Origin of the sequence: uncultured Cetobacterium sp. (genome assembly GCF_945952365.1) — a bacterium.
GTDB lineage: Bacteria > Fusobacteriota > Fusobacteriia > Fusobacteriales > Fusobacteriaceae > Cetobacterium_A.
The window spans coordinates 1-49,789 of record NZ_CAMFHX010000017.1; the positions used below are offsets into that span (position 1 = coordinate 1).

The following is a 49,789-nucleotide window of genomic DNA, read 5'->3' on the forward strand; positions in this document are numbered from 1 at the left end:
TCTTTATCCCTTTTTAAGGAATTGGACCTATTTTTCATCTTTAGTTAACAGATTCCAAATTTTATTAAAAAAGCAATCTTAAATATTTAAGATTGCTTTTCATTATGATAATTATTTTTTATTTTTGTTAATAATAGCATTTTTATTTTATAATTTCAAGTTTTTATCTTACTTATTATTCATATATTTTATACGCTTCTAAAAAAGATTTTTTCAATTCATCTTTTAATTTTTGAGGTTCTATTATTCTTACCTCTTTTAAAAAAGATGAAAAATAAAATTTAGCATTTTCTAAAGTCATTTCAAAAAAGTATATATCATCCTCTTTTTTTATCAATTTAGGTTTATAGTTTGTAAAACTTTTTAACATACTCTCTCCTATCGGAGTAAATCTAGCTTTAATTATCAATCTCTCTCCTAAAAATGGATCAAAGTTTTTTCTCATATTTTCAATATATTTTTTATCTCTAACTTGAATCTTTTCATTTAAGTTCCCTAGAATTACTACATCTTTTAATTTTATACTTCTATAAATTTTGTTTTCATCATCATAGGCAAATATAAAATTTTCATCTCCTTGATCCTCTCTTTTTATAAAATAAGGTGATATTGTAAAACTTTCTTCCATATATAAAATTCTCATCTTAACTTTATTTTTTATTGCTTCTAATACAGCTCTATACGTTTCTTGAAATATAAATATCTCTCTTTGATATTTAAACTGTGATGAATAAATTTCAAATAACTCTCTAAAAAACTCAGCTTCGACATCTACATCGTTAGCTTTTAAAATATCGTAATATATCCCCTTATTAGCAACATTTAAATCAAACTGTATCACTTTTTTTAAAGGTCTTCCCTGAGGTTCAATAAATTTATCAAGATCAAACTTTTTAGAATATTTAAATTTATCTAAAATAAAATTACAAAGCTTATTATTATTTATTCCAAACTCTTCTGAGTCTTTTTTTAAAAGCCTCCAAATATCTTCAGAAACCGTAACTCTAATCTTTTTCATAGTCTATCTCCCACATTTTTCTTTGTACTATTATATATTAATTTTCTAAAAAAATCTATGAGAATATCCTTGCTTCTTAAAGTCCCTTCAATAAGATATCAACTTCTGGTCCGATAGGGAATCCACTTAACATCCATAGTGCTAAGAATATAGACCAACCTATCATAAATACTATTGAATACGGTAACATTATAGATATCAACGTTCCAATTGATGATTTTTTATCATATTTTTGCATAAATACTATTATCATAGCAAAGTATGACATTAATGGAGAGATTATGTTTGTCGTTGAATCTCCTATTCTATATGCTAACTGTGTAAACTCAGGTGAATATCCTATTCTCATCAACATAGGTACAAATACTGGTGCTAAGATAGCCCATTTAGCTAAAGCTGATCCCATGAACAGATTCAAGAATCCTACAATCATTATGAATCCTATAATTAATGGAATTCCTCCAATCCCTGTTGTTTCTAAGAAATCTGCACCTTTTACAGCTAGTATCGTTCCTAAATTTGTATATCCAAAATATGCTATAAATTGAGCTGCAAAGAATACTAAGACTATGTATCCTGCCATTCCCTCCATAGATTTTGTTAACATTCCCATTACATCGCTATCATTTTTTATTGTTCCAATTGATTTTCCATATGCTAGTCCTGGAACTGCAAAGAATAAAACAATTGCTGGAACTAATCCACTTAATAAGAAGTTTTTACCTAAAGCGAAATATACTGGAATCAGTACTAAAATTACTGCTATAGTTGCTATCCCTGCTGCTCTTAAGGCTTTTTTCTCCTCTTGAGTTATCTGCTCTAACTCTATTTTTTCCTCTCCTAGGTATTTTCCTAATCTAGGCTCTACAATTTTAGAGTTTACTAAAGTTCCTAAAATAGTAATTACGAATGTTGATGCAATCATAAAATACCAGTTTGCTGATGGTGATACAATATAACTTGGATCTAAAATCTTAGCTGCTTCTGTTGAAATTCCTCCTAAAAGTGGATCTAAAGCACCTATTAATAAATTAGCTGAAAATCCTCCTGAAACTCCTGCAAATGCTGCTGCTAATCCAGCTATCGGATGTCTTCCAAACGATAAGAATATTAATGCCGCCAATGGAGGTAATACAACATAACCTGCATCTGCTGCTACGTTTGACATTATTCCTAAGAATATTACCATCATTGTCACTAGTTTTTTAGGTGTTGATAGTGCTACTTTTCTTAAAATTGTTGCAATTAATCCTGATCTTTCAGCTATTCCTATTCCTATCATAGCTACTAGTACTGTTCCTAACGGAGCAAAATCAGTAAAGTTTTTTACCATAGAATTAAATATATAGTTTACTCCCTCTTTAGTCATAAGAGAGTTTGTATAGATTGTCATCTCCTCTGTTTTCAAAGTTCTTCCATTTATTCCAACAAAGCTAACTGACCAACCTAAAGCTCCCCCTATTCCTGATATCAATACAACAATTAATGCTAGTATTGCAAATAGTGTTCCTGGATTAGGTAACGCATTTCCACCTTTTTCTATTATATTTAAAAACTTATCTACTAAACCTTTTTTTTCTTTTTGTATCTCAGTCTGCATTTTTCCTCCCGTTTGTAATTTTTTATGTATAAACCTATCTACTTAAAAAATGCATACTCATTTTTTAAATTACTCAATAGTGTTTCCATTAAAATATTTTTTATATGTTTACTTTTCTTTTATTTTTTATTTTCTCTTCATATCTTTCTAAATGTGATACAGCTTCTCCTATCAATGGTGATATTGCTACTAAATTTAAAACTGTCATCAATCCTAATCCAAAATCTGCTAATGACCAAACAAAGAAATTTTGCTCTACAGCTCCTATATAAACCATTCCTATTACTACAACCTGATAAATTAAATTTACATTTGCATTTTCACTTATAAAATGAAGTGCATTTCTTCCATAAAAAGTAACTCCTAAAATTGTACTAAATGAGAAGAAGAATAAAATAATTACAGTAAATGGAGCTCCAATCCAACCAATATGACTTTTTAAAGCCTCTTGGAATAACACCATTCCTCCTAAACCTTCTACAGCAACTCCATCTGCTAATAAAATTACAAATGCTGTTGCACTGCAAATCACTAAAGTATCTACAAAGACACTTAGAGATTGAACCATCCCTTGTTTAACTGGATCATCTACATCAGCTAAAGCTGCTGCATAATTTCCATTTCCACTTCCTGCTTCATTAGAAAACAATCCTCTTCTAACACCTTGCATGATAACTCCACCTAATGCTCCACCAGCAAATTGATTCAGTCCAAAGGCCGCAGAGAATATTCTTGTAAATACAGCTGGAATTCCAGTTATATTTGTAATTAGTATATACAGTACAACAGCTAAATATGTAACCGCCATCGCTGGTACTATTTTATTTAAAGCTGCTACTATTTTATCTTTTTTCCCTTTTCCAAAAATTGTCAAAGCCACTAAACTTGATAAAATTATACCTACTACCATAGGATTTATTTTATAAGCTCCTACGATAGATTCTGTAACTGAATTTGACATAACTTGGATAACCCCAACATAACACAGTAAAGAAGATATTGCATAAGCCACTCCTAGCCACTTCTTTTTTAGTCTATTTTTTATTATCCATGGTGTTCCACCTCTATAACTTCCATCTTCAGCTTTATCTCTATAGATAACTGCTAGAATTGACTCTATAAATGATGTTGAAGCTCCTAGTAGTGCAACAACCCACATCCAGAACAAAGCTCCTGGTCCTCCTACTGAAATAGCCGCTACAACTCCCGCTATATTTCCAGCACCAACCCTACATGCTGTTCCCAAGTAAAATGCTTCTAACGAGCTCATACCCTCTCCATCTGTATTTTCACCTTTTAACGTTTTTACTATCTCTCCAAATAATCTAATTTGCATAAACTTTGTTTTATAACTAGCATATAATGCCATTCCTATTAACATTACAACCAAGATATTTTTTTCCCATAGAATTGTATTTACGATGTTTATAATCTCTTTTATCAAATTCATTTCTGCCTCCTTTTTGATTATCTATTTAGTATATTTCTTACTTATAATCCTAACATTTATTATTTTTATTTAGTAGATAACAATTTTTTTATTTTTTTGTTCGTATTTCACAATTAAAAAACCTTGATTTTATTAGGTTTTTACATTTTAAATAGATAATTATTTGTTCTATGTACTATTTTTTAAGTACATTTATACTCTAATTTAAATATTTTAACTTGATTTTTTTTCATTTTTTTGATACAATTTTGCTAATTATTTAAACACACACATTTTTTTAATACTATTATACTAAAATTTTGGAGGTTATAATGAACAAAAAGAAAGAGATTTTAATTTTAGGGTTCGCTCTATTTTCTATGTTTTTTGGTGCTGGAAATCTTTTATTCCCACCTTCGGTTGGTGTTGCAGTTGGAAAAGATTGGTTTCAAGCTGGATTAGGATTTTTTCTTACAGGAATTGGGTTACCACTATTAGGAATTCTAGCATTTACTAAAGTTGGTAGTCTTGATGAGTTTGCCAATAAGGTTTCAAATAAATTTAATATGATATACTCTACAACATTGATATTAGTTATCGGTCCACTGTTTGCTATTCCAAGAACTGGATCAACTACATTTGAAATGGGAGTTCTACCTTTATTCCCAAATACAAATCCAACTATTATCGCTATAATAACATCTGTAGTTTTCTTCGGAGTTACACTTTTCTTAGTTTTAAACGAATCGAGTATAACTGACATTTTAGGAAAATTCCTAACTCCAATCATTTTAATAATTTTATCTTTAATTACTGTTCTAGGAATTACTGGAAATTTAGGTACACCTGTTGACTCTACTATTTCAACAAATCCTCTTTCATATGGATTTATAAGTGGATATCAAACTATGGATGCTCTTGCTTCTGTTTTATTTGGAGTTATCATTATCAGTGGACTTGAGGGTAAAGGTATAAAAGATAAAGGTGAACAGAAAATATTTTTAAGCAATGCTGGTTTTATTGCTGCTATCGGATTAGGATTCATCTATTTAAGTTTAATTTATTTAGGTGCTCAAATCAGTAGCATCAAAGGTTTAACTACAGCACAAACTACTTTAACTCTTGCACAACTAACTTTAGGTAATGTTGGTAAGATTGCTTTTGGAATCTGTGTTGCTGCTGCTTGTCTAACAACTTCTGTTGGTTTAGTTGCTCTTGCTAGTGATTGGTTCTCAAAATTAACTAAAATCTCTTATAAAAAGATGGCAATTGGTATGTGTATCTTTTCTACTATATTATCTGTAGCAGGATTAGATTATATTATTAGTTTATCTGTACCTGTTTTAGTTATTCTATATCCTGTAACTATAGTACTTATTCTGTTAAATATTTTTGGTATTCAAAATCATTTAACGTTTAAAGCCGTTGTAAGTGTAACTCTTATTATCAGTATCGCAGAAACATTTAAAGTAGATTTAAGTTTTATTCCTTTGGCTAAGGCTGGATTCCCTTGGATTATTCCATCTTTAGTAGCCTTTCTTGGAAGTTTGCTTTTAAAAAATGAAAATAATATCACTTTAAAAGATAGAGTTTAAATTAAAGAGGAGTTTATCGCAATTGATAAACTCCTCTTTTTATTTCCATTAAATTATCTATTTAAACATTAACTCTACCACTGAGAAGAATCCAATAACCCACATAATAGGCTTTATATTCGTTATTTTTCCGCTAAATACAGAAACTACAATATAAGAGATAAATCCAAATGATATTCCAATTGAAATACTATAAGTCAATGGCATCATTATTATTATTAAGAAACATGGAATTGCTACTTCTATATTATGGAAATCAATATCTAATAGATTCTTAAACATATAAACTCCAACTAATATAAGTGCTGGTGCTGTCGCAAACGCTGGTACTACCCCAATGATTGGTGAGAAGAATAATGATACTGCAAACAGTATCGCTGTTGTTAATGCTGTAAGACCTGTTCTTCCTCCTACTGCAATTCCAGATGCCGATTCTACGAACGTTGTTGTTGTTGATGTTCCTAAAAGTGATCCAATTACTGTCGCTATCGCATCTGCTTCTAATATCTTACTTACATTTTTTATCTTACCTTTTTCATCTATCATCTCTGCTTCATGAGCACAAGCCATTATAGTTCCTAACGAATCAAATAAATCAACAAACATAAATGAGAATATTGACCCTAAGAAGATAGGTTTTATAGCTCCTAATACATCTAGTTTTAAAGCTATAGGTGCCATGCTTGGAGGCATTGATATAATTTGTGATGGTAACTCTACTGCTCCAAATACTATTCCTAAAATAGTTGTTGTAACAATACCTATTAGTATTCCACCTTTTACTTTTTTCATTTCTAACAGCCCCATAATTGCAAATCCAACTAATCCTAAAACCACATTTAGATTAAATTTACCTAAAGCTACTATCGTTGCTGGATTACTTACTATTAATCCCATACCTTGCATTCCTAAGAATGCTATAAATAAACCGATTCCTGCTCCCACTGCTAATCTCAATTCAGCTGGTATCGCGTCAATTATTTTTTCTCTTAATCCCGAGAATGTTAATGCTAAGAAGATAACCCCTGATATAAATACTACTCCAAGAGCTTGTTCCCAAGTTGCTCCATTTCCTAAAACCAATGTAAAAGTAAAGAACGCATTCAATCCCATTCCTGGTGCCATTGCTAATGGTGCATTTACCCAAAATGCAGTTATTGCAGTTCCTATTGCTGATGCTAAACATGTTACAGTGATTAAAGCTCCTTTATCCATTCCAGTCATTGATAAAATTGACGGATTTACAAATATTATATACGCCATTGTTAAAAATGTTGTTACCCCTGCTACTATCTCCTGTCTTACTGTTGTTCCGTGTTCTTTTAATTGAAACAATCTTTCCATGTTTCCCTCCTGAATTTTATTTTAAATGTTTTTATTGATATAATTACCCTAAAAAATAAAAAAGACCTGCATAAACAGGTCAAGAAAACTTAAATAAAAAAATTTAAGTTTTGACCCATAGAAAGCTATTTAAGGTAGCTCGTAGAAACTCTTCGCCGTATTCGAAGTATATATGGTTCAAAATATAACTTTACCTCAATATTAAAGTTTTATTTCATTTTTGTCAAGCTTTATTTAATTTACATTCATTTCTCATACTAAACAACTTCTAATGTCATTAATCAATACATAGTAATTTTTAATACTGAAAAAAAATATTAATAATTTTCTAGGAAAATATTTAATACTTATGATATAATTTATTTATAGTACATAGAATTTTCTTTTATTCTTTGTATGCTTTTCTTTAAAAATATTATTGATTTAATGAACTAAATGTGAAATAATATTACATATGTTTCGCATTTAATTTGAAAGGAGATTTGACTATGGGATTATTTGATTTCTTTAAAAAGAAAAAAGAGGATGAGTGGTTCAATATTTATTCACCACTAAACGGAAAAGTTATTCCTTTAAGCGAAATACCAGATGACGCTTTCTCTCAAAAAATGATTGGAGATGGATGTGGAATCGATCCTACTGAGGGAGCTATCTGCTCACCTGTAGCTGGGGAAATTGATATTTTCGCAACTAACCACGCAGTTAGTTTTGAAGTTTCTAACGGACTTGAGTTAATTGTTCACTTTGGTATTGACACAGTAAAATTAAATGGAGAAGGATTCACTAGAATCGCTGAACCTGGATCAACTGTAGAGGTTAAAGATGAGCTTATTAAATACGATTTAGCTTACATTAAAGAAAATGCTAAATCAACTAAAACTCCTGTTATAATTGCTAACATGGACCAAGTTGAAGCATTAGAAGTAATTGCTTCTGGGGATGTTAAAATAGGAGACCTTTTAATGAGAGTTAAAATCAAAAAGTAATTTTTTTTAAGAAGGTACCTCTTTGTTATTTTAAATAAAGATGGTGCCTTTCTTTAATTTTATAGACAAAAAGCATACACAGAATTAAGGAGGAAAAAAATGAAGGTACTAGATTTAGATTTAGTTACTAATGAGGTAGCTAGACTTTGTATTGAAGCAAACTATTTTATAGGTAGCGATGTTTTAAACAAAATCAAAGAGTGTCAAACTACAGAAACAAGTGAATTAGGTAAGGTTATTTTGAGCCAAATTATTGAAAACGATGAAATTGCGGCTAGAGATAATGTTCCTATGTGCCAAGATACTGGTCTTGTTGTTGTATTTTTAGAAATCGGAACAGAAGTTAAAATCAACGGGGATATATACTCTGCTGTAAACGCTGGAGTTGCTAAAGGATATAAGGACGGGTATCTAAGAAAATCTGTTATAAAGCATCCTTTAGATAGAGTTAACACTCAGGATAATACTCCTGCTGTTATCCACACTAAGCTTATCCCTGGTTCAGATAAAGTTAAAATTATAGTTGCTCCTAAAGGTGGAGGCTCTGAAAATATGAGTACATTAAAAATGTTTAAACCTGCTGATGGTGTTGAAGGAATAAAAAAATTCGTAGTAGATAGTATTAAAAATGCTGGTGGAAATCCTTGCCCTCCAATTGTTGTCGGAGTTGGTATCGGTGGAAACTTTGAAAGATGTGCTGAATTAGCTAAAGAAGCTCTTTTAAGAGAGATCGACGATATTAATCCTGATCCCATCGCAAGTGCTTTAGAAGCTGAACTTTTAGAATTAATCAACAACACAAACGTTGGTCCTCAAGGACTGGGTGGAAAAACAACTGCTTTAGCTGTTAAAGTTGAAACACAAGCTTGTCATTTTGCATCTTTACCTGTTGCCGTTAATTTAAACTGTCATGCTGCTAGACACAAGGAGGTTACATTATGATTAAACTAACTACTCCATTAAGAGATGAAGATCTTAAAAAATTAAAATCTGGTGATGCTGTTTCTATAACAGGAGTTATATATACTGCTAGAGATGCTGCGCATGCTAGACTTATTAAACTTTTAGAAGAGGGAAAAGAATTACCTTTCGATGTAAAAGGTCAAATTATATATTATGCTGGTCCTACTCCTGCAAAACCTGGACAGCCAATTGGAAGCTGTGGTCCTACAACAAGTTATAGAATGGATTCATATTCATCAGAGATTTTAGATCAAGGTTTAAAAGGGATGATTGGAAAAGGAGCTAGAGATCAAAAAGTTAGAGATTCTATTGTAAAAAATGGAGCTATCTACTTCGCAGCCGTTGGTGGGGCTGCTGCTCTTATCGCTAAATCTGTTAAAAGTAGTGAAGTTATTGCTTACGAGGATTTAGGTGCTGAAGCTATTAGAAAACTTGAGGTTGTTGATTTCCCAGCTATTGTTATCAACGATACAGAAGGAAACGATTTATACGAAATTGCTAGAAATAGCTCAAAATAAATAAAAAATAAATTTAATTAAAGGGGTAATTTTTATGTCTACAGTTTTTGAAAAATCTTTAGAGTTGCATGAAACTCACTTAGGAAAAATCGAAGTGATATCTAAGGTTGCAGTTACAAACAAAGAGGAGTTAAGTCTTGCTTACTCTCCTGGAGTTGCAGCTCCTTGTATGGCAATTAAAGAGGATGTAGAAAATGTTTATAAATATACATCAAAAGGAAATATGGTAGCTGTTGTAACTGATGGTTCTGCTGTTTTAGGATTAGGAAATATCGGTCCAGAAGCCGCACTTCCTGTTATGGAGGGTAAAGCTATTCTTTTCAAAGAGTTTGCTGGAGTAGATGCTTTTCCTATCTGTTTAGATACTCAAGATACAGAAGAGATTATAAAAGCAGTTAAACTTATCGCTCCTGGATTTGGTGGAATTAATCTTGAAGATATCTCGGCTCCTAGATGTGTTGAGATTGAAACTAGACTTAAAGAGGAGTTAGATATCCCTGTTTTCCATGATGATCAACACGGTACTGCAATTGTTGTTGTTGCAGCTCTTATAAACTCATTTAAACTAGTTAATAAATCTTTTGAAACTGCTAAATTTATTGTTAGTGGAGCTGGAGCTGCTGGAAGTTCAATTATTAAACTTCTTATTAAAATGGGAGCTAAAGATATCGTTGTAAATGATATTGATGGAATTATAAATAGAGATGATAAAGCTAATTACAACTTCTTAAAATCAGAGATTGCTGATATAACTAATCCTGAAAATATTAAAGGTGGACTTAAAGAAGCTGTTAATGGAAGAGATGTATTTATTGGTGTTTCTGCCGCTAATATACTTTCAATTGACATGGTTAAAACTATGAACAAAGACGCTATCGTATTTGCTATGGCTAATCCAAATCCTGAGATTATGCCTGAAGATGCTATAGCTGGTGGAGCTAGAATAATCGGAACAGGAAGATCTGATTATCCAAATCAAGTTAATAACGTTTTAGCTTTCCCTGGAATATTTAGAGGAGCTTTAGATGCTAAAGCAAAAAAAATAACAGAAGAGATGAAAATTGCTGCTGCTGTTGGAATTGCTAAGCTAGTTTCTGAAGAGGAATTAACTGCAGAGTATGTTATTCCTAATGCTTTTGATCCTAGAGTTGCTACAGTAGTTGCTGATGAAGTTAAAAGAATCGCTAAAGAGCAAAATATTACAAGATAAACCACAAAAAAAGTGACCTCAAAATTTTGAGGTCACTTTTTTTATTTTTCATCTTCATTTTCTTCAGAATTTTTATCCTCTTTTATTACTAAAAGTTGATCGATTTTAAAATTATCTACATCTACAACTTCAAAACTATATCCATTGTACTCTATATGAGCTCCTTTTTTAGGAATACTTTTTAACATATACATAATAAAACCTGCAATCGTTTCATAACTATCTTCCTCTGGAAAAGCCTCTATTTCTAATACTTTTTTTACATCTTCAACAGCTGTTACTCCATCAATCAACCATGAACCATCGCCTCTTTTTATTATATACTCCTCTTGCATCGGATACACAACATCTCCCATTAAAGTAGAAACAACATCATTTAGTGTTATTACTCCTACAACATGGGCATATTCATTTAAAATAACTGCGAAATCTTCTCTAGCTTCATTGAATCTATCTAACATTTCTGATAAAGTTAAAGTATTTGGTATAATTAAAATATTTCTATTTGTAATCTCCTTTATATTTTGAAGACCACTTAGCTCACCTTTTAATATTCTCGGAAGAATATCTTTTGACCCTACATAACCATATATAGAATCTATATCACTTTCACAAACCAAAAATTTTGAATGTGGATACTCTGCTATCTTTTGTTTTATACTTTCCTCTGTTTCTTCTAAAGTAAAATATATTATTTCATCTCTCGTTGTCATTGCTGATGAAACCCATCTTTGCTCTAATTCAAATACATTTTCAATCAAATGGTGCTCTTTTGTATGAACAACCCCTGAAGCTGCTCCAGCATCAACCAGTGCAAAAATATCATCATGTGTTATGAGTTCATCTCTTGAAATTGGTGTATCAAAAACTTTAAATACTAAATTTGCTACTCCATTAAAAACCCAAACAATTGGCGTTAATAATTTTATAGTAAAGCTCATTGGATTAACAAGAGTCACTGCTATTCTCTCTGGATAAACCATAGCCAATCTTTTTGGAATTAAATCTGCAAACTCAACAAAGGCTCCTGTTACAAATGCAAATGATATTAAAAATACTACTGTTGGATTAGAAATATATGCACTTAAAATTGGTGATAATATTCCATCTCCTATTATACCGGCTAATATTGCCACAATATTTAATCCTATTTGAACTGTTGTAAAAAAATTACCCGGATTACTTTGTAAATCTATCACTTTTTTCGCATTAATATTTCCTTCATCTACTAATAGTTGTAACTTTATTTTTCTAGCTCCGGCTAAAGATATCTCCGCCATCGAGAAAAAAGCACTTATCAAAATCAAAAATATTATAAATACAATTTTTTCTGCTATTCCCATTCTATCTCTCCTTTAAATGTGGTCTCTGCTGACCCTGTCATAAAAACTTCATCACTCTCTATTCTTATCTTCAACGTTCCACCTTCTGTTTTTACTAAAACTATTTCATCTACTAAATCCAATAAATTTGCAATGTACACTCCAGAACAAGATCCTGTTCCACAGGCTAATGTTCTTCCTGCTCCTCTTTCCCATGTTTTTATTTTTATATTGTTTCTATCTAAAATTTCTATAAAATTTACGTTTATTCTTTTAGGAAAAGTTGAATGTTTTTCTATCTCTTCTCCAATCAAATTTACATCAACCTTTTCTAAATCTTTTTCTATTAATACTGCATGAGGAACACCTATTAGCACAGCGGAATATTGAAACTCTTTATCTCTTACTTTTATTTTCTCGTTCAAAACCTTTTCACTATTTAAATCTACAGGAATCTCTTTAGGACTTAACCTTGCCTTCCCCATATAAATAGTAACTTCTTTAACAATATCATTATCTATTGTTAGATACGCTTTTTTTATACCATCTCCTGTTTCAATTTTTATTTCAACTGTATTTACAAGTTTCTCATCATACACAAATTTAGAAAAACATCTAATTCCATTACCACACATCTCACCTTTTGATCCATCAGAATTATAATAAACCATTTTTATATCTGCTACGTCACTTTTCTCTGCAACCATCAATCCATCGCCACCAATACCATAACGTCTATCACAAAGGCTTTTAGCCATTTTTGAATAGTCTTCATAAGTATTTCTTATCCCATCTAATAGTATAAAATCATTTCCTGCTCCTTGCATCTTGCTAAATCTCATAATCAATCACCTCATCAAGTTTAAACTATTCTCCTACACTATATTCTACCCTATCCTTTCAGATAACGCAAGCTTTCCCTTTTGTTTGATTCTACTTTACTTTTTATATGTTTTATGTTACTATTCCCGAGTAATATAACATATTCTCAAGGAGATTTTATGATTAGAAAAAAAAATATTCAAAATCATGTAGAACTTCTCCATAAAGAAAATAAGGGGTTATATGCTTTATCAATATTAGTAGGACTTACTACTGGAATTATCGTTTCAATTTATAGATACGGTCTTTCTTTTGCGGAGCATTTAAGAAGTCAATATCTCAGTAAAGAGATATTAACTAACCCTGTAAAACTTATTTTTATTTGGGGAATTTTTATCGCAATTGGACTTTTTGTAGACTATATATCTCGAAAATTTCCAACAACTGGAGGAAGTGGAATTCCTCAAGTCAAAGCTTTAATTTTAAGAAAACTAGACTATCTATTTTGGGTAAAAGAGCTTCTAGTTAAATTCTTTGGTGGTTTACTTGGAATTGGTGCTGGATTATCTCTTGGAAGGGAGGGCCCTTCTGTACAATTGGGATCTTATATCGGATATGGTGTAACTAAAATTTTTAAAAGAGACTACACTGATGAGAAATACCTAGTTACTGCTGGATCTAGTGCTGGTTTGGCTGGTGCTTTTGGAGCTCCACTTTCAGGAGTTGTATTCAGTATGGAAGAGCTTCATAGATTCTTTTCTTCAAAGCTTATTATCTGTACATTTTTAGCTAGCATATGCTCTAATTTTATGGCTAGAAGAATTTTTGATATGAATCCATCATTTAATTTATATACAAAATATCCAACGAGTATAAATCCATATCTTCAATTTTTATTTTTCATAATATTTGGAGTTATTCTTGCGTTTTGTGGAAAATTTTTCACAGTTTCTTTAATTAAAACTCAGGATATATTTAAAGGTATAAAACTTCCTAGAGCTTTTAAGATTTCATCAGTTATGACACTATCATTCATTATTTGTTTTGTAATGCCAGACATAACTGGAGGAGGCCATCACTTAGTTGAAACCCTTCCTTATATAAATCAAACAATTTTATTTTTAGTAGTTGTTCTTATTGCTAAGTTATTCTTTACAACAATATCATACGCTACTGGTTTCCAAGGTGGAATTTTCTTACCAATGCTTGTTTTAGGAGCTATTTTAGGTAAAATCTATGCACTTATTCTTATCAATAATTTTGGTGTTGGAAATGACTTTATTGTTCACTACATGATTTTAGGTATGGCTGGATTCTTTGTTGCTGTAGTTAGAGCTCCAATCACTGGTACTATCTTAATATTAGAGATGACTGGAAGCTTTGATCATCTCTTAGCTATTGCTACAGTTTCTATTATAGCTTATTATGTAACTGATCTTTTAAAACTAGAACCTATTTATGAAATTTTATATGAAAGAATGCCAAAAAAGAAAATTGAAGATGATTTAGAAGAGGATCGTCACGAACACTTAGACAAAACTCTTATTTGTATTCCTGTTTCTGCGGATTCAGAGTTTGAAAATAAGCTGATAAAAGATATACAATGGCCAAAACACACTCTTGTTGTTGCTATTAGAAGAGCTGAAGTTGAATATATTCCAAAAGGAAGTTCTCAAATTTTAGCAGGTGATGTACTTGTACTACTTTTACCTAGTAAACTTGCAGATAAAATAAATGAAGATTTATTCAAAATGGGAACAGCGCATTAATTTTTTTAGGAAATCATTGACATTTTTTTTAAATAATTATACTATTAAATGACACATGTATTTTATAGGAGGATCTTTATGAATAGAATAGAAGGAAAAATTGCTTTAGTTACTGGTAGTGCTAGAGGAATTGGAAGAACTATAGTTGAAAAATTAGCTTCTGAAGGTGCTGAATTAGTTATATCTTGTGATATGGGTGAAGCTACTTTTGAACAAACAAATGTTAGACACGAAATTTTAAATGTAACTGATAGAGATGCTATTAAAGAATTAGTAAAAAAAATAAAAGATGAGTTTGGAAGAATCGATATTTTAGTTAACAACGCTGGAATTACAAAAGACGCTCCATTCGTTAGAATGAGCGAAGATGCGTGGGATGCTGTTATCAATGTTAACTTAAAAGGTGTTTTCAATGTAACTCAAGCTGTTGCACCTTTAATGACTAAAAACAAAAAAGGTTCAATTGTTACTATTTCATCTGTAGTTGGATTATACGGAAACATTGGACAAGCAAACTACTCAGCTACTAAAGGTGGAGTTATTGCTATGACTAAAACTTGGTCTAAAGAGCTTGCTAGAAAAGGAGCTCAAGTTAGAGCTAACTGTGTTGCTCCTGGATTTATAGCTACTCCTATGACTGATGTATTACCTGAAGATGTAATCAAAGGAATGCTTGATAGAACATCTTTAGGAAAGCTAGGAATGCCTGAAGATATAGCTAACGCTGTATTATTCCTTGCAAGTGACGAATCAGCTTACATCACTGGACAAACTCTTGAAGTTAGTGGTGGACTAGCACTTTAATAATTAATAAAATTTAAAGGCAAGAATTTTATTTCTTGTCTTTATTTTTTTGGAGGATTTTATGAAATACAAAAAAACGATATTTTTTTCAACTTTTTTAATTTTTTTCATCTCGCTTTCTATTATGAAAGATTTTTATTTTAAAAAAGTACTTGAAAAAGAGTTATCTAACTCATTAAAACAAAAGATTACTATAAAAAAAGCCAACCTAAATATTTTTAGTAATTCTTTCGAACTAAAAAATACCATTTTAGAAAAGGATAGAATTTTAATAACAAACCTTTACACTAAAATGAGTTTCAAAGATTTTCTAAAAGATAAGAAAAATTTTACAATAGATTCAATTGAAGTTAACGATATCATTTTTATTAATCAAACCGAAGTTCTTCAAGAACCTATTTTACAGATCGAAGAACATAAAAATGAAAAAACTTCGCAATTTTTAAATGAAATTGACAAACAAGTTAAGAGTGAAAGTAATATTTCTAAATTTTTTAGCTCAGCTTTAACTAAAGAAAATTTATCTAAAACTGCTTCAAATAATTTAGTTAACTTTCTTATTAAAAATGCTGATTTTATTGATCTTATAATTCAAAATGAAATCAATATTCAGTTAAAAAATGAAATAGATTCTTTTTCTAAAAAATATAAAGAGTTTATTTATAAAATAAAGTCTAGCAATAATGAAAATAATATTTTTATCAAAGATATCTTTTTTTCAGGTACTACTGAAACAATTAATTTCTCTGGTAATCTTAAAAACTTTAATACAAATTTATCTAAAAATACAGCTTTACCTATAGATATAAACCTTAAAGAGATAAAAGGAAGTGGCCACGGAAAAATTTACGGAGATTTAAATAGCCTTGTACTTTCTGGAAACATCTATCTAAAACTTGATAGTTTTACTTTTAATTCTTTTAGTAATATTGAAAACTACCTTTCAGCTGGGGTAATCAGCAGCGAACAAATAATAAATATTAATGGAGAGATTTTAAAAATAGATGGTACTACAGAGATTAATCGAGCTCAACTCAATAAAAATATTATTTCAAACTCTAAAAATTTAGATAATTTGAAAAAAAATCTTTTAAATGAATTTATTAAGCTCTCTGAGAAAAAAGAGTATCATTTAAAAGTTTATAACAACTTCTCTACAAACACAAATTTCATTAACATAAAAACAACGTTGCCTGATGAAATTAGACGAACATTAGTCGCAAATAGATCTGTATTCAATAATCTTCTTGAAAATCAATTAAAAGATCAATACAAGAGTAGTTTCGAAGAGAAGAAAAGTAAAGTAAAGAATTTCTTTAAAAATATTTTTTAATATTTTTTACTTGTATTTTTTATTTTTTAGTGGTATAATTATAAATGTCACAAGCGTGTGGCAGGAGCCTCATGGCGTATTGGTATCGAACCGTGTCAGATTCGGAAGGAAGCAGCACTAAGGTATTCAATACGGGTATGAGATTACTCTTGTTCGCCTTGTGACTCTTTTTATTTTTTGTAAAAATATATAATATCAAAAAACAAACTTATAGGTATAAAAAAAACTGAGGATTTCCTCAGTTTTTTAATTTACTATCTTTTGATTCTCTCTACATATTCGTTTGTTCTTGTATCGATTTTGATCCACTCATCTTGCTCAACGAATATAGGTACTGGAATTTCGAATCCTGAGTTGATTCTAGCAGGCTTCATTACTTTTCCTGAAGTATCTCCTCTTAATCCTGGCTCAGTGTAAGTTACTTGTCTTTCAACGAAGTTAGGTAACTCAACTGCAACTGGAGTTGACTCGTAGTAAACTACTTCTAATTCCATTCCTTCTTCTAAATAGTTTAAAGCGTCTCCTAAATCCTCATCTTTTAATTCGATTTGATCCCAAGTTTCTGGGTTAGAGAATACATAGAAATCTCCATCGTTGTATGAGTAAACAGCTTTAACTTTATCAAGTCTGATATCGTCCATCTTATCGTCAGCTTTGTAGATAGCATCAGATATGTTTCCGTTTAATAAGTTTTTCATTTTGTACTTCATCATCGCAGAGTTTCTTCCTGATTTGTTGTATTCTGCTTTTAAAATTACGTAAGGATCATTTCCGATCTTTACTGTACTTCCAGCTCTTAGTTCTTGAGCAGTTTTCATAATTGAACCTCCTAATATTTTAAAATAAATCTATTTAATTTATCTATAAGATTACATTTTAATTCAATATACTCTGAATATACATGAGTAAGTTTAGATACATTATCAAACTCTTTAAAGAATTCTTCAAAATCTTCCTTACCTAGTTCTAAAGAGTTATTATCTCTTAAATTATAATCTCTTAATAGCTTTGTATGTACGTTTAAAGGAGTTTCCAACTTCAGCTCCTCTAAAACCTCTCTATATCTCTCTATAAATCCGTCTATCTTATCCATATGTGCCATCTCATCTTGTAAGTATATATGCCACATAAATGGTTTACCTGTAAGTAAAGCTCTTACAAAGGAATCTTCTCCTCTAACGAAATTATAGTGAACCAGATTAATTAACTCTTCATACTCCTCTTGCTCTAAAAAAGGCATAAATTTAATTTTTATATTTTCAAAATCAAAATTACCATTTGATACTTCAGCAAAATTAAACTCTTTCAAAATAACTCTCATACTTTCTTGAGACTTTTCTCCTAAAACTAACAAGCAGTTATTTTTTTCATTTTTTAATAAAACATTTAAAAGAGGTAAAAAGTTTTTTTCATAACTAAATATAGTTCCTATAAAATAATCTTTATCTATCAAATCTGGCAAATACTTCTTATAATATATTTGTGGATTATTTTGTACTTTTATTTTTCTATCTAAAAATAATTTATCAACAATTACTCCACCTGTACTCTCTTTAAAGCCAGGCATAAAGAAATATTTTTTTAATTTTTTAGCTCCGATAGGTGATTCCATCAAGTGAACCTCATCTATCCAACTCTCTCCAGATAAATATTCTAGATTTATTAGTAAAGCTGAATCATCTTTAGCTTTTTCTAAGTACCCCTCTAAAACATTACACCCAAAGGCCTCTATTATAACATTTGCAGGAGAAAATGTACATATATTTTTAGCTAAATATTCATTAGTTATATACTCAATGCCATCTATCTTTTGATATCCAATATTCTTAGCTCTCTTATTCAAAGATAAAAACTCATCTAATCTATTTAAAAAAACTCTTATATTTACCTCTTCATTATATATACTTTTAAACTCTTTCGCAAGTCTATAAACAACACCTATATCTCCAAAATTATCAATAATCTCACAAAAAATATCTAAACTTTTTATTTCCATTAATCTACCTTTTTTCCAGTTCTTTTAAAATACTCTTTTTTTGCAAATTGAACCCAATTAGGTCTTGCTATCATTCCTCTTCCTATAGCAACTAAATCTAACATCTCATTTTCAATCAAAGTACTTGCTTGTTCCTCTGTTTTTATATTTCTAACTCCGATAACTGGTACATTCACATGCTTTTTTATTTCAACACCTAAATAAACTACCCAATCAAAAGTAAAATCCTCTGGTACATCAACTTTCACAAGTTGTTTTCTCTCTGGATCTGGAACTCCTGATGAAACGTGTATTACATCAACTCCAATTTTCTCTAAATACTTAGCAATCTCTATTCCATCTTCTAGTGTAGGTTCATTTCCACCCATTCTATAACCTAATATAAAATCTTCATCAAAAAGATCTCTAGTTCTTTCGATCAACTCTTTTGTAAAGAACATTCTTTTATCAAAAGTTCCTCCATATTTATCCTCTCTTACATTCCAAAGTCTTGAATTCAGTTGTGATATTAAATATGTGTGTGCTCCATGAATCTCTATTCCGTCAAACCCTGCTATTTTAGCTCTTCTAAAAGCTTCTACAAATTGATTCAATATTTTATCTAAAGTTTCTTCAGATACAGTTGCAACTGCATCTTTAAATCCAGCATGATGAATTTGAATCAACATCGGAACATCATATTGCTTTCCTATATCTGCAACTTTTGATAATCCATCTATAAAATCATCACTCCAAATTCCAATTTGATTATCTCTTAGCTTTCCATCTTCAGCAACACAACTCGCTTCAACTATTATTAGTCCAGTTCCACCCTCTGCAACATCTCTATACCAATCCAACAGTCCCTCTGTCACATATCCATCTTTTTCTACCATAGAAAATCTAACCAACGGTGGTAAAACTACTCTATTTTTTAATTTTTTATTTTTTATATTTAAAGGAGTAAATAAATTCACTACTTTCCCTCACTTTCTTCTTCAGTTTTATAGAATATTCTAACATAATTTAAAAAAAAAGAAAATATATTATGTTTGTTATTATTAAAATTCATGGTATAATATTTGAGATACGTGTTTAAAAATAAAATTTATATTATAAATATTTAGGAGGAATTTTTTAAAATGATAGCAACTAGCAATCTAAGTATGAGATTCTCTGGTAGAAAACTTTTTGAGGATGTAAGTGTTAAATTTACTCCTGGAAACTGTTATGGACTTATTGGTGCAAACGGTGCCGGAAAATCAACATTTGTTAAAATACTTTCAGGAGATTTAGACCCTACTGAAGGAGATGTAATCTTTGATAAAAATAAAAGAATGGCTGTTCTTAAGCAGGATCACTTTGCTCACGAAGAAGATTCAGTTATTAACGTTCTTTTAATGGGACATACTAAACTTTGGAAAATAATTGAAGAAAGAAACGAAATATATTCTAAAAGTGAATTCTCTGATGAGGATGGTATGAGAGCTGCTGAATTAGAAGGAGAATTCGCTGAATTAAATGGTTGGGAAGCTGAAACAGAAGCTGAAATGCTTTTAACTGGTTTAGGAATAACTGCTGACTTACATTACAAGTTAATGAAAGAACTTAGCGAGCCTGATAAAGTTAAAGTTTTACTTGCTCAAGCTTTATTTGGAAATCCTGATGTTCTATTACTAGACGAGCCTACAAACGGTCTTGATATTCAAGCTATAGCGTGGTTAGAAGAGTTCTTAATGAACTTAGAAGATACTACTGTTATTGTTATATCACACGATAGACACTTCTTGAATAAAGTTTGTACTCACATAACTGATATCGATTATGGAAAAGTAAAAATGTACGTTGGAAACTACGATTTCTGGTATGAATCAAACCAACTAATGCAAACATTAATTAACAATAAAAATAAAAAATTAGAGCAAAAGAGACAAGAACTTCAAGAGTTCATTGCTAGATTCAGTGCTAACGCATCAAAATCTAAGCAAGCAACTTCTAGAAAGAAACAATTAGATAAATTACAACTTGAAGATATGCAAATCTCTAATAGAAAATATCCATTCGTGGAATTCAAACCTGAGAGAGAGGCTGGAAACAACCTTCTTAAAGTTGAAAACCTTACTAAGGTTATCGATGGAGTTAAGATTTTAGATAACGTATCATTCACAATCAACACGAATGATAAAGTTGTATTCATATCTCAAAACGATATCGTTAAAACTACTTTATTCTCTATCTTAGCAGGAGAGATGGAAGCTGATAGCGGAACTTACACTTGGGGAGTTACAACTACTCAAGCTTATATGCCTAAAGATAACTCTTCATTCTTCGAAAATCCTGATCTTGACTTAATCGACTGGTTAAGACAATATTCACCTGATCAACACGATGCATTCGTTAGAGGATTCTTAGGAAGAATGCTATTCTCTGGAGAAGAAGCTACTAAAAAATCAAAAATCCTTTCTGGAGGAGAAAAAGTAAGATGTATGTTATCAAGAATGATGTTAACTAACGCTAACGTTTTAATCTTCGATAACCCTACAGACCATTTAGACCTAGAGTCTATTACATCACTAAACAAAGCTTTAACTAACTTCAAAGGAACAATCCTATTTGGAGCTCATGACCATGAGTTTATCCAAACAGTTGCTAACAGAATAATTGAAATCACTCCAAGTGGACTTATCGATAAGTTAACTGAGTACGACGATTATATTGCTGATGAAGAATTACAAGCAAAAATTAAAGAGATGTACAACGTATAATAAACTTTATAAAAGCAGAGGAAATCCTCTGCTTTTATTTCAATTTAAGGAGGACTTTTATGCTAGAACTTTTTCTTACTTTCTTTAAAATAGGAATGTTCACTTTTGGTGGTGGATATGCTATGATACCTCTTATTGAAAGAGAGATGATATATGGTAAAAAATGGATTGATAAAGATGAATTACTTGAAATTATAACTATCTCACAGATGACTCCTGGACCTATAGCTATAAATGCAGCTACTTTTATCGGTAAAAAGAGGGCTGGTATTTTGGGTTCCATAGCAGCTACTTTGGGTGTTATAGCTCCATCACTTTTAGTTATAACTGTAATCTCTGCATTTTTCTCTAAAAGTTTTTTAAACCCAACTATGCAAAAGATTTTTATTGGGCTTAGAGCTGGTATTGCAGCACTTATTTTATCTTCAGTTATCAAACTATCTAAAAATACTTTAATTGATTACTTCAGTTATGTTGTTTTTATAGTTTCACTAATTGGATTAGTTTTCTTTAATATTTCACCAGTTACTTTAATTCTATTTTTTGGTGTTGGATGTATTCTATTCTTTACAGTTAGAGGTGAAAAATGATCTACTTAATACTTTTTATTGAATTTTTTAAAATAGGAATTTTCTCTTTTGGTGGTGGATTAGCTATGCTACCACTCATGCAGGAAGTTGTTTATAAATACAGTTGGTTGACAGAAACAGAGTTTTTAGATGTTATCGCTATATCACAAGTTACACCTGGACCTATAGCAATTAATACAGCTACTTTTGTTGGTCATAAAGTTGGGGGAATTTTTGGTGCTATTGTTGCTACTACTGGTTCTGCTCTACCCTCTTTTATTGTTATAATAATTATTGCAACTGTTTTCTCTAAAATAAAAAACAACCCTAAAAAAGAGTTCTTTTTTAAAGGAGTTAAACCAGTAACTTTAGCTTTAATAACATTTGCTGGAATTATTATAGCCAAGCCTACATTTTTTGTAAGTGATTATTCTCAAAGTTTAAAAGCAACTTTAATTTTTATCACAGTCTTTGTAGGAACAAAATACTTAACTAAAATAAATCCCATTATAATCCTTTTAACTACAGCAATTGCCGGAGCTTTTATTTTTTAAGTTTAAAATATAAGATATTATTATTTAAAAAATAGAGATAGAAACTTTTGGTTATCTATCTCTATTTATATATACGTCTTATTTTATTTTCTAATTTCTTAGGCATCTCAAAATCTTTTTCACTTATTTTCTGTAAAGTATAATATGGTTTATTTTTATAATTTTTACGTTCTCTCTCCTCTTGGCAAATCTCCTCCTCTATATCATTTTCAAACTCAATATAATCACCAATAAATCTATTTATAATTCCTCTTATCTTTTTATTTTTCATATTTGAACTATCTAACTCTGTTTCATTTCTCCATCTGTGATTATCTTTATCATAAACAGCTACGTATGGTATTTTATAACCATTTAAAACTTTTATGAATTGTGGAATAATACTTTTACTTCCACACTCAATAATAGAGTAACTATAATTATATACACCAAGTTTTTTAGCTAAATATGAAAGTGCAATTTTATCAGTTTGTCCCTCTACTAAAATAACTTTTTTAGCAAAAAACATCTCACCTCTATCTGGATTTATCCAATAGTTCATATTGAAATTTTTAATTTCATCTCCATTTAAAAGTTTCCCTGTATATTGAAAAACTTTTACTTCACCTCTTATCTTTTTTATAAGACAAATTGACTTATATTGTTTCAATCCGACAAAGTAGCTAGAGTGTGTTTCTAGTATAATTTGAACTCCTATTTTAGAAAGTTTTACCAGCAGTGAATACATCTCTCTACTCTCTTGTGGATTTAAATGTAACTCTGGCTCTTCAAATATTAAAAATAGATCCGAAAGCTTTGATTTTATTTTTATTTCATACTCATCAAGACTATATAAAATATTTTTTAAAAAACTGAATAAAATTTTTCTTTGTAGACTTTGGGATAGATTATTCTCTTTCAAATATTCTATTTTACTATTTAAATCTTTTATTATTTGGCTATCCATGGTATCTAAAAATATCTCTCTTATTCTCAGTAGTCCTTCGTATACACCATTATCTTTAGAGTTAATTACCGCACCTCTAATTGATATGTACTCTTTTCTTATTATATCTAAGTCAACTTTCGTTTCTATTCCATGATCTACTATATAATACTCTAATTCTCCACCATCTATTTTCAATAGCTTTAAAGTTAGAAAACCTTTATTACTTTTATAACACTTAATTCTTATCTCGATTGGTTTTGTCTTATCTTTAAAATCAGCCTTTTTTATCTCATATTGACCAAAAAATGCTGCTAAAGCTTTTAAAATACTAGTTTTCCCTCTATTAGATTCTCCAATCAATATAAGTAATTTTTCTATCTCAATATTCACATATTCTATACTCTGCCAATTGGCTATCATAATCTTCTTCATATCCATTTCTAGAATCGTCCTCCTCATCTAAAATATTAGAATACTCCTTTAAGCCTCTCAATTGGAATAATTTTTTTAGTATTCTTTTTGCTTCTTTTCTATTCATCGGATAACCATTTTTTTCTAGAATTTCAAATCCATTGTATGCTTTTTCTGAAACCTCTTTCAAATAACTCTTTTCTACAACCTCTTTAACCTCTTTAGAATATAATAGCTTTGATTCATATAAATTTACTTTTCCAGCCAATCTATCCTCTTCAATATCAAAGAAGTCATCTAAAGCTTGTAAAGACATTCCAATTTCATATATTGCCTTTGCACACTCTTCTAGTTTTTCATTTTTTTCAACCTCTAAAGGCACTTCTAAACTTATTTTTAAAAGTTCTCCTCCAATACCATTATGAATCTTAGAAAGAATATAACTCTCGTCTGGATACACTTTATACTGCTCTCTATCTCTTAAACTTTGGCTCTCTGCAATTGAATATATTTTATTAAAAACTTTTTGAGATAAATAGCTTTTAAAATCTATTTCTAAGCATGTCTTAGTCAAAAAGTTTTGACAAAATAACATCACTAAACTATTCGAGACCACATTATTTTTTAATCGACTTATAAAAATTATACCTTTACTTTCATCATCAATTATATTATCTGTTGATGTTACTATCTGTCTTAAATATAAAATAATTTTTCCATATTTCACTATATTTTTTTTAGATATTTTACTATCAATCATAATAGAAAGCATTAACAGTGTAAAAAAATTCTTTTTAAACGAATCCATAAAATTTAAACTTTGAAATTCTACTTCGATTTCTTCTTGAAACCCTAAACTTTTTAAATCTTTTTCAATCTCTTTTTGAATCTCTTTTAAAATATTAAACGAATCTAAAAATAGTTTTCCCATTAAAATATGTGTTTTCATAGTCCTCCTCTGATGTTCAGTATTTAACTCTAAATAAACTACTGCTAATTTTAATTTTTCTTTTTTTTTCTAAAAAAAAAGTGGAGTTTGTAACTCCACTAAATTTCAATTATATATTGTATAATTTTTTCATTCTCTCTATTCTTGCTAAAGTTCTATCTCTACCAATAATAGAAACTAAATTATATAAATCTGCTCCCTTTGGTAGTCCAGTTAACACTGCTCTTAAAGGCATGTAAACTTTTCCTGGTCCCTCTCCAATTGTATCTAGAGTTTCTTTTAATAAATCTTTTGCTCTATCTATTGAAATCTCTTCTGATTCTGCAGCAATTTTTTCTTCAAATAAATTGATTGATTTTTTTCCAGCTTCATCTTGAATAACTGTATAAAGTCTTTCGATTCCTTTAACTTCTTTCTTATCAGTTTCTTCTGTTACAACTGGTAAAGTGTATTCATCTTTGAAGTATACTTCAGATTGAGCAACAATCTCTTTTATTGTTTGAGCTCCTTCTCTTAAGATATCAACAATTCTTGAAAGTGTTTCAAAGTCTTTCGCTGTTAATTCTTCTCCGATTAGTCCAGCATTTCTAAAGAATGGTACAGCTAACTCAGTTAACTCTTTTAAATCCTTCATTCTCATATGTTGGTTGTTTACCCATCCTAATTTAACTAAGTCAAATACAGGACCTCCTAAAGATACCTTATCGATATCAAAGTTCTCATTGAACTCTTGTAATGTGAATATCTCTTTGTTTTCTCCAAATGAGTATCCCATTAATCCTAAGAAGTTTACGATACCCTCTTTTAAGTATCCCTCTTCTTTATACCAGTTTAATGAAACTGGATTCTTTCTCTTAGATATTTTTGTTCTATCTGAGTTTCTAAGTAAAGGCATATGTATGAATTCAGGCTCTTGCCATCCAAACGCCTTATATAATTGAATATGCTTAGGTGTAGATGCAATCCACTCCTCTGCTCTTATTACATGAGTTATATTCATTAAGTAATCATCAACAACGTTTGCTAAGTGATAAGTTGGGAATCCATCTCCTTTTAATAAAACTTGGTCATCGATTTTGTTATTTTCAAAAACGATATCTCCTCTTAATCTATCTTTTATGATAGTTTCTCCTTCATAAGGCATCTTAAGTCTGATTACAAACTCCTCTTTAGCTGCTAATTTAGCTTCTACTTCCTCTTTTGAAAGAGATCTACAGTGTCCATCATATCCAGGAGCTTTTCCCATAGCTTTTTGTCTTTCTCTTAATTTCTCTAATCTTTCTTGAGTACAGAAGCAGTGGTAAGCTTCTCCTTTTTCAACTAATTTATGAGCATACTCTCCATATAAATGGAATCTCTCAGATTGTCTGTATGGTCCAGTTGGCCCACCAACATCAGGACCCTCTGCGTAGTCTAATCCTAACCACTTAAGAGCATCAAATATCATTTGCTCTGATCCTTCTGTATATCTGTTTTGGTCAGTATCCTCTATTCTTAGTATAAAGTCTCCACCGTTTTTATAAGCAAAAGCTAAGTTGAATAACGCAATGTAAGCTGTTCCTACATGTGGATCTCCTGTTGGAGAAGGTGCGATTCTCGTTCTTACTCTTCTTTCCATCATAATCTCTCCCTTTTTTGTAATTTGTACCCTATATTATAATCCATATATTTAATAATTTCAAGATAGCATACTAGTTTTTATTTTTTGACCATCTTAAGTACCCATTTATGAAGTCATCTATGTCTCCATCCATAACAGCTCTAATATTACCTGACTCCACAGCTGTCCTATGGTCTTTAACCATTGTATAAGGTTGGAATACATATGATCTTATTTGATTTCCCCAACCAATATCACTTTGCTCTCCCTGAATTTTTTTCAACTCTTCCTCTTTCTTTTTCATCTCAATCTCTAAAAGTTTAGACTTTAAAAGTTTCATAGCTGTTTCTCTATTGCTTAATTGTGATCTCTCTCTTTGACAAGTTACAACAACCCCAGTAGGAATATGAGTAATTCTTACAGCTGAATCCGTCATATTTACGTGTTGTCCACCAGCTCCTGAAGCTCTGTATGTATCAACTCTTAAATCTCCTGAATCTATTGTTATCTCAACCGTTTCATCAACTTCAGGCATTATATCTACAGAAGCGAAAGATGTGTGTCTTTTCTTATTCGCATCAAAAGGTGATATTCTAACAAGTCTATGAACTCCTTTTTCACCTTTTAAGTATCCATAAGCTCTCGTTCCTTCAACTAAAAGAGTTATTGACTTTATTCCTACTGAATCTCCTGCCATATAATCCATCTCAGTAACTTTATAACCTCTGTTATTGAACCATCTCATATACATTCTATACAGCATATCTGCCCAGTCACAAGCTTCTGTTCCTCCTGCCCCTGAATGAATTGTTACAATAGCGTTATTTCCATCATACTCTCCATCTAATAGCATCTTTGTATCAAAGTTTTCTATTGTTTGCATAAGTTTAGAGTGTTTCTCTTCTAACTCATCTACAAAATCTTCCTCTCCTGAATCTACGAAATCTATTAAAATCTCCTCATCAAAAAACATATTTTCTATAGTTTCAAACTCTTTAACTATATCTTTTTCCTCATTCATCTCTTTTATAATTTTTCCACTAGTCAATTTATCATTCCAAAATCCATCTTCTAAAGTTTTTTTCTCTAAAGATGAGATTTTCTCTTTTCTAGTATCTAAGTCAAAGAGACCCCCTTATAGCATCAATCTGATTTTTAAACTGATTGTATTCTCTTTTTAATTCTAAAATATCCATTAAAATTCCTCCTAAAACTTACTTCAAGTTTAATAATATTTTTTCTAACTCATCTAGACTTTTGTATGAGTAGTACTCTTCATTTACTTTCAAAGCACTTCCTTTTGAACATCTTCCTAAACAGTGTCTTTCATCTATTACAAAATTAATCTTACTTTTAATCTCTAATATTTTCTCTTTTAATCCTGGTTGATTACAATTTCTTCCTGTACATATCTGTACATAAAATTTTGTTCTAGCTTTTTGTAGTTTTGGATAAAACCTTATCGTACTATCTAAAGAAAATGAAAATACATCTATTTTCTTAGCAACATAATCAATCACTTCATCAGGTATATATCCTAGTTCATCAACAACAAAAGAAAGTATTTTATAATCATCTTTTTTATTATCTAAACTTTCTATAAAGTTATCTAACTCTTTATAAAAATCTTTCATTACTCCTCCCTCTCCATTATTATTGCAACTGCAATTGCATAATCTTTACAATGTGAAATTGATATCTCCACATCTACATTTTTTTCTTTCAAATTTCCAGAAAGTTTTACTTCAGGTTTTCCTAGTGAGTTATTCAATATCTCAATATCTACAAGATTAAAACCTCTAACTCCTGTTCCCAAAGCTTTTGCAACAGCCTCTTTAGCTGAAAATCTTCCAGCATAGCTTTCACTTTTTCCACCTTTTGCTTCAATCTGTTCTATCTCTTTCTCTGTAAAAACACGTTCTTTAAAACCTTTTTTACTTATTGCACTTTCTATTCTAGATATTTCTACGATATCGTTTCCTATTCCTACAAACTTCATATCCACCTATCCTATTTTATAAAGTTTTTTAGCATTTTCTGTTGTTGCTTTTGTAACCTCTTCTACTGAAATCTCTTTTATTTCAGCAATTTTTTGAGCTACATGCTCTACATAGATAGGTTCATTTCTTTTTCCTCTAAACGGCTCTGGAGTTAAATATGGACAATCCGTTTCTATAACTATTCTATCTAGCGGTATCTCTTTTACAACTTCAACAGTCTTTTTTGCATTTTTAAAAGTTAAAGTCCCACCTATTCCAAGATAGAATCTATCTACTAAAACTTTTGCAGTTTCTAAAGAACCAGGATAACAATGAATAACTCCACCTATCTCGGGGTATTCTTTCAGTATATTAACTGTATCCTCCATGGCATCTCTAGTATGAATAACAACCGGCTTATTAACTCTTTTTGCTAACTCTAATTGTTTTCTGAATCTATCCTGCTGAACTTCTTTTGGTTCTGTCATCCAGTGATAATCCAATCCAATCTCTCCTATAGCAACAACCTTAGAATCTTTTGCAATTGTCTCTAACTCTTTTTCTAGTTCATCACTATACTCTGCTATGTCAATTGGATGTACACCTACAACTGCATATATAAAATCATACTTTTTTGCTAATTCTAAACTTCTTTTTGAACTTTTTAAATCATATCCTATATTTACACAAAATTCTAACTTATCTTTTATTCTCTCTATAACTTCTAATCTATCTAAATCGAATTTTTCATTATCTAAATGGCAATGTGTATCAACTAATTTCATTTTTTCACCTCGTATATTTTAACTAAAACTCTTTCTATATTTTATCATAAATACGACATATTTTCCATATTCTCCTAATTTCATTTTTTATTTATGTTTTTTTACGAGAAAAGTAAAGATTTTGTTGTTCTATTTTCAAAAAAATGATAAAATAATAAATAGACTTATTTAAGAAAAAGGAGAGTATTTTACATGGAACCAACTTTAATTTTTGGACATAAAAATCCAGATACAGATTCAATTTGTTCAGCTATATCATTAGCTAGATTAAAAGAATTAAAAGGAGAATCTGCTCAAGCTTGTAGATTAGGAAACATCAGTAAGGAAACAGAATTTGTTTTAAAAAGTTTTAATATAGATGCACCAAAATTACTTTCAACAGTAAGTGCTCAAATTTCAGACCTTACTCGTGTTGAAAAGAAAACAATCAATCACAAAGATTCTTTAAAAAGAGCTTTAGAAATAATGACTGAAGAAAACTTCTCAAGTTTACCTGTTGTAAATAGTAAAAATCACTTAAAAGGAATGATTCATGTTTCTGATATAGCTAATGCTTACTTAAACATCGATTACTCAGATCTTTTTGCTGCTTACCACACTACTTACGAAAACTTACAAGAGGTTTTAGAAGGAGAAGTTATCAGTGGAAAATATCCTTCAGGGAAAATTGAAGCTAATTTAAAAGGAGTTAGTGAATATAGAAATATCGCTGCTGGTGATATTGTTATTACTACAACTCTTTTAGATTCAGTTGACGATTTAATCGATTTAGGAGTTAAAATGATCATTCTTTGTTGCGATAAAGATGACGTTATTCTTCCAAGAGATTCAAAAACTCCTATTTTAAGAGTAAATAAATCTCTATTTAAAGCGATTCCTTTAATATCTCAATCAGTATCAATTTTATCAATCTTAAGCAACGAAAAGTTCTACTCTTTCTCTGTTGATGATTATTTAGCTGATATCAAAGATATTATGAAAGAATCATCACAAACTAACTTCCCTGTTATTGATAAAAATGGAGAAGTTTACGGGACAATAAGAACTAAAAACTTAATCAATTTCACTAGAAAAAATGTTGTTTTAGTTGACCACAATGAAGATACACAATCTGTTGCTGGTTTAAGAGATGCTAAAATAGTTCAAGTTGTTGATCATCATAAATTTGGTAACTTCGAAACTAACGAACCTGTAAAAATAAATGCAGAAACTGTTGGATGTACTTGTACTATAATTTTTGATTTATATAAAGAAGCTGGGATAGTTCCTCCAAAAGAGATTGCTGGTTTAATGATGAGTGCTATATTATCAGATACATTATTATTCAAATCACCAACTTGTACAGAAAAAGATATAGCTGCTGTTAAAGAGCTTGCTGTAATTTCTGAAATGGAAAACTTTGAATCTTATGGAATGGAAATGCTAATAGCTGGAACTTCTCTTTCTGATAAAACTCCAGAAGAGATTCTAACTATGGACCAAAAAGAGTTCACTATGAATGGTGTAAAATTAGCTATTTCTCAAGTTAATACTGTTGATGTTAAGGGAGTTCTTGACCAACAAGAAGCTTTAGAGAAAGCTATGTCTCATACTAATTCTAAGCACCACTACCAACTTTCTGTATTAGTTATAACTGATATCGTTCAAGCAGGATCTATGCTATTAGTTGTTGGAGACCCTACTATCGTTGAAAGAGGATTCCATACTACTTTAAGCAACAATACTGCATGGGTTGATGGTGTTGTTTCTAGAAAGAAACAAGTGGTTCCTTTCTTAATGGCTGCTTCTCAAGGAGTGTGATTTTAAATGTTTCTACCTACTACACTGGAAGAGGTTAAAAAGTTAAGTTGGGATTCTTTAGATATTATTTTAATATCTGGAGATACTTATCTAGATACCTCGTATAACGGTACTGCTATTATTGGTAAGTGGTTAGTTAAAAATGGTTTTAAGGTAGGAGTTATTGCACAACCAGATATCAATTCTGATAAAGATATAACTAGGTTAGGAACGCCCAATCTATATTGGGCAGTTTCTGCTGGTTGTGTTGACTCTATGGTTGCTAACTATACTGCTACTAAAAAAAGAAGAAAAAGTGACGACTTTACTCCTGGAGGAGAAAATAATAGAAGACCGGATAGGGCAACTATTCAATATACAAATCTGATACGTCGTTTCTTTAAAAATAGCTCTGTTCCAATTGTACTAGGTGGAATAGAAGCTAGTCTTAGAAGAATTGTACACTTCGATTATTGGAGTAACTCACTGAGACGTCCTATTATTTTTGATGCTAAAGCTGACATCCTTTCTTATGGAATGGGTGAAAAGTCTATGCTAGCTCTAGCTAAGGCTATTCAAAATAATGAGGATTGGAAAAATATAAGAGGACTTGGATATATATCTAAAGAGCCTAAAGAGGGATACTTAGCTCTTCCAACTTTTGAAGAGTGTCTAGAAAAGAAAGAAAACTTTGTAAAAGCTTTTGAACTTTTCTATCACAACTGTGACCCAATCACAGCAAAAGGAATCTATCAGAAAAATGCTGATAGATATTACATCCAAAATCCTCCTTGTGAAAACTTCACATCTGAAGAGATGGATGCTATCTATGGTTTAGAGTTTGAGAGAGATGTTCATCCATATTACAAAAAAGATGGACATGTAAAAGCCTTAGATACAATTAGAAACTCTGTTACTACCCATAGAGGATGCTATGGAGAGTGTAACTTCTGTGCTATTGCTGTTCATCAAGGAAGAACAGTTATATCTAGAAGTGAAGACTCTATAGTTAAAGAGGTTAAGGAGTTAGCTAGTAAAAAAGGATTTAAAGGTCATATATCTGATGTTGGAGGACCAACAGCTAATATGTACGCTTTAGAATGTAACAAAAAATTAAAGCATGGTGCTTGTGCTCATAAAAGATGTCTTTATCCACAAACTTGTCCAGCTTTAAAATTAGATCATTCAAAACAGATAGATCTTTTAAGAAAATTAAAATCTATCGATAAAATAAAAAAAATATTTATTGCATCTGGAATTAGATATGATATGATTTTAGATGATAATAGATGTGGTGATAAATATCTAGAGGAAATTATAAAAGACCATATTTCAGGACAAATGAAAATCGCTCCTGAACATACAGAGGATAAAATTCTTTCTCTAATGGGTAAACAAGGAAAAAGCATATTAAAAGAGTTTAAAGATCGTTTCTACGAGCTAAATAAAAAGCATGATAAAAAACAATTCTTAACTTACTATTTAATAGCTGCTCATCCAGGGTGTAACGAAAAAGATATGTTAGATTTAAAAAGATTCGCATCCTCTGAACTTAAAATAAGTCCAGAGCAGGTACAAATTTTTACTCCTACTCCATCAACTTATTCTACACTTATGTATTATACCGAGATGAATCCATTTAATGATAAAAAAATATTTGTCGAAAAGGATAATGGTAAAAAACAAAAACAAAAAGATATTATCACTCAAACAAATAAAACTAGGAGGTATTAAAATTGAAACCAATTGTTGCAATCGTGGGAAGACCAAATGTTGGAAAATCAACATTATTTAATAAATTGGTTGGGGATAGAGTTGCTATCGTTGATGACCAACCAGGAGTTACAAGAGACAGATTATATAGAGAGACTGAGTGGGCTGGACAAGAGTTCGTTCTAGTTGATACTGGAGGACTTGAGCCTAGAAACAATGACTTTATGATGACTAAAATTAAACAACAAGCTGAAGTTGCTATGAACGAAGCTGACGTTATTTTATTCGTTGTTGACGGAAAAAATGGATTAAATCCTTTAGATGAAGAGATTTCTTACCTATTAAGAAAAAAGAAAAAACCAGTTATTTTATGTGTTAATAAAATAGATAACTTCCAAGCACAACAAGATGATGTTTATGATTTCTGGGGACTTGGATTTGAACATCTTATACCTATTTCAGGAGAACATAAAGTTAACTTAGGAGATATGCTTGATTTAGTTGTTAACATAATTGATGAGCATGTTGAGGAGTATGAAGAGGAAGATGGATTAAAGCTAGCTATAATTGGAAGACCAAATGCTGGTAAATCATCTCTTGTTAATAGACTTTGTGGAGAGGAAAGAACAATTGTTAGTGATATCGCTGGTACTACTAGAGATGCTATAGATACTGCTATTGAATTTGATGGAAATAGATACGTTCTTATAGATACTGCAGGTATCAGAAGAAAATCAAAAGTTGAAGAAAGCTTAGAGTACTACTCTGTTTTAAGAGCAATCAAAACAATAAAAAGAGCAGATGTTTGTATCTGGATGCTTGATGGAAGTGAAGGATTAACTGAGCAAGATAAGAGAATCGCTGGAATTGCTTACGAAGAGAAAAAGCCAATTATCATTGTTATGAATAAGTGGGATACTATCGAAAACAAAAAAGGTGACACTATGAAAAAGATGAGAGAGGAACTTCTTGCAGAGTTACCATTCCTATCTTATGCACCTGTAGAGTTCATTTCAGCTTTAACTGGACAAAGAACTACTAAAATATTAGAGCACTCTGAAGCTGTATTTGCTGAATACAACAAGAGAATCTCTACTGGATTATTAAATACTGTTATCAGTGACGCTATTATAATGAATAATCCACCTACAAGAAAAGGAAGAGTTGTTAAGATTAACTATGCTACTCAAATCTCTACTGCACCACCTAGATTTATCCTATTCTGTAACTACCCAGAGCTTGTTCACTTCTCTTATGGTAGATATATTGAAAACAAACTGAGAGAATCTTTCGGATTTGAAGGAACTCCAATAGACGTTATCTTTGAAAAGAAAAACGGATAAGGTATAACACTATGAAGAAGGTTCTTATTGTTGAAGATGAAAAATCACTAGCTACTATTATCTCTGACGCTTTAGAAGCTGAAGGATTTTGTACTGTTATTGTAAATAGAGGTGATTTGGCGATTGATTCTTTTTATGAAGAGAAGCCTGATTTGATTTTACTAGATATAAATCTTCCTGGTCTAAACGGCTGGGAGATTTGTAAACAAATTAAATCAGTATCACAAATACCTATTATTATGGTTACTGCTAGAGATAGTGAGTTTGATGAGATAAAGGGACTTGAGTTAGGGGCTGATGATTATATCACCAAGCCCTTCACTCCTAAACTCCTGACTATTAAATTAAAAAAAATCTTTAAATTAAATAATGATACATTTTTTAAAATCGGAGATATAACATTTGATTACAATACATTTGTACTCACAACACCCAAAGAAACAAATACTCTTCCAAGGAGAGAAGCTCAACTACTTGAGTTTTTCTTCAGAAACCAAAATATTATCTTTTCTCGTGAAACACTTTTAAATGAAGTTTGGGGATTTGAATTTTTTGGTGATGAAAGAGCTGTAGATACTATAATTAAAAGGTTAAGAAAAAAACTTGGAGACTATGATTTCTATATTAAAAGTGTAAGGGGTGTCGGTTATGTCTTTAAAACAGATTAATTTTCCAATAAAACTAAACTTCTTTAAGAAACTATTCCTATTAACTATAGGGGTAGTTTTTTTAACAATTATAACTAGTTTTATCTTTAACTCTCTTTTTCTAGATAAATTCTACATCTATCGAAAAAAACAAAATATTGTTGAAATTAGAAATAGTTTAGTTAATGTTATTAATGATAAAAATAAATTAGAAAATTACATATATTTTGCTGAAGATAGTTTCGGAGTGAAAATTGATTTAAATTTTATTCCTCAGAATAATCGTTCACATATGAGTGGGAATAAAAAAATATTTAACTCATTGAAAATAAACGAGTCCACTTTCAAAATTAGAGAGGTTGATGGTACCTCTGGAGTAATGTTTATTAGATATTATGAACGACTACAAAATGGATATCTTTTAAGTATTCGAAGTTCAATGGCTGTTATGGCTGAGCATATACAGGATATTTTTCTTTTTAATATTTTTACAGCTTTCTTTTCTCTTATTATGAGCAGTATTTTTGTTTCTATTTTTTCTAAAAAAATTAATCGAAATATCATGTACTTAAAAAATAGTGCTGAAAAAATAGCTAAATTAGAATATCCTAAAAACATCTCTTTAAATAGTGGAGATGAATTAGAAGAGCTAAGTCATAGTCTAAACGAGATGTCAAAAGAGTTATCTGTATCTATTGAGAACTTAAAACTTTTTGTTTCGAATGCTTCTCACGAACTTAAAACACCTATTTCAGTTCTCTGTCTATATTCTCAAGCTCTAGCTCGAGGAAATGTTTCTGAAGATAAAAAGAAAGAGTATTACAAAACTATGCTCGATAAGTCTTTAGAAATGAGGTCTTTAACTGAAAGTCTATTAACTTTATCTAAAATAAATTCTCCTGATTATAAATTAAATAAAGAAGAAGTAAATTTAAAAACTTTAATCGAAAACTCTTTAGAACAATTTGATTATTTGGAGTTTCAAAAAAATATCGATATAGATTTAAAGATTTTTGATTTATTTATTTCAGGAGATCTGAATCTTTTAAAAATAGCAATAAATAATTTAGTTCAAAATATGTTAAAATATTCTCCTGAAGATAGTACTATTTTTATAACTTTTGAAAACAATACTATAACTTTTAAAAATCCTATTTATTTTAATAAAGTAATTAATATTAATGAAATTTTTGAACCCTTTCAAAGGGGGGAGAATGCTTTAAATGAAAATATTGACGGAAGTGGTTTGGGGCTTTCTTTAGTTAAAAAAATTCTTCAACTACATAAATTTCAATTTGACTTAGCTATTGAAAGTAGCAGCTTTATCTTTAATATTGATATAAAAAAAACCGATTAGAAATTCTAATCGGTTTTAATTTTAGTTATAACATTCTTTCTGCTAATTTAACTTTAGTTAACGCTTGAGTCAGTGTCTTTTGCACATTAGCAATATCCATATCCTCAGCAGACTTCTCTAATTTTTCCTTAGCAATTTGAGCTTCTTTTCTAGCAGCTTCTAAATCTATATCCTTAACGTCCATAGCTTCATCTGCTAAAATAGTTACTACGTTGTTAGAGATTTCTACAAATCCACCTGATACATAGTAAAACTTTTCTTGCCCGTTGTTTCTAACTTTCATCTCTCCAGTTGCTAATCCTGCAACAAAAGGTGAGTGATTAGGTAATATACCCATATCTCCTTCTGTAGTTCTTAACATAACAAAGTTTACCTCTTCAGATAAAACTTTATGTAATGGAGTTACTAGCTCTAGCTTAAATGAGTTTGCCATAATTACTCAGCTCCCTTCATAAGGTCTCTTCCCTTAGCTATTGCCTCCTCGATTGTTCCAACATAAAGGAATGCTTGTTCTGGAAGAGCATCGTGCTTACCTTCGATTATCTCTTTGAAAGCTCTTATTGTCTCTTTTACTGGAACATATTTCCCTTCCATTCCTGTAAATTGCTCAGCAACTGCGAATGGTTGTGAGAAGAATCTCTCGATTTTTCTTGCTCTAGAAACTGTTTGCTTATCTTCATCAGATAATTCATCCATTCCTAATATAGCAATAATATCTTGAAGTTCTTTATATCTTTGAAGTATCTCTTGAACTTGTCTAGCAACTGCATAGTGCTCATTTCCAACGATAGCTGGATCTAAAGCTTTTGAAGTTGAATCTAGAGGGTCAACTGCAGGATATATTCCTAGAGATGCAATTCTTCTTGAAAGAACTGTTGTAGCATCTAAGTGAGCGAACGTTGTCGCTGGAGCAGGGTCAGTAAGGTCATCCGCTGGTACGTATACTGCTTGAACTGATGTTATTGATCCTGACTTAGTAGATGTAATTCTCTCTTGTAATTTACCCATTTCTGAAGCAAGTGTTGGTTGGTATCCAACCGCTGAAGGTATTCTTCCTAATAGGGCAGAAACCTCTGCTCCAGCTTGAGTAAATCTGAATATGTTATCTATGAATAGAAGAACGTCTTGCCCTTCTTTATCTCTGAAGTTTTCCGCTACTGTTAGTCCAGTAAGAGCAACTCTTAATCTTGCTCCAGGCGGCTCATTCATCTGTCCATATACTAGAGATGTTTTATCAATAACTCCTGATTCTCTCATCTCATCATATAAGTCTCTTCCTTCTCTTGTTCTTTCTCCAACACCAGCGAATACAGATAATCCTCCATGTCCTTTAGCGATGTTGTTGATAAGCTCCATTATTAGAACTGTCTTTCCTACTCCAGCTCCTCCAAATAGACCTATTTTTCCACCTTTGATGTATGGTGCAAGAAGGTCAATTACCTTAATACCAGTTTCGAATATTTCTACTTCTGTTCCTTGCTCATCAAAGTTTGGAGCTTCTCTATGTATAGGTAAATGCTCCTCTGTTGTTACTGGACCAGCTTCATCAACTGGTTCTCCTAAAACGTTTAGGATTCTTCCTAATACAGCTTTTCCTACTGGAACTGTTATAGCTGCTCCTGTATCTATTACTTCCATTCCTCTTTGTAGACCCTCAGTAGCGTCCATTGCTACTGTTCTTACAACGTTGTTTCCTAAGTGTTGTTGAACTTCAAGAACTAATTCTTTTCCATCTTCACATTGCACTTTTAAAGCGTTGTAAATCTCAGGCAATCTATCATTGAACATAACGTCTACAACAGGACCTATTATTTGGGTAAGGGTACCTTTGTTTTCCACTATTGCCTCCTAATTATTCTTAATTTAACGCTGCTGCTCCTCCAACAATCTCAGATATCTCTTGAGTTATCGAAGCTTGTCTTCTTCTATTATATTCTAAAGTTAATCCCTTTATCATATCTTCAGCGTTATCCGTTGCACTTTTCATTGCATTTTTTCTTGCAGAATGCTCACTAGCAGTATTGTCTAATAAAGCTTTATATAACTCTATATTCAGATACTTAGGTAATAGAGATGATAAGATCTCTTCTGGAGATGGCTCAAATATATAAGCCTTGTTCTCGCTTCCTTCAGCTCTTTCTATAGGAATTATTTTTCTTACTGTTAAATCACTTACTAAAGCTGATACGAATTTATTGTATATTACATAAACTTCATCAAAGATGTTGTTATAGTAGTATTCTACAATATTTTCACTAATCTCTTTCGCTTTGTCATACATAGTTTCAGGGATTAATTGGATATATTCAGCTTTTACATCGTAATTTCTTTTTGCACAGTATTCTTTAGCTTTTTTTCCAACTGCAATTACAGAGACCTGTTTTCCACTGTTTTCAGAAATTAATCTTTCTAAAGCTTTTAATGTATTACTGTTGAAGCTTCCTGCTAGTCCTCTATCTGACGACATAACAATAACTCCAACTTTTTTTACATCTTCTCTACCATCAAAAAGTGGATGTCTTTCACTTTTAACACCAGCTGCTATATTTTGTAAAATATTAGCAATACTTTCTGAATATGGTTTTGATTGAGCTACTATAGTTGAAAATTTCTTAAACTTTGTAGTAGAAACAATTTCCATGGCCTTTGTAATTTGGTGAGTAGACTGAACACTTTTTATTCTATTTTTTATTTCTCTAGTTCCAGCCATGCTCCCACCTCTCTTTAATTAAAATTCTTTTTGAATGCTACAACAGCATCAGCAATTTTAGTTTCAAGCTCTTTAGTTAAGCTCTTCTTCTCTAAAATTTCATCTAATATAGTAGTTGTATTTCTGATTTCTGTAATTAATTCTCTTTCAAATCTTCTTACATCAGCAATCGCGATCTCATCTAAGAATCCGTTGATTACTGTATAGAATGATACAACTTGCTCTTCAACTGGGTAAGGACTGTATTGTGGTTGCTTTAAAACTTCCATAATTCTGTGTCCTCTTTCTAATTGAGCTTTTGTAGCTTTATCTAAATCTGAACCGAATTGTGCGAACGTTAATAACTCAGTATATTGAGCTAATTCTAACTTAACTTTTGCAGCAACTTGCTTCATAGCTTTTATTTGAGCTGATCCTCCAACTCTTGATACAGATATACCTGCGTTTATAGCTGGTCTGAATCCTGAGTTGAATAATTGTGCATCTAGGAATATTTGTCCATCAGTTATCGAGATAACGTTTGTTGGAATATATGCTGATACGTCTCCTGCTTGAGTTTCGATGATTGGTAGTGCAGTTATTGAACCTCCACCTAATTCATCTGATAACTTAGCTGCTCTCTCAAGTAATCTTGAGTGAAGGTAGAAAACGTCTCCTGGGTAAGCTTCTCTTCCAGGTGGTCTTTTTAATAATAGAGACATCTCTCTGTATGCTACCGCATGCTTAGAAAGATCATCATAAACTATTAATACAGCTTCACCTTTATCCATGAAGTACTCTCCCATAGCTACTCCTGAGTATGGTGCTAAGTATTGTAATGGAGCTGATTCAGAAGCAGTTGCAGCAACAACTATAGTATATTCCATAGCCCCTGCATCTTCTAATCTCTTAACGATCTGTGCAACAGTTGATCTTTTTTGACCAATTGCAACGTAGATACATTTTACTCCTGTATTCTTTTGATTTAATATCGCATCAATAGCTACTGCTGTTTTACCAGTTTGTCTATCTCCGATAATAAGCTCTCTTTGTCCTCTACCGATAGGTACCATTCCGTCTATTGACTTGATTCCTGTTTGTAATGGCTCAGATACTGGCTTTCTTGAGATGATACCTGAAGCTTTTCTTTCGATCTCCATGTATTTCTCAACTTTTAATTCACCTTTTCCATCAATTGGCTCTCCAAGAGCATTAACTACTCTTCCTAATAAAGATTCTCCAGCTGGTACAGAGGCAATTCTACCTGTAGCTTTAACCTCGTCACCCTCTTTAATCTTTGTATAGTCCCCTAGTATAACCGCTCCAACGTTATCCTCTTCTAGGTTTAGAACCATTCCTGTTATTCCGTTAGGAAACTCTAAAAGCTCACCTGCTTTTGCACTGCTTAATCCGTAGATTCTTGCGATACCGTCTCCTACTTCTAATACAGAACCTGAAGTTTTGACATCAAGACTCTTTTTGTAATTCTCGATCTCAGTTTTTATTATATTGCTTACTTCTTCTGGTCTGATTTTCAACTGATTACACCTCCTAATTTTACAAGTAGTTTTTATTTTTGTGTTAGAGTTTCTAGCTGTCTACGGATACTTCCGTCGATTACCTCATCACCTATTCTGATAATTCCTCCACCAATTAGAGATTTATCTACATTAACTACTAGCTTTATCTTCTTACCTGTTTTCTTTTCAAGATTTTTAGAAAGTTTCTCTTTTTGCTCTTCAGTTAATGAAGCAGCAAATGTAGCTTCTACATCTAAAATTTGATTCTTTGCATAATCTAACTTAACATACTCTGCTACAATCTCTCTAATTTGAGATATTCTTCCTTTTTCTAAAATGAAGAAAAGGATTTCTAATCCATCATTAGAATCTGAGAAAATTTTCTTTAAAGTCTCTTTCTTTTCATTCTCTTTAATCAGAGGATGAGTTATAAAGTTTTTAAAATCGATATCAGTTTTAAATAATTCCATTACAGAGTTTAAAACTTCATATACTGATTTAACTTCATTTTTTTGCACAGCAACATCATATATTGCTTCAGCATATCTTTTACCAATTTGGTTTCCTATCATTTTACTCCCCCTACCTCATCTATGAATTTGTCAGCTAGGGCAGCTTCTAAATTAGAGTTTAAATTCTCCTTGATTATCTTCTCAGCTAATGTTACAGCTAGTTGGCTCATTTCAACCTCTAGTTCTTTCTTAGCCGCGTGTTTCATCTTTTGAATTTCAAGCTCTGCTGATTTAAGCATTTTATCTCTTTGAGCTGTTGCTTCTGATAAAATTCCTTCTTTTCTCTCATCAGCTTTTTTCTCTGCTAATTGAAGTATTTTTGTAGCTTCATCTTTAGCATCTTTTAAGATTTTTTGAGCTTCTTTATTTTTCAATACAGCTTCCTCATTGTTCTTTTGAGCTTCTGAGAACTCAGCTGCAATCTTCTCTTTTCTTGTATCCATTAATTTCATTAACGGAGCTTTAAAGTATTTATTAAATATAAACACTAAAATGAAGAAGTTAATTATTTGCCAAAACATGTTAATATCTATCGATACTGCAGGCATATTTGTTGGTGCCAAGTCTTCTACCTCCTTCCTAAAAGTATTTGATGTATTTTTTTAAAAATTACCCTAACATTCCTACGAATGGGTTAGCGTATAATAAGATAAGTGCGATTACTAGTGAGTAGATACCTGTTGACTCAGATACTGCTTGTCCTAATACCATTGTAGAGATGATATCTCCTTTTGCTTCTGGTTGTCTAGCTACTGCCTCAACTGCTTTACCAGCTGCGTATCCTTGTCCAACTCCTGGTCCTATACCTGCGATCATTCCACATCCTGCTCCTATTGCAGATGCTGCTAATACTATAGTTTTTGCTAACATTAAATCCATAATCTTTACCTCCTAGTTATTTTAAAATTTAATTTTGTTAGTGTTTATTTATCATCGGGACACTCTGCATCCCCTAATGAACCTTGAATGTATACCATACTTAGCATTAAGAATACAAAACTTTGTACTACTCCACTAAATATATCAAAATATAAATGTAACGGTGCTGGTATTACCATTGGTGCTGCTTTATAAATAAGCCCCATTATAACCATTCCCGCAAACATATTTCCAAACAAACGTATAGAAATATTTGTTGGTTTTGCTAACTCTCCAACTAAGTTAATAGGTAACATAAATGGCATCGGCTCAAGTAATCCCTTGAAATAACCTAAAATTCCATTTAGCTTTATGCTTGTTCCTAAGAATGTAGCTGTAGTTAAAAGTGCTAATCCAACTGTTGTGTTAAGATCCGCTGTAGGAGCTCTAAATGCCGGTGCTAAAGTAAAGACACCATCTTTGAACCCTCCCCAAGGAATTGGTAAGAACATAAGTAAGTTACATCCTAAAATGAATAAAAATAACGATCCTAAGAATGTAAAGTATCTAGAGGTCCATCCCCCTAACATTTGATGAATAATACCGTATACGAAATCATAGATTGATTCAGCAGCAACTTGTGCTCTACCTGGAATCATCTCTAATTTTTTCGTTCCCATTTTAAATAAAAGTGTTAACATTAATATTACAAACCATGTACTTATTACAGTTATTGTAACTGGTAATCCAAACTTTCCGTCAGCATACTCCATTGCAAATGGAATTTGATGTAAAAAGTGTGGTAATGGTATGTGAAACATTATTGCAGGTCCTTCTACCAATGGTGGGGTAATAAACTCTATTGGCCCTATTCTCATTAGTTTCGCCTCCTTTCAATATTTTATTTTAAATACTTAGATTTAAACTTTTTTATATTGTTAAATAAAGTTATTGCTAAAATATTCATCTTGATATTTAGTAATCCAATAACTCCACTAACTAACATTGGAAATCCATAAAACTTTGTAGCCAGTGCTAAAAATATCCCGTATAAAAAATATCTTTTTAAATATCCTACCACTCCAACTTTGAATGGAGAATTCGAAGCTAAGCTCGCTTTCGCGTCAAGACATATCATATAAAACCCGATTACTGATAGAACTGCTCCTGCAAACATGCCCATATAAACATATTCGTTGCTAGATAAAACTCCATAAAAAAGAATTACTAACGATGTAATAATTCCACGTTTTATTAATCTTTTTAACTCATCCATATATCACTCAATCCTATTTTTTCATTATTAATTTATAAGCGTTATAAAATGCACTAAATATTCCTATTATAACGAAAAAAATAAATAGCAGGGTACTTTTAAAGAAATACCTTTCTATCAATTTATAGATAAATATAAAAATCCCTATATTTCCTACTATTAAAAATCCTAAATAACCCAACAGTGAAAAATAATGCATAAAATCTTTATTAAAAAAAATCATGTTTTTTCACTCCCTGAGGGACTCAAATTATTTTTTTACCACGTAAAAAAATCTCTCCCCAGCTATTCTATCATTTTTACCAATACTTAACAAGTTTAAATTATTTTTTTCAAGAATTTTTCTAATTTCGAACTCTTCAAAAATTCTTTTCTCGTAGAATTCCTTTAATTTTTCATAGTGTCCAGCTCTATTTTTTACAAAATAAACAGCTTCAACAATATCAAGATCTTCCTCTCTAAAATGCTCCCAAATAATTGTCATATCTTTTCTGTCATCATAATAAACCCCTCCCGGGAACATCTTGTCCATAAATTCTCTATTTATGACATCAAATATATATATTCCTCCGGGATTCAATGAATTATATATGCATTTCATAAGATCATCTAAATCATCTAAAGAAGTTAGGTGATTTACTGTATCAAAAAGAGACATAATTATATCGTACTTTTCACCTGTATCAAACTCTCTCATATCTGCTACAAATAATGGGACACCTTTATTTTTTAGTTTTTTATTAGCTATAGTTAACATATCATGAGATAAATCTAACCCAGAACATTCAAAATCATCTTTTAATCTAACTAAAGTTTCTCCAGTTCCACATCCTAAATCTAATAACTTTTTACCTTCTACTCCTGATTCTCTTATTTTTTCTTTTACCAATTCAGCCCATTGATCATAATCACAATGCTGCATAAACTTATCATAAACTTTTGAAAAATTCTTATAATACATCGTCTCTCCTAAACTAACTCTTTTTCTACAACAGCTGCTATCTCCTTTGCTACTCTTTCAACAGTTGCCATCTCTTTTCCTTCTACCATTACTCTTACAATTGGTTCTGTTCCAGATGTTCTCACTAAAACTCTTCCAAGTCCAGCCATCTCCAACTCTTTATCTTCTATATACTTTACTATAACTTCATTCTTATTCCATAGATTCTTCTTACTATTATCAACTCTTACATTGATTAGTAACTGTGGCCAATCTACAATCTCACTTACCAATTCATCTAAAGATTTTCCTGAATCTCTTATAGCTTCAACTAACTTTACAGATGTTAAAACTCCATCTCCTGTAGTTCCAAAATCTGATAAAATTATATGCCCTGATTGCTCTCCACCTATATTAACACTTAACTCTTTCATTTTCTCAAGAACATATCTGTCCCCTACATTTGCTCTTATTAAGTTAACACCTTTATCTGATAGGTAGCTTTCAAACCCCATATTACTCATTACAGTTGTAACAACTTGGTTATTTTTTAGCTCTCCTCTATTTTTCATTCCTAAAGCTAACACAGCTATAATTTTATCTCCATCTATTATGTTTCCAAATTTATCAACTGCAATCAGTCTATCTGCATCTCCATCATAAGCTAATCCTAAATCAGCTTCATATCCCATTACAACTTTTGAAAGTATTTCAGGATGAGTCGATCCGCATTTAACATTTATATTTTTACCGTTAGGTGCATCATTTATAATAACTATCTCTGCTCCTAAAGCCAAGAATACCTCTTTTGCCACTCTATATGCTGATCCATTAGCTGCATCTAAAATAATTTTCATTCCCGAGAAATCTCCTGAAACTGTCGATATCACATGGTCTCTATATAAATAGTACTCATCCTCTGCATATGTAAATCTTCCTACTTCATCTCCTGCTATTGGATCTTTCGTTATCTCCTCTACATTATCCATTAGAGCTTCTATTTCTAATTCAACTTCATCTGGAAGCTTGTATCCATCCTCCCAGAAAATTTTTATTCCATTATCTCTTGCAGGATTGTGTGACGCTGATATCATTATTCCAGCTTTTGCTGTACTCTTTTGTGTTAAATATGCAACTCCCGGTGTTGGGATTACTCCAACAAAGTCTATATTAATTCCCATCGAGTTTAAACCTGCTGTTAAAGCTGATCTTAGCATATACCCCGATCTTCTTGTGTCTGACCCCATAATTACTCTTATTCTTTTTTTATCCGGATATTGCTTTTTTAAAGTATATCCCAATGCGTATCCTAGTTTTAAAGCTAACTCAACTGTTAACTCCTTATTAGCTTCTCCTCTTATTCCATCTGTTCCAAAATATTTTCTCATCCTTTTTCTCTCTCCCTTCTAATTTGTAATCTCTCACATATGTACCCTGTTATTACCCCTGAAATACACCCCATAAATAAAAATCCCCATATAAATATAAAAATAGATTTACTCATAATACTTATATTTCTAAAAAGTAAAAAGTAAACAACAAATAGTTGTGTTAAATTATGAATAAAAGCTCCACTTATACATATTGCAATCAATGATAGATTCTTTCTATACTTAAATAATAAAATTGTCAAGAGGGTACTAGCCCCTCCTGACATTAAACTTATTATAAAACTAGGTGAAAACATTGTTCCTAGCATCATCCCTTGAATAAAAATTCTTAAAAGTAATATTTCTATTGCCATTTTTTTATCAAATTTTTCTAAAGCTATTATTGTAGCAACATTAGCTAAACCTAGCTTCATCCAAGGAAACGGTTTTGGAATCAGTGTTTCTATCAATGATAAATAAAGAGCTAATAACACAAAAGCGGTTAAGTATCTCCTTCTTTTATCTTTCATATTACACCTTTAAATCTGTATCCATTCCTAATAACTCTTTATTCTTTTCTAATATAGGATTTACTTCAACTTCTAGGAAATCCACTACTTGCTCAGAAGCGAATCCTATAAAGTTTTTAGGATCTAAGATTTGCATCAACTTATCTCTATCAATATCAAATGATGAATCATTTATAATTCTTTCTATCAAATCATTTTCAAGCCCTTCAACTTTAACTTGTTTTCCAGCTTCCATTGAATGAACTCTTATTAACTCATGAAGCTCTTGTCTATCTCCACCTTTTTTTACACCTTCCATGATTATATACTCTGTAGCCATGAATGGTAACTCTGCCATGATATGCTTCTCTATCATTTTTGGATAAACTACTAATCCTTCTAATATATTTTTCCAAATAATTAGTATTGCGTCAACAGCTAAGAAAGCTTGAGGTAATGCTAATCTTTTATTAGCTGAATCATCTAAAGTTCTTTCAAACCATTGAGTTGAAGCTGTCATTGCAGTACTTTGTTGTAATGCTATTACAAACTTAGCTAGTGATGATATTCTTTCACTTCTCATAGGATTTCTTTTATACGCCATTGCTGATGATCCTATTTGATTTTTTTCAAATGGTTCTTCAATCTCTTTTAAATGTTGTAACAATCTTAAATCATTTGTAAACTTATGAGCTGATTGAGCTATGTTACTTAAAAGATTTGATACTTCTGAATCAATTTTTCTATCATAAGTTTGTCCAGTAACTAAGAATCTTTTATTGAATCCCATTTTTTCAGCTACTCTTTCATCTAAAGCTTTAACTTTCTTAAAGTCTCCATTAAATAACTCTTCAAAAGATGCTTGAGTTCCAGTTGTACCTTTAACTCCTCTAAATCTTAAAGTATCTTGTCTGAATTCTAACTCTTCTAAATCTAAAATTAAACTTTGTAACCAAAGAGTTGCTCTTTTTCCTACAGTAGTTAACTGTGCTGCTTGGAAATGAGTGAATCCTAATGTTGGTAAATCTTTGTACTCATTTGAGAACTTAGCTAAACCATCCATTACATTTACTAATTTTTTCTTTACTATATTTAATCCTTCTTTTATTTGAATTAAATCTGTATTATCTCCTACATATGCACTTGTTGCCCCTAAATGTATTATTGGCATAGCTTTCGGTGCAGCTGTTCCAAACGTGTGAACATGAGCCATTACATCGTGTCTAAACTTTTTTTCCATTTCGTTTGCTAACTCGTAATCAATATTCTCTATATTAGCTTTCATTTCTGCTAACTGCTCGTCAGATATATCAAGACCTAACTCTTGTTCAGTTTCAGCTAAAACATACCATAATTTTCTCCATGTAGAGAATTTAAATTTTGGTGAGAATACTTCTAGCATCTCCTTTGAGCTATATCTTTCTGCTAAAGGGTTCGAATAAATTTCTCTGTTCATTATTAATTTTCCTCCTGAATATATATTAATTTCTTTCTAGCGACATTAAAACTGCTGCTTCTCCATTTGGGTAATAGTTTTTTCTATTCCCAACTACCACAAATCCTATATTTTCATAAAAGTGTTGTGTCACTTTATTACTTTCTCTAACTTCTAAAAATAAACTTTTATCATATTTACTTAAATAATAATCAATCAATTGGTTTCCAATTCCATTTTTCCTAAACTCTTTTTTAGTTGCAATTTTCATAATCTCATATAAATCAAATGAATCATGTAATAAAAGATATCCTTTAACCTCTTCATCACAAACTAAAATTGTATATTCATTTTTCTCTGCCATCTCTTTTAACATATCCACAGAATAAAAACTTTCCGGAAAAATTTCTTTTTCTAATTCACTAATCTTAAAAATTATATCTTCATTTTCTTTTTTTACTTCTATTATCATATCTATTTTAATATTCCTATTCTATTTAAAGGCCAGAATCTTACTAAAGCTTTTCCTTTTATTCTAGTATCTTTTACAAATCCCCACATCCTAGAATCATAACTTCCGTTAGTGTTGTCTCCTAGTGCTAAATAATAATCCTCATCTAAAGTTTTCGTAACCGTATTTCCTTTTAAAAGATTATTTAAAACTTCATCGTCGTGTATAAAATCTAAAATCATTCCAGTTGGAACACCATTTACTAAAAATTCAACATCTGGTAGTAGCTGCGAAACATACGCGCCATTTTCTTTCAATAAGCTTTGAACTTTTGCTACATCTATATTTTCTCTTTCAAATGCAGAGTTATAATCTTGTCCTGGAACTATTGTTACAGTGTCTCCTTTTTTAGGAATAGTCCACTCTTTAGAACCTAACTCTCCTAATGCTGAGTATTCTCTTTCTGATATTTTTTCTCCATTTACAAATAATCTTTCGTATTTTATTTGAACTTTTTCTCCTGGAAGCCCCATCAGTCTCTTTGTGTAAAGAACTTTATCTTCAATAGGTTCTTTAAATACAATAATATCCTCTCTTTCTGGTGCTTTAAAGTTATATATTACCATATTTCCAAATAATCTATCTTTAGGAACTATTGTTGGTATCATTGATCCTGTTGGAACTAAGAAGTTACCTATATAAAATTTTTGTATAATTAATACTAATATTAATGCACTTCCTAAACTCTCAATTAATTTTATTATTTTTCTTAGAAATTTTTCTGATGTTTTTCCTGATAGGTTTAATTTTTCTACTAGCTTATCTTCAAACTTTGTTCTTTTTTCATCTATTATAGCTACTATTTTTTTCTCTTTTACAAAGATATAGATAAAAAATGCTGATAAAATTACATAAAAAATTGTATTCAAAATTATATTTTCTCTACTCATAAACCCACTCCTCTAGTCAATTTATATATATTTTAACACAAAAAAAAGAAAAAAGCTAAGGAATTGTTCTTCCTTAGCTTTAGAAATCTTACTTTCTGATCTCTTTGATTCTTGCTTTCTTTCCAGAAAGTCCTCTTAAGTAGTAAAGCTTTGATCTTCTTACTTTTCCGATCTTTAAAACGTCGATCTTCTCGATCATTGGTGAGTTTACAGGAATGATTCTCTCTACTCCTACTCCTCCAGTTACTTTTCTAACTGTGAAAGTCTTAGCTACTCCTCCACCGTTTACTCTGATTACAACACCTTCGAATAATTGTACTCTTTCTTTGTTACCCTCTTTTACTTTGTAGTGAACTACAATAGTATCTCCAGCTTTGAATTCTGGAATGTCGTTTCTTAAGTAGCTTTGCTCTACTAATTGAATTAATTTTTCTTTCATTTTAGCCTCCTGAATATTCATTTAATACCAAATTATATTCCATTAAAGCGGAATATTCGTTTTAATAACTATATTAGTGTATCACAAAATATTAACTTTGTCAATTTAGAAGATTAAAATCTAAAGTTAAAGTTTAAAATCGGTAACACTTCAAATAGTTCACTATTATCAGCCATATTTACAAGTCCTATTTGAAGTCCTTCTAAGTTTTCAGCCATATTTACAAATCCTAATTGTAATCCTCTTATTTTATCTGCTTTATTAAATAATCCAAATTGTAATCCAGTTCCAGTTCCAGTAAAGTTAGCTCCACCAACTTGAACTCCTTTTGTATTTTGCTCAACCATATTTATTAATCCGAATTGAACTCCAGTCATATTTCCACCAACACTATTGAATGTTATAGGTAAGAAAAACCAACCTAATTTTGCTCCTTCAAAGTTATTCTCTGTTCTATCATAAATAGACCCTAATGATAATCCTTTGAAATTTTGCTTTTTATTTGCAATTATATTTATATCTACACCCTCAACATTTTGGTTTTCAGTGTATACTAATCCTAATCTTACTCCTTTTACATCTGTCTGAGGCCCTCTCAATTGTGTTGGTGATAAAAGTCCTAACTCAAAACTTTCAGCTCCAAAAGAAGCTAATGATAAACCTAATAAACCTGTTACTAATTTCTTCTTCATTAAAATTCCCCTTTATCTTTTCTTTGTTTTTTACAAAAAATAAAAAAATGGCGCTTCTTGCTGGGCTCGAACCAGCGACAA

At 30.9% G+C, this 49,789-nt stretch carries 50 protein-coding genes, 1 other RNA gene and 1 riboswitch; of the genes, 17 read left to right on the top strand and 34 right to left on the bottom strand.

What is annotated here, in order from left to right:
- Nucleotides 1-175 precede the first annotated feature (175 nt).
- The 3 genes from Q0O83_RS07340 to Q0O83_RS07350 form a co-directional block, all read right to left on the bottom strand.
- Nucleotides 176-1,018 (bottom strand): WYL domain-containing protein, encoded by an 843-nt coding sequence (locus Q0O83_RS07340; protein WP_294095730.1) that lies wholly within the window; start codon nucleotides 1,016-1,018, stop codon nucleotides 176-178.
- Nucleotides 1,019-1,094: 76 nt separating this feature from the next.
- The gene (locus Q0O83_RS07345) at nucleotides 1,095-2,606 is read right to left on the bottom strand and encodes an AbgT family transporter (RefSeq protein WP_294095848.1); all 1,512 of its coding nucleotides are present in this window, start codon (nucleotides 2,604-2,606) and stop codon (nucleotides 1,095-1,097) included.
- Between the two features lie 112 nt (nucleotides 2,607-2,718).
- Nucleotides 2,719-4,068, bottom strand: a complete 1,350-nt coding sequence (locus Q0O83_RS07350) for an alanine/glycine:cation symporter family protein (RefSeq protein WP_294095734.1) — start codon at nucleotides 4,066-4,068, stop codon at nucleotides 2,719-2,721.
- Between the two features lie 311 nt (nucleotides 4,069-4,379).
- On the opposite strand from Q0O83_RS07350, the gene brnQ reads away from it, so the two are divergent.
- Nucleotides 4,380-5,642 (top strand): branched-chain amino acid transport system II carrier protein, encoded by a 1,263-nt coding sequence (gene brnQ, locus Q0O83_RS07355; protein WP_294095736.1) that lies wholly within the window; start codon nucleotides 4,380-4,382, stop codon nucleotides 5,640-5,642.
- A gap of 57 nt (nucleotides 5,643-5,699) precedes the next feature.
- Here the strand turns inward: brnQ and Q0O83_RS07360 are convergent, their stop codons facing one another.
- Nucleotides 5,700-6,986, bottom strand: coding sequence for an NCS2 family permease (locus Q0O83_RS07360; protein ID WP_294095739.1), 1,287 nt, complete (start codon nucleotides 6,984-6,986; stop codon nucleotides 5,700-5,702).
- 98 nt (nucleotides 6,987-7,084) lie between these two features.
- Nucleotides 7,085-7,182, bottom strand: a riboswitch (purine riboswitch).
- 292 nt (nucleotides 7,183-7,474) lie between these two features.
- Between Q0O83_RS07360 and Q0O83_RS07365 the strand changes: the two genes are divergently transcribed.
- The 4 genes from Q0O83_RS07365 (at nucleotide 7,475) to Q0O83_RS07380 (ending at nucleotide 10,663) form a co-directional block, all read left to right on the top strand.
- Nucleotides 7,475-7,972 carry a PTS glucose transporter subunit IIA gene (locus Q0O83_RS07365; protein WP_294095740.1) on the top strand — a complete coding sequence of 166 codons (498 nt, stop codon included), beginning with the start codon at nucleotides 7,475-7,477 and terminating at the stop codon, nucleotides 7,970-7,972.
- 99 nt (nucleotides 7,973-8,071) lie between these two features.
- Nucleotides 8,072-8,914, top strand: coding sequence for a fumarate hydratase (locus Q0O83_RS07370; protein WP_294095743.1), 843 nt, complete (start codon nucleotides 8,072-8,074; stop codon nucleotides 8,912-8,914).
- Complete coding sequence (locus tag Q0O83_RS07375) at nucleotides 8,908-9,453, top strand: Fe-S-containing hydro-lyase (protein WP_294095851.1); 546 nt, start codon at nucleotides 8,908-8,910, stop codon at nucleotides 9,451-9,453. The genes Q0O83_RS07370 and Q0O83_RS07375 overlap by 7 nt, the downstream gene beginning before the upstream one ends.
- 34 nt (nucleotides 9,454-9,487) lie before the next feature.
- Nucleotides 9,488-10,663 carry a malic enzyme-like NAD(P)-binding protein gene (locus tag Q0O83_RS07380; protein ID WP_294095745.1) on the top strand — a complete coding sequence of 392 codons (1,176 nt, stop codon included), beginning with the start codon at nucleotides 9,488-9,490 and terminating at the stop codon, nucleotides 10,661-10,663.
- 41 nt (nucleotides 10,664-10,704) lie between these two features.
- Here the strand turns inward: Q0O83_RS07380 and Q0O83_RS07385 are convergent, their stop codons facing one another.
- Nucleotides 10,705-12,006 (bottom strand): hemolysin family protein, encoded by a 1,302-nt coding sequence (locus Q0O83_RS07385; RefSeq protein ID WP_294095748.1) that lies wholly within the window; start codon nucleotides 12,004-12,006, stop codon nucleotides 10,705-10,707.
- Nucleotides 11,997-12,827, bottom strand: a complete 831-nt coding sequence (gene dapF, locus Q0O83_RS07390; RefSeq protein ID WP_294095749.1) for a diaminopimelate epimerase — start codon at nucleotides 12,825-12,827, stop codon at nucleotides 11,997-11,999. The genes Q0O83_RS07385 and dapF overlap by 10 nt, the downstream gene beginning before the upstream one ends.
- 159 nt (nucleotides 12,828-12,986) lie before the next feature.
- On the opposite strand from dapF, the gene Q0O83_RS07395 reads away from it, so the two are divergent.
- The 4 genes from Q0O83_RS07395 to ffs all read left to right on the top strand — a co-directional run bounded on the left by Q0O83_RS07395 (nucleotide 12,987) and on the right by ffs (nucleotide 16,871).
- Nucleotides 12,987-14,576 carry a chloride channel protein gene (locus Q0O83_RS07395; RefSeq protein WP_294095752.1) on the top strand — a complete coding sequence of 530 codons (1,590 nt, stop codon included), beginning with the start codon at nucleotides 12,987-12,989 and terminating at the stop codon, nucleotides 14,574-14,576.
- A 78-nt stretch (nucleotides 14,577-14,654) separates the two neighbouring features.
- Nucleotides 14,655-15,380, top strand: a complete 726-nt coding sequence (gene fabG / locus Q0O83_RS07400) for a 3-oxoacyl-[acyl-carrier-protein] reductase (protein WP_294095754.1) — start codon at nucleotides 14,655-14,657, stop codon at nucleotides 15,378-15,380.
- 61 nt (nucleotides 15,381-15,441) lie between these two features.
- A complete protein-coding gene (locus Q0O83_RS07405; protein ID WP_294095757.1) occupies nucleotides 15,442-16,713 on the top strand; it encodes a hypothetical protein in 1,272 nt (423 codons plus the stop codon).
- A 58-nt stretch (nucleotides 16,714-16,771) separates the two neighbouring features.
- An RNA gene (ffs, locus tag Q0O83_RS07410) (signal recognition particle sRNA small type) lies at nucleotides 16,772-16,871 on the top strand.
- Between the two features lie 96 nt (nucleotides 16,872-16,967).
- Here the strand turns inward: ffs and efp are convergent.
- From efp to Q0O83_RS07425, 3 genes are read right to left on the bottom strand one after another with little or no spacing between them, the layout of a single operon-like run.
- Nucleotides 16,968-17,531, bottom strand: coding sequence for an elongation factor P (gene efp / locus Q0O83_RS07415; protein WP_294095760.1), 564 nt, complete (start codon nucleotides 17,529-17,531; stop codon nucleotides 16,968-16,970).
- 11 nt (nucleotides 17,532-17,542) lie between these two features.
- Complete coding sequence (gene earP / locus Q0O83_RS07420; RefSeq protein WP_294095767.1) at nucleotides 17,543-18,709, bottom strand: elongation factor P maturation arginine rhamnosyltransferase EarP; 1,167 nt, start codon at nucleotides 18,707-18,709, stop codon at nucleotides 17,543-17,545.
- Nucleotides 18,709-19,665, bottom strand: coding sequence for an NADH:flavin oxidoreductase (locus Q0O83_RS07425; protein ID WP_294095768.1), 957 nt, complete (start codon nucleotides 19,663-19,665; stop codon nucleotides 18,709-18,711). The genes earP and Q0O83_RS07425 overlap by 1 nt, the downstream gene beginning before the upstream one ends.
- 165 nt (nucleotides 19,666-19,830) lie before the next feature.
- Here Q0O83_RS07425 and Q0O83_RS07430 point away from each other — a divergent pair, with 165 nt between their 5' ends.
- The 3 genes from Q0O83_RS07430 to Q0O83_RS07440 are packed head-to-tail and all read left to right on the top strand — an operon-like array spanning nucleotide 19,831 to nucleotide 22,576.
- Nucleotides 19,831-21,453, top strand: a complete 1,623-nt coding sequence (locus tag Q0O83_RS07430) for an ATP-binding cassette domain-containing protein (protein ID WP_294095770.1) — start codon at nucleotides 19,831-19,833, stop codon at nucleotides 21,451-21,453.
- A gap of 59 nt (nucleotides 21,454-21,512) precedes the next feature.
- The gene (locus Q0O83_RS07435; RefSeq protein WP_294095774.1) at nucleotides 21,513-22,043 is read left to right on the top strand and encodes a chromate transporter; all 531 of its coding nucleotides are present in this window, start codon (nucleotides 21,513-21,515) and stop codon (nucleotides 22,041-22,043) included.
- Nucleotides 22,040-22,576 carry a chromate transporter gene (locus tag Q0O83_RS07440; protein ID WP_294095776.1) on the top strand — a complete coding sequence of 179 codons (537 nt, stop codon included), beginning with the start codon at nucleotides 22,040-22,042 and terminating at the stop codon, nucleotides 22,574-22,576. The genes Q0O83_RS07435 and Q0O83_RS07440 overlap by 4 nt, the downstream gene beginning before the upstream one ends.
- 61 nt (nucleotides 22,577-22,637) lie before the next feature.
- Here Q0O83_RS07440 and Q0O83_RS07445 read toward each other — a convergent pair whose 3' ends face one another.
- The 7 genes from Q0O83_RS07445 to Q0O83_RS07475 all read right to left on the bottom strand — a co-directional run bounded on the left by Q0O83_RS07445 (nucleotide 22,638) and on the right by Q0O83_RS07475 (nucleotide 29,228).
- Nucleotides 22,638-23,942 (bottom strand): AAA family ATPase, encoded by a 1,305-nt coding sequence (locus Q0O83_RS07445; RefSeq protein ID WP_294095778.1) that lies wholly within the window; start codon nucleotides 23,940-23,942, stop codon nucleotides 22,638-22,640.
- Complete coding sequence (locus tag Q0O83_RS07450; protein WP_294095781.1) at nucleotides 23,884-24,864, bottom strand: hypothetical protein; 981 nt, start codon at nucleotides 24,862-24,864, stop codon at nucleotides 23,884-23,886. Before Q0O83_RS07450 ends, Q0O83_RS07445 begins: the two co-directional genes overlap by 59 nt.
- A 109-nt stretch (nucleotides 24,865-24,973) precedes the next feature.
- A complete protein-coding gene (gene gltX / locus Q0O83_RS07455; RefSeq protein WP_294095783.1) occupies nucleotides 24,974-26,482 on the bottom strand; it encodes a glutamate--tRNA ligase in 1,509 nt (502 codons plus the stop codon).
- A 73-nt stretch (nucleotides 26,483-26,555) separates the two neighbouring features.
- A protein-coding gene (gene prfB, locus Q0O83_RS07460; RefSeq protein ID WP_294095784.1) for a peptide chain release factor 2 occupies nucleotides 26,556-27,660 on the bottom strand; the annotation gives its coding sequence in 2 pieces (ribosomal slippage) (nucleotides 26,556-27,587 and nucleotides 27,589-27,660; 1,104 coding nt in all).
- A gap of 18 nt (nucleotides 27,661-27,678) precedes the next feature.
- A complete protein-coding gene (locus Q0O83_RS07465; protein ID WP_294095787.1) occupies nucleotides 27,679-28,098 on the bottom strand; it encodes an NAD(P)H-dependent oxidoreductase subunit E in 420 nt (139 codons plus the stop codon).
- Entirely contained in the window at nucleotides 28,098-28,463 is a 366-nt protein-coding gene (gene acpS, locus Q0O83_RS07470; protein WP_294095788.1) for a holo-ACP synthase, read from the bottom strand. The genes Q0O83_RS07465 and acpS overlap by 1 nt, the downstream gene beginning before the upstream one ends.
- A 6-nt stretch (nucleotides 28,464-28,469) precedes the next feature.
- Nucleotides 28,470-29,228: a TatD family hydrolase gene (locus Q0O83_RS07475; RefSeq protein WP_294095790.1), complete on the bottom strand. Its 759-nt coding sequence runs from the start codon at nucleotides 29,226-29,228 to the stop codon at nucleotides 28,470-28,472.
- A 192-nt stretch (nucleotides 29,229-29,420) separates the two neighbouring features.
- Here Q0O83_RS07475 and Q0O83_RS07480 point away from each other — a divergent pair, with 192 nt between their 5' ends.
- The 5 genes from Q0O83_RS07480 to Q0O83_RS07500 are packed head-to-tail and all read left to right on the top strand — an operon-like array spanning nucleotide 29,421 to nucleotide 36,067.
- Nucleotides 29,421-31,028: a putative manganese-dependent inorganic diphosphatase gene (locus Q0O83_RS07480; protein ID WP_294095792.1), complete on the top strand. Its 1,608-nt coding sequence runs from the start codon at nucleotides 29,421-29,423 to the stop codon at nucleotides 31,026-31,028.
- Nucleotides 31,029-31,034: 6 nt separating this feature from the next.
- Nucleotides 31,035-32,741 (top strand): YgiQ family radical SAM protein, encoded by a 1,707-nt coding sequence (locus Q0O83_RS07485; RefSeq protein WP_294095794.1) that lies wholly within the window; start codon nucleotides 31,035-31,037, stop codon nucleotides 32,739-32,741.
- 2 nt (nucleotides 32,742-32,743) lie between these two features.
- Nucleotides 32,744-34,063, top strand: a complete 1,320-nt coding sequence (gene der, locus Q0O83_RS07490) for a ribosome biogenesis GTPase Der (protein WP_294095795.1) — start codon at nucleotides 32,744-32,746, stop codon at nucleotides 34,061-34,063.
- A gap of 11 nt (nucleotides 34,064-34,074) precedes the next feature.
- Nucleotides 34,075-34,731 carry a response regulator transcription factor gene (locus tag Q0O83_RS07495; protein ID WP_294095797.1) on the top strand — a complete coding sequence of 219 codons (657 nt, stop codon included), beginning with the start codon at nucleotides 34,075-34,077 and terminating at the stop codon, nucleotides 34,729-34,731.
- Nucleotides 34,712-36,067, top strand: a complete 1,356-nt coding sequence (locus Q0O83_RS07500; RefSeq protein ID WP_294095799.1) for a HAMP domain-containing sensor histidine kinase — start codon at nucleotides 34,712-34,714, stop codon at nucleotides 36,065-36,067. Before Q0O83_RS07495 ends, Q0O83_RS07500 begins: the two co-directional genes overlap by 20 nt.
- Before the next feature lie 25 nt (nucleotides 36,068-36,092).
- Here Q0O83_RS07500 and Q0O83_RS07505 read toward each other — a convergent pair whose 3' ends face one another.
- From Q0O83_RS07505 to Q0O83_RS07590, 18 genes are all read right to left on the bottom strand, one after another.
- Nucleotides 36,093-36,500, bottom strand: a complete 408-nt coding sequence (locus Q0O83_RS07505; RefSeq protein WP_294095802.1) for a F0F1 ATP synthase subunit epsilon — start codon at nucleotides 36,498-36,500, stop codon at nucleotides 36,093-36,095.
- Nucleotides 36,501-36,502: 2 nt separating this feature from the next.
- Nucleotides 36,503-37,906, bottom strand: a complete 1,404-nt coding sequence (gene atpD / locus Q0O83_RS07510; protein WP_294095804.1) for a F0F1 ATP synthase subunit beta — start codon at nucleotides 37,904-37,906, stop codon at nucleotides 36,503-36,505.
- 19 nt (nucleotides 37,907-37,925) lie between these two features.
- The gene (atpG, locus tag Q0O83_RS07515) at nucleotides 37,926-38,777 is read right to left on the bottom strand and encodes an ATP synthase F1 subunit gamma (protein WP_294095806.1); all 852 of its coding nucleotides are present in this window, start codon (nucleotides 38,775-38,777) and stop codon (nucleotides 37,926-37,928) included.
- 14 nt (nucleotides 38,778-38,791) lie between these two features.
- Nucleotides 38,792-40,294, bottom strand: coding sequence for a F0F1 ATP synthase subunit alpha (gene atpA, locus Q0O83_RS07520; RefSeq protein ID WP_294095809.1), 1,503 nt, complete (start codon nucleotides 40,292-40,294; stop codon nucleotides 38,792-38,794).
- A 32-nt stretch (nucleotides 40,295-40,326) separates the two neighbouring features.
- Entirely contained in the window at nucleotides 40,327-40,848 is a 522-nt protein-coding gene (gene atpH / locus Q0O83_RS07525; protein ID WP_294095812.1) for an ATP synthase F1 subunit delta, read from the bottom strand.
- The gene (gene atpF / locus Q0O83_RS07530; protein WP_294095815.1) at nucleotides 40,845-41,351 is read right to left on the bottom strand and encodes a F0F1 ATP synthase subunit B; all 507 of its coding nucleotides are present in this window, start codon (nucleotides 41,349-41,351) and stop codon (nucleotides 40,845-40,847) included. The genes atpH and atpF overlap by 4 nt, the downstream gene beginning before the upstream one ends.
- Nucleotides 41,352-41,397: 46 nt before the next feature.
- The gene (gene atpE, locus Q0O83_RS07535; RefSeq protein WP_185874994.1) at nucleotides 41,398-41,667 is read right to left on the bottom strand and encodes an ATP synthase F0 subunit C; all 270 of its coding nucleotides are present in this window, start codon (nucleotides 41,665-41,667) and stop codon (nucleotides 41,398-41,400) included.
- Between the two features lie 44 nt (nucleotides 41,668-41,711).
- Nucleotides 41,712-42,524, bottom strand: a complete 813-nt coding sequence (gene atpB, locus Q0O83_RS07540; protein ID WP_294095827.1) for a F0F1 ATP synthase subunit A — start codon at nucleotides 42,522-42,524, stop codon at nucleotides 41,712-41,714.
- 23 nt (nucleotides 42,525-42,547) lie between these two features.
- Nucleotides 42,548-42,922, bottom strand: coding sequence for an ATP synthase subunit I (locus tag Q0O83_RS07545; RefSeq protein ID WP_294095828.1), 375 nt, complete (start codon nucleotides 42,920-42,922; stop codon nucleotides 42,548-42,550).
- Between the two features lie 13 nt (nucleotides 42,923-42,935).
- Entirely contained in the window at nucleotides 42,936-43,145 is a 210-nt protein-coding gene (locus tag Q0O83_RS07550) for an AtpZ/AtpI family protein (protein ID WP_366515956.1), read from the bottom strand.
- Between the two features lie 27 nt (nucleotides 43,146-43,172).
- Nucleotides 43,173-43,883, bottom strand: coding sequence for a class I SAM-dependent methyltransferase (locus Q0O83_RS07555; protein ID WP_294095830.1), 711 nt, complete (start codon nucleotides 43,881-43,883; stop codon nucleotides 43,173-43,175).
- An 8-nt stretch (nucleotides 43,884-43,891) separates the two neighbouring features.
- A complete protein-coding gene (gene glmM / locus Q0O83_RS07560) occupies nucleotides 43,892-45,250 on the bottom strand; it encodes a phosphoglucosamine mutase (protein ID WP_294095833.1) in 1,359 nt (452 codons plus the stop codon).
- Entirely contained in the window at nucleotides 45,247-45,762 is a 516-nt protein-coding gene (locus Q0O83_RS07565) for a Gx transporter family protein (RefSeq protein ID WP_294095835.1), read from the bottom strand. The genes glmM and Q0O83_RS07565 overlap by 4 nt, the downstream gene beginning before the upstream one ends.
- A gap of 1 nt (nucleotide 45,763) precedes the next feature.
- Nucleotides 45,764-47,197, bottom strand: coding sequence for an adenylosuccinate lyase (gene purB / locus Q0O83_RS07570; RefSeq protein WP_294095837.1), 1,434 nt, complete (start codon nucleotides 47,195-47,197; stop codon nucleotides 45,764-45,766).
- A gap of 25 nt (nucleotides 47,198-47,222) precedes the next feature.
- Nucleotides 47,223-47,648, bottom strand: coding sequence for a ribosomal protein S18-alanine N-acetyltransferase (gene rimI, locus Q0O83_RS07575; protein WP_294095839.1), 426 nt, complete (start codon nucleotides 47,646-47,648; stop codon nucleotides 47,223-47,225).
- A 2-nt stretch (nucleotides 47,649-47,650) separates the two neighbouring features.
- Nucleotides 47,651-48,577: a signal peptidase I gene (gene lepB / locus Q0O83_RS07580; RefSeq protein WP_294095840.1), complete on the bottom strand. Its 927-nt coding sequence runs from the start codon at nucleotides 48,575-48,577 to the stop codon at nucleotides 47,651-47,653.
- A gap of 88 nt (nucleotides 48,578-48,665) precedes the next feature.
- Nucleotides 48,666-49,016 carry a 50S ribosomal protein L19 gene (rplS, locus tag Q0O83_RS07585; RefSeq protein ID WP_294095843.1) on the bottom strand — a complete coding sequence of 117 codons (351 nt, stop codon included), beginning with the start codon at nucleotides 49,014-49,016 and terminating at the stop codon, nucleotides 48,666-48,668.
- 113 nt (nucleotides 49,017-49,129) lie between these two features.
- Complete coding sequence (locus Q0O83_RS07590) at nucleotides 49,130-49,708, bottom strand: hypothetical protein (RefSeq protein WP_294095846.1); 579 nt, start codon at nucleotides 49,706-49,708, stop codon at nucleotides 49,130-49,132.
- Nucleotides 49,709-49,789 lie beyond the last annotated feature (81 nt).

What these genes read in the sequence shown, in the direction of transcription:
- rplS (WP_294095843.1), bottom strand. Translation starts at nt 49,016, where the DNA reads ATGAAAGAAAAATTAATTCAATTAGTAGAGCAAAGCTACTTAAGAAAC.
- Q0O83_RS07380 (WP_294095745.1), top strand. Translation starts at nt 9,488, where the DNA reads ATGTCTACAGTTTTTGAAAAATCTTTAGAGTTGCATGAAACTCACTTA.
- Q0O83_RS07545 (WP_294095828.1), bottom strand. Translation starts at nt 42,922, where the DNA reads ATGGATGAGTTAAAAAGATTAATAAAACGTGGAATTATTACATCGTTA.
- Q0O83_RS07430 (WP_294095770.1), top strand. Translation starts at nt 19,831, where the DNA reads ATGATAGCAACTAGCAATCTAAGTATGAGATTCTCTGGTAGAAAACTT.
- Q0O83_RS07440 (WP_294095776.1), top strand. Translation starts at nt 22,040, where the DNA reads ATGATCTACTTAATACTTTTTATTGAATTTTTTAAAATAGGAATTTTC.
- Q0O83_RS07405 (WP_294095757.1), top strand. Translation starts at nt 15,442, where the DNA reads ATGAAATACAAAAAAACGATATTTTTTTCAACTTTTTTAATTTTTTTC.
- atpE (WP_185874994.1), bottom strand. Translation starts at nt 41,667, where the DNA reads ATGGATTTAATGTTAGCAAAAACTATAGTATTAGCAGCATCTGCAATA.
- Q0O83_RS07475 (WP_294095790.1), bottom strand. Translation starts at nt 29,228, where the DNA reads ATGAAATTAGTTGATACACATTGCCATTTAGATAATGAAAAATTCGAT.
- Q0O83_RS07565 (WP_294095835.1), bottom strand. Translation starts at nt 45,762, where the DNA reads ATGAAAGATAAAAGAAGGAGATACTTAACCGCTTTTGTGTTATTAGCT.
- Q0O83_RS07435 (WP_294095774.1), top strand. Translation starts at nt 21,513, where the DNA reads ATGCTAGAACTTTTTCTTACTTTCTTTAAAATAGGAATGTTCACTTTT.
- Q0O83_RS07555 (WP_294095830.1), bottom strand. Translation starts at nt 43,883, where the DNA reads ATGTATTATAAGAATTTTTCAAAAGTTTATGATAAGTTTATGCAGCAT.
- Q0O83_RS07395 (WP_294095752.1), top strand. Translation starts at nt 12,987, where the DNA reads ATGATTAGAAAAAAAAATATTCAAAATCATGTAGAACTTCTCCATAAA.
- efp (WP_294095760.1), bottom strand. Translation starts at nt 17,531, where the DNA reads ATGAAAACTGCTCAAGAACTAAGAGCTGGAAGTACAGTAAAGATCGGA.
- atpH (WP_294095812.1), bottom strand. Translation starts at nt 40,848, where the DNA reads ATGATAGGAAACCAAATTGGTAAAAGATATGCTGAAGCAATATATGAT.
- Q0O83_RS07340 (WP_294095730.1), bottom strand. Translation starts at nt 1,018, where the DNA reads ATGAAAAAGATTAGAGTTACGGTTTCTGAAGATATTTGGAGGCTTTTA.
- purB (WP_294095837.1), bottom strand. Translation starts at nt 47,197, where the DNA reads ATGAACAGAGAAATTTATTCGAACCCTTTAGCAGAAAGATATAGCTCA.
- dapF (WP_294095749.1), bottom strand. Translation starts at nt 12,827, where the DNA reads ATGAGATTTAGCAAGATGCAAGGAGCAGGAAATGATTTTATACTATTA.
- Q0O83_RS07550 (WP_366515956.1), bottom strand. Translation starts at nt 43,145, where the DNA reads ATGATTTTTTTTAATAAAGATTTTATGCATTATTTTTCACTGTTGGGT.
- glmM (WP_294095833.1), bottom strand. Translation starts at nt 45,250, where the DNA reads ATGAGAAAATATTTTGGAACAGATGGAATAAGAGGAGAAGCTAATAAG.
- fabG (WP_294095754.1), top strand. Translation starts at nt 14,655, where the DNA reads ATGAATAGAATAGAAGGAAAAATTGCTTTAGTTACTGGTAGTGCTAGA.
- Q0O83_RS07495 (WP_294095797.1), top strand. Translation starts at nt 34,075, where the DNA reads ATGAAGAAGGTTCTTATTGTTGAAGATGAAAAATCACTAGCTACTATT.
- Q0O83_RS07445 (WP_294095778.1), bottom strand. Translation starts at nt 23,942, where the DNA reads ATGGATATGAAGAAGATTATGATAGCCAATTGGCAGAGTATAGAATAT.
- atpB (WP_294095827.1), bottom strand. Translation starts at nt 42,524, where the DNA reads ATGAGAATAGGGCCAATAGAGTTTATTACCCCACCATTGGTAGAAGGA.
- Q0O83_RS07465 (WP_294095787.1), bottom strand. Translation starts at nt 28,098, where the DNA reads ATGAAAGATTTTTATAAAGAGTTAGATAACTTTATAGAAAGTTTAGAT.
- Q0O83_RS07450 (WP_294095781.1), bottom strand. Translation starts at nt 24,864, where the DNA reads ATGAAAACACATATTTTAATGGGAAAACTATTTTTAGATTCGTTTAAT.
- Q0O83_RS07360 (WP_294095739.1), bottom strand. Translation starts at nt 6,986, where the DNA reads ATGGAAAGATTGTTTCAATTAAAAGAACACGGAACAACAGTAAGACAG.
- rimI (WP_294095839.1), bottom strand. Translation starts at nt 47,648, where the DNA reads ATGATAATAGAAGTAAAAAAAGAAAATGAAGATATAATTTTTAAGATT.
- Q0O83_RS07370 (WP_294095743.1), top strand. Translation starts at nt 8,072, where the DNA reads ATGAAGGTACTAGATTTAGATTTAGTTACTAATGAGGTAGCTAGACTT.
- Q0O83_RS07350 (WP_294095734.1), bottom strand. Translation starts at nt 4,068, where the DNA reads ATGAATTTGATAAAAGAGATTATAAACATCGTAAATACAATTCTATGG.
- Q0O83_RS07365 (WP_294095740.1), top strand. Translation starts at nt 7,475, where the DNA reads ATGGGATTATTTGATTTCTTTAAAAAGAAAAAAGAGGATGAGTGGTTC.
- Q0O83_RS07480 (WP_294095792.1), top strand. Translation starts at nt 29,421, where the DNA reads ATGGAACCAACTTTAATTTTTGGACATAAAAATCCAGATACAGATTCA.
- earP (WP_294095767.1), bottom strand. Translation starts at nt 18,709, where the DNA reads ATGGAAATAAAAAGTTTAGATATTTTTTGTGAGATTATTGATAATTTT.
- gltX (WP_294095783.1), bottom strand. Translation starts at nt 26,482, where the DNA reads ATGGAAAGAAGAGTAAGAACGAGAATCGCACCTTCTCCAACAGGAGAT.
- atpG (WP_294095806.1), bottom strand. Translation starts at nt 38,777, where the DNA reads ATGGCTGGAACTAGAGAAATAAAAAATAGAATAAAAAGTGTTCAGTCT.
- lepB (WP_294095840.1), bottom strand. Translation starts at nt 48,577, where the DNA reads ATGAGTAGAGAAAATATAATTTTGAATACAATTTTTTATGTAATTTTA.
- Q0O83_RS07385 (WP_294095748.1), bottom strand. Translation starts at nt 12,006, where the DNA reads ATGGGAATAGCAGAAAAAATTGTATTTATAATATTTTTGATTTTGATA.
- Q0O83_RS07500 (WP_294095799.1), top strand. Translation starts at nt 34,712, where the DNA reads ATGTCTTTAAAACAGATTAATTTTCCAATAAAACTAAACTTCTTTAAG.
- Q0O83_RS07485 (WP_294095794.1), top strand. Translation starts at nt 31,035, where the DNA reads ATGTTTCTACCTACTACACTGGAAGAGGTTAAAAAGTTAAGTTGGGAT.
- acpS (WP_294095788.1), bottom strand. Translation starts at nt 28,463, where the DNA reads ATGAAGTTTGTAGGAATAGGAAACGATATCGTAGAAATATCTAGAATA.
- Q0O83_RS07505 (WP_294095802.1), bottom strand. Translation starts at nt 36,500, where the DNA reads ATGGCAAACTCATTTAAGCTAGAGCTAGTAACTCCATTACATAAAGTT.
- brnQ (WP_294095736.1), top strand. Translation starts at nt 4,380, where the DNA reads ATGAACAAAAAGAAAGAGATTTTAATTTTAGGGTTCGCTCTATTTTCT.
- Q0O83_RS07590 (WP_294095846.1), bottom strand. Translation starts at nt 49,708, where the DNA reads ATGAAGAAGAAATTAGTAACAGGTTTATTAGGTTTATCATTAGCTTCT.